General features: G+C 50.0%; 49 protein-coding genes and 1 riboswitch (1 of these 50 running past the window's edge). Of the genes, 11 read left to right on the top strand and 38 right to left on the bottom strand.

Features of this window, described 5'->3' with window-relative positions; all coding sequences use genetic code 11:
* Positions 1-111 carry the beginning of a pirin family protein gene (locus J7E85_RS28080; protein ID WP_215163222.1) on the bottom strand. Its footprint begins 609 nt before the window's first position, so only the first 111 of its 720 coding nucleotides appear in the window; its start codon is at positions 109-111; the stop codon falls past the left edge of the window.
* Between the two features lie 65 nt (positions 112-176).
* Positions 177-1,181, bottom strand: a complete 1,005-nt coding sequence (locus J7E85_RS28075) for an asparaginase (protein ID WP_215163221.1) — start codon at positions 1,179-1,181, stop codon at positions 177-179.
* Positions 1,182-1,463: 282 nt separating this feature from the next.
* Between J7E85_RS28075 and J7E85_RS28070 the strand changes: the two genes are divergently transcribed.
* The 3 genes from J7E85_RS28070 to J7E85_RS28060 all read left to right on the top strand — a co-directional run bounded on the left by J7E85_RS28070 (position 1,464) and on the right by J7E85_RS28060 (position 2,745).
* Positions 1,464-1,721: a GlsB/YeaQ/YmgE family stress response membrane protein gene (locus tag J7E85_RS28070; RefSeq protein WP_006212694.1), complete on the top strand. Its 258-nt coding sequence runs from the start codon at positions 1,464-1,466 to the stop codon at positions 1,719-1,721.
* A 47-nt stretch (positions 1,722-1,768) separates the two neighbouring features.
* Positions 1,769-2,179, top strand: a complete 411-nt coding sequence (locus J7E85_RS28065) for a YtxH domain-containing protein (protein ID WP_215163220.1) — start codon at positions 1,769-1,771, stop codon at positions 2,177-2,179.
* Positions 2,180-2,313: 134 nt separating this feature from the next.
* Complete coding sequence (locus J7E85_RS28060; protein ID WP_215163219.1) at positions 2,314-2,745, top strand: DUF5665 domain-containing protein; 432 nt, start codon at positions 2,314-2,316, stop codon at positions 2,743-2,745.
* Between the two features lie 92 nt (positions 2,746-2,837).
* On the opposite strand, the gene J7E85_RS28055 is transcribed toward J7E85_RS28060, so the two are convergent.
* The 11 genes from J7E85_RS28055 to J7E85_RS28005 all read right to left on the bottom strand — a co-directional run bounded on the left by J7E85_RS28055 (position 2,838) and on the right by J7E85_RS28005 (position 14,881).
* Positions 2,838-3,815, bottom strand: a complete 978-nt coding sequence (locus J7E85_RS28055; RefSeq protein ID WP_215163218.1) for a magnesium transporter CorA family protein — start codon at positions 3,813-3,815, stop codon at positions 2,838-2,840.
* A gap of 120 nt (positions 3,816-3,935) precedes the next feature.
* A complete protein-coding gene (locus J7E85_RS28050; protein ID WP_215163217.1) occupies positions 3,936-4,706 on the bottom strand; it encodes a sigma-70 family RNA polymerase sigma factor in 771 nt (256 codons plus the stop codon).
* Positions 4,703-5,152 carry an anti-sigma B factor RsbW gene (gene rsbW, locus J7E85_RS28045; protein ID WP_076325428.1) on the bottom strand — a complete coding sequence of 150 codons (450 nt, stop codon included), beginning with the start codon at positions 5,150-5,152 and terminating at the stop codon, positions 4,703-4,705. The genes J7E85_RS28050 and rsbW overlap by 4 nt, the downstream gene beginning before the upstream one ends.
* 32 nt (positions 5,153-5,184) lie before the next feature.
* On the bottom strand, positions 5,185-5,508 hold the full coding sequence (locus J7E85_RS28040; RefSeq protein ID WP_009594079.1) for an STAS domain-containing protein: 324 nt from the start codon (positions 5,506-5,508) through the stop codon (positions 5,185-5,187).
* A 111-nt stretch (positions 5,509-5,619) separates the two neighbouring features.
* A complete protein-coding gene (locus J7E85_RS28035) occupies positions 5,620-7,299 on the bottom strand; it encodes a response regulator (protein WP_215163216.1) in 1,680 nt (559 codons plus the stop codon).
* Between the two features lie 20 nt (positions 7,300-7,319).
* Positions 7,320-8,174 carry a CheR family methyltransferase gene (locus J7E85_RS28030; protein WP_371860449.1) on the bottom strand — a complete coding sequence of 285 codons (855 nt, stop codon included), beginning with the start codon at positions 8,172-8,174 and terminating at the stop codon, positions 7,320-7,322.
* Positions 8,175-8,252: 78 nt separating this feature from the next.
* Positions 8,253-11,912: a response regulator gene (locus tag J7E85_RS28025; RefSeq protein WP_215163215.1), complete on the bottom strand. Its 3,660-nt coding sequence runs from the start codon at positions 11,910-11,912 to the stop codon at positions 8,253-8,255.
* The gene (locus J7E85_RS28020; RefSeq protein ID WP_215163214.1) at positions 11,909-13,084 is read right to left on the bottom strand and encodes a PP2C family protein-serine/threonine phosphatase; all 1,176 of its coding nucleotides are present in this window, start codon (positions 13,082-13,084) and stop codon (positions 11,909-11,911) included. Before J7E85_RS28020 ends, J7E85_RS28025 begins: the two co-directional genes overlap by 4 nt.
* 253 nt (positions 13,085-13,337) lie before the next feature.
* Positions 13,338-13,682 carry a YflT domain-containing protein gene (locus J7E85_RS28015; RefSeq protein WP_098748947.1) on the bottom strand — a complete coding sequence of 115 codons (345 nt, stop codon included), beginning with the start codon at positions 13,680-13,682 and terminating at the stop codon, positions 13,338-13,340.
* Positions 13,683-13,750: 68 nt separating this feature from the next.
* Positions 13,751-14,302 (bottom strand): hypothetical protein, encoded by a 552-nt coding sequence (locus J7E85_RS28010; RefSeq protein WP_215163213.1) that lies wholly within the window; start codon positions 14,300-14,302, stop codon positions 13,751-13,753.
* Between the two features lie 57 nt (positions 14,303-14,359).
* Positions 14,360-14,881, bottom strand: coding sequence for a DUF948 domain-containing protein (locus J7E85_RS28005; RefSeq protein WP_215163212.1), 522 nt, complete (start codon positions 14,879-14,881; stop codon positions 14,360-14,362).
* 287 nt (positions 14,882-15,168) lie between these two features.
* On the opposite strand from J7E85_RS28005, the gene J7E85_RS28000 reads away from it, so the two are divergent.
* A complete protein-coding gene (locus tag J7E85_RS28000) occupies positions 15,169-15,333 on the top strand; it encodes a DUF1328 domain-containing protein (RefSeq protein WP_006212708.1) in 165 nt (54 codons plus the stop codon).
* A 127-nt stretch (positions 15,334-15,460) separates the two neighbouring features.
* Here the strand turns inward: J7E85_RS28000 and J7E85_RS27995 are convergent, their stop codons facing one another.
* From J7E85_RS27995 to J7E85_RS27985, 3 genes are all read right to left on the bottom strand, one after another.
* On the bottom strand, positions 15,461-16,966 hold the full coding sequence (locus J7E85_RS27995) for a DHA2 family efflux MFS transporter permease subunit (RefSeq protein WP_215163211.1): 1,506 nt from the start codon (positions 16,964-16,966) through the stop codon (positions 15,461-15,463).
* 52 nt (positions 16,967-17,018) lie between these two features.
* Positions 17,019-17,468 (bottom strand): MarR family transcriptional regulator, encoded by a 450-nt coding sequence (locus tag J7E85_RS27990; RefSeq protein WP_215163210.1) that lies wholly within the window; start codon positions 17,466-17,468, stop codon positions 17,019-17,021.
* Positions 17,469-17,721: 253 nt separating this feature from the next.
* Complete coding sequence (locus J7E85_RS27985; protein WP_098748952.1) at positions 17,722-18,300, bottom strand: hypothetical protein; 579 nt, start codon at positions 18,298-18,300, stop codon at positions 17,722-17,724.
* Positions 18,301-18,486: 186 nt separating this feature from the next.
* Here J7E85_RS27985 and J7E85_RS27980 point away from each other — a divergent pair, with 186 nt between their 5' ends.
* Positions 18,487-18,894, top strand: coding sequence for a hypothetical protein (locus J7E85_RS27980; protein ID WP_215163209.1), 408 nt, complete (start codon positions 18,487-18,489; stop codon positions 18,892-18,894).
* A 107-nt stretch (positions 18,895-19,001) separates the two neighbouring features.
* Here the strand turns inward: J7E85_RS27980 and J7E85_RS27975 are convergent, their stop codons facing one another.
* Positions 19,002-19,877 (bottom strand): cation diffusion facilitator family transporter, encoded by an 876-nt coding sequence (locus tag J7E85_RS27975; RefSeq protein ID WP_215163208.1) that lies wholly within the window; start codon positions 19,875-19,877, stop codon positions 19,002-19,004.
* A 226-nt stretch (positions 19,878-20,103) separates the two neighbouring features.
* Here J7E85_RS27975 and J7E85_RS27970 point away from each other — a divergent pair, with 226 nt between their 5' ends.
* The gene (locus J7E85_RS27970) at positions 20,104-20,295 is read left to right on the top strand and encodes a hypothetical protein (protein ID WP_076325415.1); all 192 of its coding nucleotides are present in this window, start codon (positions 20,104-20,106) and stop codon (positions 20,293-20,295) included.
* Between the two features lie 125 nt (positions 20,296-20,420).
* Here the strand turns inward: J7E85_RS27970 and J7E85_RS27965 are convergent, their stop codons facing one another.
* From J7E85_RS27965 to J7E85_RS27950, 5 genes are all read right to left on the bottom strand, one after another.
* Positions 20,421-22,046, bottom strand: a complete 1,626-nt coding sequence (locus J7E85_RS27965) for an ABC-F family ATP-binding cassette domain-containing protein (protein ID WP_213647751.1) — start codon at positions 22,044-22,046, stop codon at positions 20,421-20,423.
* A 309-nt stretch (positions 22,047-22,355) separates the two neighbouring features.
* Complete coding sequence (locus J7E85_RS27960) at positions 22,356-23,387, bottom strand: MBL fold metallo-hydrolase (protein ID WP_215163207.1); 1,032 nt, start codon at positions 23,385-23,387, stop codon at positions 22,356-22,358.
* Between the two features lie 127 nt (positions 23,388-23,514).
* Positions 23,515-23,616 (bottom strand): cytochrome bd oxidase small subunit CydS family protein, encoded by a 102-nt coding sequence (gene cydS / locus J7E85_RS35195; protein ID WP_015737491.1) that lies wholly within the window; start codon positions 23,614-23,616, stop codon positions 23,515-23,517.
* Positions 23,617-23,621: 5 nt separating this feature from the next.
* The gene (locus J7E85_RS27955; RefSeq protein WP_076325412.1) at positions 23,622-24,653 is read right to left on the bottom strand and encodes a cytochrome d ubiquinol oxidase subunit II; all 1,032 of its coding nucleotides are present in this window, start codon (positions 24,651-24,653) and stop codon (positions 23,622-23,624) included.
* On the bottom strand, positions 24,650-26,002 hold the full coding sequence (locus J7E85_RS27950) for a cytochrome ubiquinol oxidase subunit I (RefSeq protein ID WP_213647748.1): 1,353 nt from the start codon (positions 26,000-26,002) through the stop codon (positions 24,650-24,652). Before J7E85_RS27950 ends, J7E85_RS27955 begins: the two co-directional genes overlap by 4 nt.
* 358 nt (positions 26,003-26,360) lie before the next feature.
* On the opposite strand from J7E85_RS27950, the gene J7E85_RS27945 reads away from it, so the two are divergent.
* A complete protein-coding gene (locus J7E85_RS27945) occupies positions 26,361-27,491 on the top strand; it encodes a virulence factor (RefSeq protein WP_215163206.1) in 1,131 nt (376 codons plus the stop codon).
* 118 nt (positions 27,492-27,609) lie between these two features.
* Positions 27,610-27,789: riboswitch (Lysine riboswitch) on the top strand.
* 170 nt (positions 27,790-27,959) lie between these two features.
* A complete protein-coding gene (locus J7E85_RS27940) occupies positions 27,960-29,351 on the top strand; it encodes an amino acid permease (RefSeq protein ID WP_251036098.1) in 1,392 nt (463 codons plus the stop codon).
* 75 nt (positions 29,352-29,426) lie between these two features.
* Here the strand turns inward: J7E85_RS27940 and J7E85_RS27935 are convergent, their stop codons facing one another.
* From J7E85_RS27935 to xylA, 5 genes are all read right to left on the bottom strand, one after another.
* A complete protein-coding gene (locus tag J7E85_RS27935; RefSeq protein WP_215163204.1) occupies positions 29,427-30,569 on the bottom strand; it encodes a transglutaminase domain-containing protein in 1,143 nt (380 codons plus the stop codon).
* Positions 30,570-30,676: 107 nt separating this feature from the next.
* A complete protein-coding gene (locus tag J7E85_RS27930) occupies positions 30,677-33,028 on the bottom strand; it encodes a YcdB/YcdC domain-containing protein (RefSeq protein ID WP_215163203.1) in 2,352 nt (783 codons plus the stop codon).
* Positions 33,029-33,270: 242 nt separating this feature from the next.
* Positions 33,271-33,900 carry a bifunctional 4-hydroxy-2-oxoglutarate aldolase/2-dehydro-3-deoxy-phosphogluconate aldolase gene (locus J7E85_RS27925; protein WP_215163202.1) on the bottom strand — a complete coding sequence of 210 codons (630 nt, stop codon included), beginning with the start codon at positions 33,898-33,900 and terminating at the stop codon, positions 33,271-33,273.
* A gap of 157 nt (positions 33,901-34,057) precedes the next feature.
* Complete coding sequence (gene xylB / locus J7E85_RS27920) at positions 34,058-35,554, bottom strand: xylulokinase (protein ID WP_215163201.1); 1,497 nt, start codon at positions 35,552-35,554, stop codon at positions 34,058-34,060.
* A 154-nt stretch (positions 35,555-35,708) separates the two neighbouring features.
* The gene (xylA, locus tag J7E85_RS27915; protein ID WP_215163200.1) at positions 35,709-37,025 is read right to left on the bottom strand and encodes a xylose isomerase; all 1,317 of its coding nucleotides are present in this window, start codon (positions 37,023-37,025) and stop codon (positions 35,709-35,711) included.
* A 368-nt stretch (positions 37,026-37,393) separates the two neighbouring features.
* Between xylA and J7E85_RS27910 the strand changes: the two genes are divergently transcribed.
* Both J7E85_RS27910 and J7E85_RS27905 read left to right on the top strand, forming a co-directional pair.
* Positions 37,394-38,566: an ROK family protein gene (locus J7E85_RS27910; protein WP_215163199.1), complete on the top strand. Its 1,173-nt coding sequence runs from the start codon at positions 37,394-37,396 to the stop codon at positions 38,564-38,566.
* 152 nt (positions 38,567-38,718) lie between these two features.
* A complete protein-coding gene (locus J7E85_RS27905) occupies positions 38,719-38,922 on the top strand; it encodes a hypothetical protein (protein WP_076325402.1) in 204 nt (67 codons plus the stop codon).
* 127 nt (positions 38,923-39,049) lie between these two features.
* Here J7E85_RS27905 and J7E85_RS27900 read toward each other — a convergent pair whose 3' ends face one another.
* From J7E85_RS27900 to J7E85_RS27885, 4 genes are all read right to left on the bottom strand, one after another.
* Positions 39,050-39,286: a glutaredoxin family protein gene (locus tag J7E85_RS27900; protein WP_076325401.1), complete on the bottom strand. Its 237-nt coding sequence runs from the start codon at positions 39,284-39,286 to the stop codon at positions 39,050-39,052.
* 67 nt (positions 39,287-39,353) lie between these two features.
* Entirely contained in the window at positions 39,354-40,295 is a 942-nt protein-coding gene (gene trxB, locus J7E85_RS27895) for a thioredoxin-disulfide reductase (RefSeq protein WP_215163198.1), read from the bottom strand.
* Between the two features lie 491 nt (positions 40,296-40,786).
* Positions 40,787-42,808 carry a heavy metal translocating P-type ATPase gene (locus J7E85_RS27890; RefSeq protein ID WP_215163197.1) on the bottom strand — a complete coding sequence of 674 codons (2,022 nt, stop codon included), beginning with the start codon at positions 42,806-42,808 and terminating at the stop codon, positions 40,787-40,789.
* A 335-nt stretch (positions 42,809-43,143) separates the two neighbouring features.
* Positions 43,144-44,253, bottom strand: a complete 1,110-nt coding sequence (locus J7E85_RS27885; RefSeq protein ID WP_215163196.1) for a PEP-utilizing enzyme, TIM barrel domain protein — start codon at positions 44,251-44,253, stop codon at positions 43,144-43,146.
* Between the two features lie 274 nt (positions 44,254-44,527).
* Here J7E85_RS27885 and J7E85_RS27880 point away from each other — a divergent pair, with 274 nt between their 5' ends.
* Complete coding sequence (locus J7E85_RS27880) at positions 44,528-45,142, top strand: nucleotidyltransferase domain-containing protein (protein WP_215163195.1); 615 nt, start codon at positions 44,528-44,530, stop codon at positions 45,140-45,142.
* A gap of 122 nt (positions 45,143-45,264) precedes the next feature.
* Here the strand turns inward: J7E85_RS27880 and J7E85_RS27875 are convergent, their stop codons facing one another.
* From J7E85_RS27875 to J7E85_RS27845, 7 genes are all read right to left on the bottom strand, one after another.
* On the bottom strand, positions 45,265-46,599 hold the full coding sequence (locus tag J7E85_RS27875) for an alkaline phosphatase (RefSeq protein WP_353049570.1): 1,335 nt from the start codon (positions 46,597-46,599) through the stop codon (positions 45,265-45,267).
* 115 nt (positions 46,600-46,714) lie between these two features.
* Positions 46,715-48,970 (bottom strand): N,N-dimethylformamidase beta subunit family domain-containing protein, encoded by a 2,256-nt coding sequence (locus J7E85_RS27870; protein WP_215163194.1) that lies wholly within the window; start codon positions 48,968-48,970, stop codon positions 46,715-46,717.
* Positions 48,971-49,337: 367 nt separating this feature from the next.
* Positions 49,338-49,592, bottom strand: coding sequence for an acyl carrier protein (locus J7E85_RS27865; RefSeq protein ID WP_076325395.1), 255 nt, complete (start codon positions 49,590-49,592; stop codon positions 49,338-49,340).
* 3 nt (positions 49,593-49,595) lie between these two features.
* On the bottom strand, positions 49,596-50,630 hold the full coding sequence (locus J7E85_RS27860; protein WP_215163193.1) for an HAD-IIIC family phosphatase: 1,035 nt from the start codon (positions 50,628-50,630) through the stop codon (positions 49,596-49,598).
* Complete coding sequence (locus J7E85_RS27855; protein ID WP_098748974.1) at positions 50,614-51,072, bottom strand: GNAT family N-acetyltransferase; 459 nt, start codon at positions 51,070-51,072, stop codon at positions 50,614-50,616. The genes J7E85_RS27860 and J7E85_RS27855 overlap by 17 nt, the downstream gene beginning before the upstream one ends.
* Positions 51,073-51,097: 25 nt before the next feature.
* Positions 51,098-52,225, bottom strand: coding sequence for a bis-aminopropyl spermidine synthase family protein (locus J7E85_RS27850; protein WP_379406682.1), 1,128 nt, complete (start codon positions 52,223-52,225; stop codon positions 51,098-51,100).
* 216 nt (positions 52,226-52,441) lie between these two features.
* On the bottom strand, positions 52,442-57,671 hold a 5,230-nt coding region (locus tag J7E85_RS27845), incomplete at its 5' end, for an HAD-IIIC family phosphatase (protein WP_215163192.1).

The raw sequence follows: 57,671 nt of genomic DNA, 5'->3' as shown, positions 1-57,671 counted from the left end.
AAAATGCTCGTTATGTGGGTCTGTATAATCACCAAAGGAAAAGCTGAATTCACTATGAATCCCGTCTTTATGGGTCGTATGTCGTTCCGCTGCCGTCATGATTTTAATCATGGCCGGTCACCTCCGCCGTTTTTACTAATCAATACCCCGGCGGTTTCCGGTCTAATCAGTCATGCTTACGCATGAGCTAGCCTGAATGCGGTTTCCACCCTACCTACTTTAAAGCCTTCATCGTTGTATAAGTCCTTGGGATACGCGGCTTTCAGGCGATCGATGGTTGTTTTGTTGTTATACCCGATTTGCTCCAATATGGACTCCGCTACCCAGCCCCATTCTTCTTCAGAGCCATCTGCAATCTTGAACGAAATGCCTAGGCGCTCCTTCTTCAGACCCAAGCAGTACACACCTTTAAAGCCTCCCTTGGCCACAATATTATCATCTTCCAAAAGAAGGGTGTCCACCTTGTGATTTCCCGCCACCATATAGGGAGATGCATGCATGGCCTCCGTAATTCGGATGACCGCCCTTTGGGTTGGCTCATCCTCAATAAGTTCCGGGGATGCAAGCTTCATATAGGCTGTAGCCAGAGCACGAAGCGGCATGGCAAATACCGGTAGGCCGCAACCATCGGTTCCCAACCGGATATCAGAGGGAGCCAGTCCGGCCAAATCGGAGACCGTCTGAAGGATCTCCTGCTGCAGCGGATGTTCCGGCTGATCGTATCCCGTCACCGGATATCCTGCCATCTGGCAATAGGCCAGCATGCCATAATGCTTGCCGGAGCAATTATGGTACCATTTGCTCTTGTCTCTCCGCTCTCGCAGAAGAGCTTCTTTATTTTCCTCATCCAGCGGCCAGCTGGACGCGCAAACCATGTAAGCTTCGCTAATATTCACCTTGCGGGCAAAGCTTTCCAATACTTCTACGTGAGCCGGCTCCGCCCGATGCGAAGCCGTCATAATCGCGATTTCCTTATCCGTCAGTCCATAATGGTCAGCAAGTCCGCCGCGGATGGAGGGGATCGCCTGCATCGGCTTGGCCGAAGAGCGCGTAAATGCGACATATTCCGGATCTCCCGCGTAAGCATGAACGCTTCCTTGTTCATTAACAATACATATATGTCCATTGTGGACGCACTCTAATATATCCGCACGATATTCATTCACTAATACAGTGTCCATGTTGAATAACTCCTTCTATAACCGTCTGTGACCGTATTCCTGCCTTAAAAAACTCTTCATGTGTGGTACCTATATTCCTCGCTTATTCGAGGATTATTGCAAATCTGTATTCAGTATAGTACAAAAATCTGCAAATAACAGCAGGCTAAATTCCGTAGGGGACGGACACTTCATTTTATCTCCCGTTTCATGCTGTCCTGTTTCACGATGTGCCCTTAGGTTTAATTACGAGATAAGCAAGCCCACTCGAACAACATTGCTCTTTAAAAAGGAGGCGATCGTATGTGGGGAATCATCATCAGCATCGTAATGGCAATCATCATCGGGATTATCGGGGATGCACTGGTTGGTCATGAAATGCCGGGCGGAATTATCGGATCCATGATCGCTGGTTTCGTGGGCGCATGGCTCGGACCATGGCTCTTCGGAGCATGGGGGCCTGTCATTGGCGGATTTGCCATTGTGCCCGCTATCATCGGCACAGCTATCTTCGTATTCTTGCTCGGTCTTGTTGCCAAGCTATTTAGACGTACAGCCTGATTCTCGTGTCTATATTCTTTTTATATTAACTAAAAGGAGTGAAAGTTATGAATCACACAGAACAAGAACATCCAGTACAAAGCGGTTCCACATTCTTCAAAGGTGCTTTCATCGGTGCCTTGGTCGGAGCGGCAGCAGCTCTGTTGTTCGCTCCAAAGCCAGGCCGCGAACTGCGCGGGGATTTGTCCGAGAAACTGAGCATGGTAACGGATAAAACCAAGGAAGTTGCTTATACCGTAGGCGATAAAGCTTCTGAACTGGCCAAAACCGTGGGCACCAAAACCTCCGATGTGATGGCCACCGTGAATGAAGGCCGCCAAAACATTATGTCCAGCGTCAAGGAAGCATCGGCGGACGTGTCCAGCGAGGTTTCTAATGCATCCAAAGACGTAAAGGATCAAGCGATGGATACCTCTTCCGATGTCAGCCGTGAAATAAAATCGACAACGAATGTTTAATTCGTGAGGTCACGAATAGCCAGCTGACACAGCTGGCTATTTTTGTGCCAGATCGTGACAGTCAGCTTATAAGCATCATATGGATTGATAATTGAGATGAAACGGCGCATCTGCCTAGAAAGCGGGGATATCTCATGAGTAAAGCGAACCCATATCATAGCGGCTCCAGCTTCTCGACCCGAAGCGGCGATCGTTCGACACGACGCGAGGAGCCACGAATGGAAACCGAAACAAGTAAAGAAAGGCGCTCCCGGGAGACGGATAATATCCAGGAGCATCCCTTTGAACTGCGACACGAAGTAAAGAAACTGAACACTCGTCTGGACAAAATTGCCACCACGCTGGAGAAATCCGAAATGAAGGACATGATCGATCATTACATGAATCCCAAGAAACGCATCATCGCCAACCTCACAGCCGGACTATCCCGGGGGCTAGGCTTAACTCTTGGCACGGCACTCGTGCTGGGTCTTCTGGGTTACATTCTCAGCTTCTTTGTCAACGTACCGATGATTGGAGATTTCATCTCGGATTTGCAAGGATATATTGATCAATCCAGATCCTAGTGTGTCTTTAATTCATGAACACGCCCGGTGCCTTTAGAGGTCACCGGGCGTTGTGATCATTCTTCCTGCCATTCATGCATATCCTTCGTACCTTAAAGGTTTTTGTTGCTGGACTTCACTTGAAGCAGGTCCCCCGTCCATCCCTTCGCACGCATCCAAAGATACATCCCCCCGGTCCACAGAAGGGTGAAGCCGCTGATTGCCGTAAATCCCCAGAACGTCTTAATGGCGGGCAAATTCTCAAAATTCATACCCCATATGGCTCCGACCACGGTTGCCGGCGTGAGCACGACCGTAAAAATCGTCAGGGTCTTCATAATTTCATTACCACGGAACGCAGAGATTGCATCGTCTATCGATACCAGCGTATCGATTTCACGCTCATAATGATGAATCAGCTTTTCCATTCGTTCCACTCGATGAAGGAGCTGTTGAAACGAGCGGCTGCTATCCAGCTCGCCATGATACCCTTCCTTTGCTGCGGCGATCAGCTCCTGAAAAGGAATAAACAGATTACTCCACTCCAACAGCTCAAACCGGGACGACAGAATACTGTCCATTAAGGACCTTCGGTTGCGCGTACGCATATCGCTTTCAACAAGACGCAGGTTATGCTCGAATTGGTCCATTCCCGCATGGTAATAATGCAGAATGGCCCGAGCCAGCACAAACATGCCGTCGACAGGCTTTTGGCATTGATGAAGCGTGGAAGCTCTATCGGACTTAGCCATCACGCTTCGGGTATGCTCATCCAAATTGATGGTGATCAGCACTTGGTGGTCTGTATAAAAATAGAACTGTTCCGACTTGTAATGATCGGCATCATCCGTAACCTTATAAAGCATGGTTCCCATAATGACCGGCTCCACCCCATCCTTGAATCGGACGGATAAGTAGTTTCTTTCCTTTAACGTCGATGCCAGATCAAACCATTCGGCTGTATAAGGATAGCACGTCCGAAGTTCACCGATCCAGGAGGATTGCCAGTCATCCGTTCGAACATCGTACCACTTCCATCCCCCTGCAAAAGTATAAATATTCTGACCTTCCATCCTATCCGGCCCCAGCATGTTTCCTTGCCACTCCCTTCTATAAATACGAATCGTAGGTTCCAAAAAGGCACGCTTTCCTGTAATGGAGGAAGCGTGCCTTATGTTGCTATACGTCTGTTTCTAAGAGGCTTGTCCATATCAGTAAGAAGAATTGGACATGATCTGCTTCAGTTTTTCCGTTGCCCGCTTCTGGATACGCGAGACACTCATTTGCGACACGCCTAACCTCTGAGCGATCGCTCTCTGGGACTGTCCCTCCTGAAATGCCAGCAATAGCACCTTCTGCTCTTGCTCCTTCAACTGGCTCATCGCCTGCTGAAGATCCATGCGCTTCTCAACGGAATCAAAATCATTTACATCCGAACTGATTAGCTCTCCAAGCGTCGCTCCGGTTTCTTCCTGAGATAAAGGGGAATCCAATGATACATAATGATAGCATTCACGTCCGGCTAGCACTTCAACCGTTTCCTCAACGGAAAGATCCAGGTAGGATGCAATCTCATTCACATCGGGAGATCTCTCCAGCTTCACCATTAATTCATCAATCGCTTGCTGAACTAAGGCACCCTTCTCCTTGATTCGTCTTGGTACTTGAATGTACCATGATTTATCGCGGAGGAAGTTTTTCATATGCCCGATCATGCTCTTCATGGCATAGGGCTCAAACGGAATCCCCAGGCTGATGTCATATTGCTGCAGAAGGCGAATTAATGCCATTTGGCCAACCTGATACAAATCCTCATACAGGTCGGGCCGATTTCGGGCAATCTTGCCTGACGCCATTTTAACCATCGGTTCATATTTCTTAATCAGCACCGTCGCGATATCGTTATCCTTCGTTTGCTGATACTGTTCAATTAAATGAACGGCTTCATCTCTGGACTCTTGGGGAGTCGCCTTATCACTCATACCGGCTCCTCGCTTCTTGCGAGCCGCTTTGTCAGCGTAACCTCGGTTCCCTTTCCAGCCTGGTTTGTCACGCTTACCTCATCCATAAGCGCCTCCATCAGGTAGAAGCCTAGTCCTCCGATTTGGACCTCGCTGAGATCTTTATCATGAAGTGTACGGTTGCCAACCGCTCCCACACTGTCGAAACTCTCCCCTTCGTCTCTGACCGTAATGGATAGCGAATCGCTGGTCACTTGAAATAAAACCTCTACCATCCCGCCTTCCTGACTATAAGCATACAAGACCGAGTTATTACAGGCCTCCGATACCGCAACCTTCATATCTTCAATCTCTTCATAGGAAAAGCCCATCTTGGAAGCTATCCCGTACAGATTCAGTCTTACAATATCCACATATTCAGCACTGGCAGGCAAATTAAGCGTTACTCTTTGTACATCTGAATTCATTCTTTTCGATCCTTTCCTATTGGGAATTCTTCTTACGACTGAAAGAACTTCGCAATACCCGTCATATCGAACAGCTTTTGAATTTGCGGCGGAACTTCCTCGACTGCAAAGCGTGCTTCCATGCCATGTCTGGCTTTCAGTATCGACAGAAGAATACCAATACCCGTGCTATCAATATATGTCATGTCCTTCATGTTGACGATCAAGTCTACTTCGGAATTGCCGACAAGAGGCTCCATGACTAACCGAAAATCCGGAGCGACGGACAGATCAAGTTCACCGCTCAAAAATACCGTGCATACGCCCTCGTTCATTTGGGTCTTAGCATTGAACTTATCATTCGTTTTTGTATTCATAGACACTCTCTCCCAATCATTTGTTTTCCCTTTACATAACCCGTTATCTGGCTTGTTGAAACAGGTTAAGAGGGTTGTAGACACGCTAATATATGGAAACCGATTGCTGCGCTAACCGTTAATGATGCGAACAGGGCTTGGGGTGATATCCCATCCTTCCGGTTCTACCGGTACATACCGGGATATCAGATGCTTCACACAGCTGATTTTGACCGGCTTGCTGATATATTCATTCATGCCAGCGTCAAAGCAGCGCTTCTGAATCCCGTCCATCACATTAGCCGTCATCGCAACCAGAACGGGAGCCTCAGCTTCCGGCTTCATCTGGCGGATCAGACGCGCTGCCTCCAGGCCGTCCATTACCGGCATCTGCAAATCCATGAAGATCATATCGTAGACTTTAGGACCGGCAACCATCTCAACCGCCTGCCTGCCGTCCTCCGCCATATCCGCTTTCATCCCCATCTTTCCCAGCATGCTGTCCATCAGCTTTCGATTAATCGGATGATCATCCACAATCAGGATGTTTGGTTGCCTCTCCCCATGCACACGATATTTTGCCGAACGCTCCTCTTCTCGGAGTCGATGATACTCTTCCTCATGCGTATGAACGCAGATCGAAAATACGAAGGTGGCTCCCTTGCCTTCCATGGACTCAACCGCGATCTCTCCGCCCATCATCTGTACGAGCGATTTACAGATCGCAAGCCCAAGTCCTGTTCCGCCGTAGCGCCTTGTCATCGAGGAATCCAATTGAGAAAACGGCTTGAATAGCCGATCAAGTTTCTTGGATGAGATACCGATCCCCGTATCCTTCACTGTGAATTCAAGGGTTAACCGGTCCTCTTCAGCTTGGGCAAGCGAAACAACCAAATACACGCCGCCCTCATTCGTAAACTTCACGGCATTGGATACCAGATTCACCAACACTTGACGAAGGCGTCCCATATCACCGAATATGATCGCAGGAATATGATCCTCAATGTAATACGTAAGCTCCAGATTCTTCTTGGAGGCTTCTCCGGAGAACAAACCAAACACTTCCTGAACGCAGGACTTGAGATCGAACGGATATTCCTCCAGCTCCATTTTGCCTGATTCCATCTTGGAGAAATCCAGAATGTCATTAATGATGTTAACCAAGGCATCCGCGCTGTTGCGGATAATCGAAGCGTACTCCCGCTGCTCATTTTGAAGATCGCTGTCCATCAGCAAATCAATCATCCCGATGACGCCATTCATCGGCGTGCGGATCTCGTGACTCATCATCGCCAGAAACTCCGTTTTGGCTTTGGCGGCAATCTCCGCCTCTTCCTTGGCCAGCACAAGTTCTTGATTAATCTTTTCAAGCTCCTGGGTCTTCTGGTGCAACTGCATGGACTGAATTTTCAGCCTCTTATTGGTCCGGTACATATCGACAAAACCCTCGATCTTGGACTTCAAGATTTGAGGGATAAAGGGTTTAACCATATAGTCGATTGCCCCCGCAGAGTATCCTGCAAAAAGATGCTCCGCGTCCTTGCTGTTCGCGGAAATGAATATAATCGGAATATCCTTTGTCTTGTCTCTCGCCTTGATCAGCCTTGCTGTTTCGATACCGTCCATGCCGGGCATTTGTACATCGAGAACAATCACGGCAAAATCATACTTCAAGAGATATCGCAAAGCCTCTTCCCCCGAAGTAGCTTTAATGAGCGTGTATTGTTCGCTGTCCAGAACAGCTTCGAGTGCAAGTAAGTTTTCAGGGCGGTCATCTACCAACAGAATATGAATCGGTTCGTGAAACCCCATGATATCCTCCTACAAAACTTCTATTTAATCTTCCGGTATATTTTCTCCACCCGGTCCAGCGTCTCATAAGCTTCACTATAATTCGTAAAGTGTATGGACTCTTTAGAACCCAGTACGAGAATACCAAAATGGCTTAGACTCTCGTGAAATAATCCATGTACGTGATCCCGCAGCTGATCATTAAAATAAATCATGACATTCCGGCAAAAGATCACATTAAACTCGTTAAAGGAACGGTCTGTTGCCAAATTATGCTCGGCAAATATCATGTTTTTCTTCAAGAACGGTTGAAAAATAACCGAATTGTACTTCGCTGTATAGTATTCGGAGAACGAGCGGGTACCGCCCGCCTCCATATAATTCTTGGTGTATTGCTTCATGCGTTTGATATCGAATACGCCTTCCTTGGCCTGCTGGAGAGAACGTGAATTCATGTCTGTTGCATAAATCCGGGATTTCTCATACAATCCCTCTTCATGAAGCAAAATGGCCATGGAATACACTTCTTCTCCGGTCGAACAGCCGGCATGCCAAATCCGTATATAAGGATACGTACGAAGCAATGGAACTACCGACTGCCTGAATGTCAGGAACAGTTTCGGATCCCTGAACATTTCAGTAACCGGAATCGATAGATTATATATGAGCCGTTCAAAACAAGAACGGTCGTGAAGTACTTTATCCTGAAGGGCTGAGATTGTGGATACGCCCTCGGCATGAACATGATGCCAGATTCTCCGCCTCAATGAGGGAATAGCGTAATTGCGAAAGTCGTAACCATAGAATCGATGAATACCTTCCAAAAGAAGCTCAATCTCGATCTGTTCCAGCTCACGTTCGCTTTCCTCTGTTAACAACAGTTGTTCTGATTCCATATGGTCACTAGATGACATTACGCTTGCACCGCTTTCCCCGTGTTTATTTGCTACTTGTACTTTACCCACAAAAGCAGCTTACGAATACAACCAAACCCTCATAAGCGAAAGAAGTTGCTCCGTTTGTATCGGCTTCTTCATATAATCGGAAGCTCCCGCTTCAATACATTTCGCTCGATCCTCTTTCATGGCTTTGGCTGTCAGGGCAATAATCGGCAGTTTCTCGAATTCCGGCATTTCGCGTAAACGTCGCATCGCTTCATAACCGTCCATCTCCGGCATCATCATATCCATTAACACCAGATCAAAATCCGGATGTTCCTGAAGCAGCTCGATTGCTTCCCGGCCGTTCTCAGCGAAGGTAACTTCCATATGGTATCCCTCCAGCACGCTGGAGAGAGCAAACACGTTGCGGATATCATCATCCACCAGCAGAATCTTCTTACCTTCAAACAGCTCTTCCTTGTTGTGCAGTTTCTGCAGGATTTTACGCTTATCTTCCGGCAAATCAGCCTCGACCCGATGTAGGAACAGCGTCGTTTCATCCAAAAGCCGCTCTGGCGATTTCACGTCTTTAATGATGATCGATTCCGCATATTTGCGAAGCTGCATCTCTTCCTTCGAATCAAGGTCCTTGCCTGTATAAATAATGATCGGCAGATCCACCAGGTTCTCATCGTCGCGGATCTGATCTAGCAGCTCAAAACCTGTCATGTCCGTCAGCATCAGATCAAGCACCATACAATCATAGTGCTGTTTGTGCAACTCACTGAGCGCTTCGGCACCTGTGGATGCCGCCGTAATCGATACATCGTCATGACCAATCAATTCAATAATGGAATTCCGCTGAATGTCATCATCCTCGACAATCAGCAGATGCTTCATCGATTTTTCCGTATAGGATTCGATATGCGTAAACGCGCCTTCCAACGCTTCTCTGGATGACGGCTTCTTCAAGTAAGCGATCGCTCCCATCATTAATCCTTGCTTCACTTCATCCACGACCGAAATGACATGCACTGGAATGTGGCGCGTAACCGCAGAGCTCTTCAACTCGCCCATGACAGACCAGCCGTCAATAACCGGAAGCTGGATATCCAGGATGATGGCATCCGGTTTGTACGACTTGGCCATCTCCAGACCGATATCCCCCTGCAATGCAACCAACGCCTTGAAGCCGCGTCCTCTGGCCATATCCATAAGAATTCTGGCAAACTTCACGTCATCCTCAATGATAAGCAACACTTTATCTGTCGGTCCGAGCTGGTTGCGATCGTCATCCACCTGTACGGACGGCTGAACCTCTTTCGTAATCATCTTTGCCTTCGGCACGATCAGATTACGCTCCGGTGGTGCCTCAATTGCTGCGGCTGCCTGCTGTGTACCTTCTACCAAATCCGGAGGACTAGCTGGCAGGAAGAGCGTGAAGCAGCTTCCCTTGCCTTCTTCCGATTCAACCAGAATGCCTCCGCCCAGTAGACGGGAAAGCTCGCGGCTGATGGATAAACCAAGCCCGGTTCCCCCGTATTTACGGCTGGTTGTGCCGTCTACCTGCTGGAACGCTTCAAAGATCAGATCCGTTTTATCAGCCGGGATACCGATTCCGGTATCTCTGACAGCAAAGGCCACATAATCCGCTTCGGCATTCAAGTAAAGCGGAAGTTTCTCCTTGTCGGCCTTCTCCACATGCAGCTCGACAGAGCCGCTATTGGTAAATTTAAAGGCGTTCGACAACAGATTACGAAGAATTTGTTTCACACGATGGCTATCCGTGACAATGCTCTGCGGAATATCTGCACCAATGTGCACACCCAGGTCAATATGCTTGCGCGATGCAACGGCGGCAAAATTCTGCTCCACAAAGGATTCAATATCCGGAAGCTGAACATCCTCATATTGGATCTCCATTTTCCCTGCATCCACTTTGGACAAATCGAGAATCTCATCAATCATTTTCAGTAGATCGGAGCCCGACATGTAAATAGTCTGTGCATATTCAATCTGCTTATTGCTCAGATTTCCATCCTTATTCTCCGACAACAGCTGTGATAGTATCAGCAGACTGTTAAGCGGGGTCCGCAGTTCGTGGGACATATTGGCCATGAACTCCGACTTATATTTGGTTGTAATCGAAAGCTGCTTCGCTTGCTGCTCAAGCTGCATTCTCGCCTTCTCGATTTCATCGTTCTTCTCTTCCACTTCCTGCACCTGTTCCTCAAGGGCACGCGTCTTGGCAACAAGCTCGGTATTGTAATGCTCCAACTCTTCCTGCTGGCGCTGCAGCAAGTCCTCGGAACGCTTGAGGGCATTGGTTTGCTCCTCCAGATTTTCGTTCGTACGGCGAAGCTCATCTTGCTGGGTCTGCAGCTCTTCGGATTGAACCTGAAGTTCCTCGGTCATGGCCTGCGATTCGCGCAGCAGCTGCTCCACCCGCAGACGGCCTGTAATATTGTTCAGAAGGATGCCAAGAGATTGGCTCAGTTGAGATATTAGCTGCTGCTGTAGTGAGGTTGTTTCCTCAAAGGCAGCCAACTCCATAACACCCAACACTTCATTTTCAAACAGAATCGGATAGATCATGACCGATGCTGGCTTCGATGATCCCCATGCGGATTCCACCTTCATGTAATCCTCCGGTGCGCTTTTCAGTACGATCGGTTTCTTGTCGAATGCAACTTGACCAACAAGCCCTTCCCCGATCATGAAGGCAACCTTCGGCTCTTCGCCGCCTTCATGGGCGTAGGAACCTTTCATCTCCAACTTATTCGGATGTTTGTCTTCTTGACGGATATAGATAGCTCCATAATGAGCACCCAAAATCGGCGTGAATTCGCTGATGAACCGCTGACCGACTTCCTCCAGGGAATTGATCCCCTCCAGCAGCTCCGTGACTCTGGCCATATTCGAGTTCAGCCAGGACTGATCACGCTGCGCCTGGAGATAGGTTTCCTCGATACGCTGCTTCTCGATAATGTCTTCCGACAGGTCTTTAAATACCCGAGCCACATCGCCAAACTCATCCTTGGACGTAACTTTAATACGACGGATCGCCTTCAATCTGCCTTCGCCAAAGCTCTTCAGCATCATGGAGACCACGTTGATGCCCCGGGTAATGCTTGGGAGAATCCATAGAATGACCAGCATTCCGATTAACAATCCGCCAGCCATGATATAGATGAACATTTGGACAGAGCGGTCATATGCCGCTTTTGCTGCTGTTATTTCATCATTGATCTTCTGGTTCTCATAACTGCTAAGCTCGTTCAAACTCGTCAGCATCTCTTCCTGGACAGCTTGTCCAGTCGAGCTGCGTAGCAGATTGGCCTCTGTTGCATTGCTCTTTGCCAATAGTTCCAATGTCTTGTTTTGATAAACGATATATTGATTCACCGCACGATCAATCCGGACTAACAATTGCTGCTCTTCGGCGGCATTTGCACTTTCCTTGATCGCTTTAAAATACGCCTGAACTTGTGTTGTCATCGTTTCCAGTTCCTGTTCGGACACAGCGTACGTGGACTGGTCATTACTCAGTATCATATTCGTAAGCTCACGCGCCATATCGTTGACCTCTCCGCGCATTGCGCTGGAGTTTCGTACCTTTTGATAGCGCTCCTGATAGACCTGATCCATCTGGTCTTTCATATAAGTGATTCGGTCATAACCAATCAAGGTCAGAACCAGCATGAGCGCCAGTAAAGTCGTAAAACCAATGACTAACTTGCTCCTAAGCTTCATTGATTGGTTTCCTCTCCTTTTTTAAGAGATATCCAAACCAGGCATTTATCGTCCTCTCGCTCCTGCGATGGATCATCCACAAAATATTGCTCCTTCATTTCATCTTCTCGCCAATGATGAGGGCCACCCAAATGTTCCTTCAGATAATCCAGCTTCTCGTCATGACCACCCTCTATCAGCTCGAGCAGGCCATCCGTATACATAACCAAATGTCCTTCGCCTTCATACTGAAAGCTTCTTGGCTCCATATCTTCGATCCGGTCGAATAACCCCACTGGGCAGCAGCCTTGATCCAAGGTCATCACATCCCCGCTTTCCTGAAAGAAAAGAGCCGGAGGATGGCCTGCGTTGACATAGTCCACCCGCTTCAAACGGGTGTCTACAACAAGATAGATCGCTGTAAAATAGTACTGTATCAGCTGTTCGCCGAGGTTTAACTGATTGAACCTGCGGTTCAATTCCTGAACCACCTTCTCCGGTTCGACATAAGTTGTTACCGTGTCCTTCAGAACCGAAGCGATGAACATGCAAAATAGGGACGAAGTAATCCCGTGTCCCATCATATCCAGCAGAATCACGCCATAACGGCCTTCGCCAAGCGGGTACCATGCATACAAATCCCCCGCCAGCTCCGCTGAGGGCTGGTATAACGCATGAATCTCAAGCTGATCATCTTCAATTGGTGAGCTCAAAACGGCATTCTGAACCATGGCCGCAAGCTTCAATTCAGCTTGGACCCGCTGTTCCCTCTCAATATGCCAGTCTTTCTCATGCTTCAACCGGAGCGCCAGACGAATCCGTGCCATAAGCTCCACCTTGTTGATCGGCTTCGTCACATAATCGACGGCTCCGGCATCCAGCGCTTCCGCCAGCTTCTTGGAATCCCCGACGGCAGTGACCATAATGATCGGTATATCTTTCAAATGCTCATATTGCTGTACAATACGGCAAGCTTCAATTCCATCCATCTCGGGCATCATCATATCGAGCAGAATCAAATCGATATCCGCTCTCCGGGGATGCAGCTCACGGCTGCGATCGCCAATCCCCAGATGTTCCAGCATTTCCAGGGCTGAAGATGCAGATAAAGTATTCTGATAGTTTTCCTTTTTTAAGATTTCTCGAATAATAATGACGTTAGTCGGATTGTCATCTACGATTAATATTCTCATTGCCCTCTCCCTTAACGTTACGGATTATACGATAGAAATCCTTTTCCTACTATTATACTATAATAACCTTCTGATCTATTGCTATAGAAAAAGGCTCTATGTCTTGAATCTTCCACCTTTATAAGGTTTATGGAACATTCTTTTAAAACATAGATAAGGAATGAGACGTCCAAGGTCTCATTCCTTATCTATGTTTTAAGTCCTATAACGCCTACTATTTGATGCTGCCATAAGCTGAGTTTTCGATGCTATATCATTCATCTTTTTTAGCGATGACGAGTACTTTGCCCAGGTCCAGCTGTTTCTCATAGAATCCAGCCTCAGCCTCCGTGAAGCCAAGCGATACGATTTTGGCGCGGAGCTCATCGCCGCGGGACCGGAATAAATTCGCAAAGGCGTCAAACACGCCTTCTTCCTTGATGCCTACGTTGTTGGCATCGGATGCATCCACGATCCGGCTTGTCTTGTCCGAATCATGAGCCAATACATAAATCCGATCCTGATCGTAACCGGACTGACGCAGGTTCTGAACCTCCTGAACCGCTTGTGTACCGTTCTCAACGACTTTGGCATATGACTTCGTATTGGTAAATTCCATTGTGAAAACCTCCCCTAATAGTGTAAAACCTCAGTAGGTTGTAGTCCATTTGTTATTAACCTGATTTCTTAAGGTTGAAACAAATTTACCTCGCTATAATCGAAAAACAAATCAATTCCTGTAATTTCACCGGAGTTCCGGTCAATAAACACCTTAAGCGCATGATGGTCCTCAAGGTACACATCCCCGTCCTCCGCTTTAAAATACGGTTTACCCAGAGATGCCCGAATTTGATTGGTTGTCATACCTATACGCTGGTCTTCAACCTGAAAGGATGCGGCAGAGGGCTTCACATGAACATATTCCGTGTAGCCGTTGCGAACCCCAACCTCCAAATCTTTGTAATCCAGCTTGGTCATTCCGGTCAGCTCCTCATGCTCCATTCGAGCCGGTGCTCCCAGCTTGCGAATGACATCGCGCTTGTTATCCGTTAACGAAATCCCGTTTAAAGTTCGATAGCTCTCCGTAGAGTTGTCGCTGGTCTGTGCTTGTCTAACATCCGATGCGGCATGAATAATAGGCGGTGGCGACATCCCGGCAGAAGGCTGCGGCTCTGCCACAGCACCTCCACCTCCGGAGTAAATCAAGAGCCCTACCATCAACAGTGCGACATTCCACATGCGACCTCCTCCTTTCTTCAGCTTGCAGAGCTATACCCGGGCTTGGCTTTTTTACATTTATCTGGCTTTTTGACGACGAAAGCTGTTCCACAGACCAACCGCTGTATCCACGTAGGCTAACCAATTCCGGCCGCGTGACTTTTCTTCTTCTTCCGTATGCTGGTATACCGCATCATAGGACTGGAATGTACGATCCTGAGCCGTCAAAGGCACTTCCGTACGGGCAGGCTGCTCTTTCTTCTGTTCCATCCGGGATTGCTTAAAGCGGCTAACCATGCCGGAGGATACCTGCTTCACGGCATAGGTGACCTCGCTTAAAGCTTCTCCCAGATTCTTGACGGTATCCAGCACCGGATCAATCTGTCTCATCTTATGCTGAACATCCACCGCAATATCGTTCGTATTTCGAATGGTCTGCTTCACTTCATAAGTCAATTCGTCCACCGTCTTTTGGACATCCTGGAGTGTTTCTGTTACCTTTTCGAGCGATTGTGTCGCAGCCTTTAATGTCTTGATTAAAAAGAAAACCAGAACCGCAAATGCCACGGCAATAATGGCAACACTGATTTGGGTTAGCATACGTTGTCCCTCACTTTCAAGTATGTTGGTTTCGGATACGCAATAGTTACCCTATCCCCCAGCTCACGAAACAAAGGAACCATTGCCATTCATGCCATGGTTCTGCAGCTTGTTTCATCCTCTGCCGCCACGGTTAAAGAACACTACAAAGGGCGCTGTAAAGGGCGCTGTGACAACCGCCGACAGCTCCCTACCGAGCTTCAAATTGGGTATATGCCGCTTCTTGGAGCCTCATGAGACTACTTGCTATATCCAATAAAATCGATAAAGAAAGCAGGGTGAATAGGATGTTAAAATGGTCTGTAATTTTTCTAGTTGTTGCACTGATTGCAGGGATCTTTGGCTTCTTCGGCATCGTTGAGGCTGCAGCCAGTATCGCGAAGGTGCTGTTCTTCATCTTCGTTGTCCTGTTTGTGATCTCTCTCTTCACCGGACGCAGACGAAGTATGTGACGCTGTCACATACTAAAGGCCATGCATTGAATATACACATTTGGAAATAAAAAAAGGGTGTCCTCCGTTTGATAAACGGATTGGACACCCTTTTTATGCGTTATGCACTGCGCAAAATCGGATTAGGTTATATGTTCGTTCCTGCAGCCTCCTGATTTCCTGAGGTCTTCGGCTCTTCCGCCGGTCTCGTCTTCTTAATAAAGAAAGCCAAGATCAAGGAAGCGACGCTGATCCATGTGGCAATAACAAAAGCATAATTAATGCCGTAAATGGTTGCTTCGTTACCCAGCTTGAGCAGGTCGGCCTGATTCTTCGGATCAAATAGTCCCGATTGCATCAGGGCTTCCCCTTTGCTCTCGGCCTGGGTGGACATTACGGTAACAAGAATCGCCGTTCCGATCGAGCCGGAAACCATGCGGAGTGTATTCGACATGGCCGTACCGTGGGCGTTCAAGCTCCGCGGGAGCTGATTCAGTCCGGCCGTCTGGATCGGCATCATGAGCATCGACATCCCGAACATGCGGGCCGTATAGAGGATCATGATATGGTTGTAAGACATTGTTTCGGTCAAATTACTGAACTCCCACGTCGTCAGGACCGTAATCGCCAGACCGATAACAGCCAGCCATCTTGCGCCAACCTTATCAAAGATCGCTCCCGTAATCGGTGACATGATCCCCATCAGAATAGCGCCGGGAAGCATAAGAAGTCCTGATTCCACCGGCGTGAATCCGCGAATCTGCTGCAGATAAATGGGCAGCAAGATCATGCCGGCATACATCGCCATCGTGACAATAACATTAATAAGGGTCGTCAACGTAAACATGTTATATTTGAATATCCGGAATTCCAGCATCGGATTGTCGGCCTTCATCTCTCGCCATACAAACAGGATGAGGGAAATCGCACCTACCACCAGGGTCGTAACAACCGGCGTGCTGGACCAACCGTCATTCCCGGCATCACTGAAGCCGTACAGCAAACCGCCAAAGCCCAAGGTGGACAAAATGATCGCGATCATGTCCAGCTTCGGCCGGCTGACCTCGGTAACATTTTTCAGGAAGAAAACTCCGATTAGCGTAGCTATGATCGAGAAAGGCAGAATCATGTAGAACAGCACACGCCAATCATAGTGCTCCACAATATATCCTGAAAGCGTAGGTCCGATAGCAGGAGCAAATATCATGGCGATCCCCATCATCCCCATCGCCTTGCCGCGATTCTCAATCGGGAAAATGTTCAGAAATACAACGGTCATAAGCGGCATCAAAATACCTGCACCTGCAGCCTGAACGAGGCGTCCGGTAAGCAGGAACGCAAAATTGGGGCTGACGGCACACAGCAAGGTGCCAATCGTAAACAGCGTCATCGCACTGATGAACAGCTGCCTTGTCGAGAAACGCGCAATCAGATAAGCGGTAACGGGGATCAAGACCCCGTTCACCAGCATAAAGCCTGTGGTCAGCCACTGGGCTACTGTCGGTTTAATGCTCAAATTTACCATGATGCTCGGCAGAGCAACATTCATCAATGTCTGGTTAAGAATGGCGACGAAAGCGCCAATCATAAGTGCAGCAATGATAGGGCCTTTCTTAACAGGCTCGCCGGGGCGAGCAACGGTATGGGTACTCATGTGCAGCCTTCACTCTCTTTCTAAGTAAAATCATACATATAGCATGTTAGTTCTATGTGGACATCTGACCCTGGATAAACTCAACATTGGTCAAAATTTTGCGATATAGGACACTCAACTGCTTAACCTCTTCGGCCGTTAGAAAACCGTATAACAAATCGCTCAACTCGGCACGTTTATTGGCCAGCTGTTCGATCAGTTCCCGCCCAAGCGGCGTAATCTCCAGATGGATAACTCTTCGGTCGGCTGTATCCCTTATTCGGCGTGCGAACCCACCTTCGATTAATTTATCGGATATGCCTGTAACCGCTCCGCATGTCACATGAATGGAATCGGCCAAATCCGACAATCTCAAAGCTCCCTGTTCATGAAGCATCTCCAAGGCGGTATACTGGGTTCTGCCTAGTTTAGGAAATCCCTCCTTCTGCCATTCATGATGCACAGTCCGAACCATCTTCTTAAATAGCATCTCCAACTCCAGAATTTCATTCCGCATGGACATGTATTTTTTACACTCCTTTAAAAGGTCCAGCACTCCTTCAACAGAGACAGCCTTCTTTGCCTCTATATACTTTAGTACTAAAACATTTATTTCTAAACATTTACTGATTATAGTGGCGGATGATTATAGTGTCAATGTTTACATATGTATTTTCTTCATAGTTTTTTTCTGAAAATAATGGTATCTCTTGAAAATCACAAAAAAAGACCCAGACATTCTTCCCTTGTCTGAGTCTTTAGCCTAATCCCTTGCTTTACTTAAATAGCGACGGAATGGACATCCAATCCATGGTGAAGTTTAATTCCAAGCCATCGGACAGAAACTTCACATTTTTCACAGTTACCAGATCCGGTAAATAGTCTTTGAGCGAAATTTGAATCGGGTCCAGTCGGAACATATTCAAAGGGATCTCAACTCCCCGAATCGTAGTCGATTCATGTGTCAGGTGAAGATGGCTTCCCTCAGCCGACATTTGAAAGCGCAGCACAGCCCCAAAGGGAAGAATCCCCCATTGCCCGTTCATACGGGCTGTCATTGTGGTGCCATTCATCATGAAATCGGCGCCTGTAATATCTACGCCCAGGTCATGGGTGCTCATATATTTGACCATGTTCTTCTTGCTGAGTTCCCCGACTTCTTCTGTGCTCAGCAGCATGCGGGTATCCCGATTTGATACCATGGTCATCAACTTGTCCTTAAAATCAACGGAACGGTATCGCATGTCCAGAGATTGCGTAGGATAAACAAACCAGACCAACGCACCGATAATCACAAGCAGAAGGACAAATATACCCAGCAGGAAACGTCCGGCTCTTTTTTTTCGACGTACCATTCAAAGTCCCTCCTCCCATAGGATATTCCTGCAGTAACAAGGCTTTTCCCATCTCCAAAGTATATAGGAATCCATGAAACTTGTCACGATTTGAGAATTTACCCAACTTTCTTGGTTCAAAACATCCAAATCGTGGTTATTACGATAGTGTCAAATTAGACTTCGGTCCCAAGGAGGAATTATTCCATGAAAAAAACACTAAGCATTACTGCAGCCCTAGCACTCACCCTGTCCCTGACCGCCGTAGCAAGCGCAGACCCAATTAACGGGACGGTATCTGACACTTCAGAGACGGTATCCGAAACTTCAGGAACGGTATCCGAAATTTCAGGGACGGTATCCGAAACTTCAGGCCCGGCTCCCATCTCGACGACAGAGCCTGTTATCAAACCGGAAGAAGTCGTGCTGGTGCCTACACCTATGATCGAGATTGCGGAAAGAACCTACTTCTATAACGCTCCAAACGGCGAAAAACTTGGTGCCTTGGCTTCGCAAAAAATCGACACAACCGGTAATCGAACAGGTGTCGTGCTTGGCGGGGAATGGGTTGAAGTTTATACATGGCTCGGTAAAGCTTGGATTTATGTAGCGTAATCGTGTATGACTGCCGGACTTCATGATCCTTCATGTATCCTAGCAGGTTAAATGGCAGGTCAAGATGATCTTGGCCTGCCATTTGTATACGTACCTCTTCGGGCTCCCTAGGACGATCCCTTAGGCTCCACATGAATGTGGACACTCATAATATTGTGAATCTTCTCCATCTGTTCTTCGATACGATCACTGATCCGGTGACCCTCCAGAACACTGATATCCGGGTCCACCTCGATGACAACATCCACCAGCACATGATTGCCGTGAATTCGGGCCTTCATGTCTTTAATCCCCTCGACACCGGGCGTACGGGCAATCGTACTGCGCAAGTCCGACAAACGGTTTTCATCAAAGCCGTCCGTTAGACTATAGGTACAATCTCTGAATATTTCCCAAGCCGTTTTGCAAATAATGACACCAACCGCTACTGCCGCTACGGTATCCAGCCAGGGCAGGCCGAATTGAGCGCCGATAATACCAACAGCTGCCCCCACACTGACAAGTGCATCCGATAAATTATCCTTGGCCGCTGCCATGAGTGCCTGGTTATCGATTCGCCGGGCAAGGTTCCGATTGTACCGGTATACGCCAAGCATGGCAACGGCACAGATGCCGGCCACGCCGGCAGACCATAAATTCGGTATTTCCTTAGAGCCTTCAAAAAATGAACGAACGGCTTCAACCAGCACTTGGATACCCACAACCGCCATAATAAATGAAGCAACCAGAGCCGCAATCGTCTCCGCCCTTAAATGCCCATACGCATGATCGGAATCCGGCGGTTTCTGGGAAATTCGCAGTCCGATCAATACGGCGAGTGATGCCACAATATCTGTCAGGTTGTTGAAGCCGTCAGCAAGCAAAGCACTGGATGCAAATAAGTATCCACAGAATATTTTAAACGATGACAACACGAGGTAGGCGGCAATGCTGATCCAAGCCCCGCGTTCCCCTTGTTTGATGTTATCATAGGCATTATTCACTTTACACGTCTCTCCTTTGCTTGCTCTTTTGCAGGCCACAAGCGATATCCATCACTATCCATATTTAATCCTAGCAAAGGTCATTCGTGTGGGTCTAGAGAAACATAATTGCTTTCGATCAAAGAACCATGGGCGTAGAAAATGGTATTAATCATTGTTACCCTTGCCGGGCGATTTAAAAACGAATAGAATGAGGACAAGCGAACACAAAGAGGAGGGTGATACTATGCCCGAGAATAACAATGAGTCACGTAAAGTGAATTTGGCTGATGCAATCCGGCAAAAGCTGGAACAAAAGAAACAGCAAAACTCATCCGCGAACAAGCCCGGACAATTCCAGGCTGGTTCAGCGCAAAAAATGAAAAGCCAAAACAATAAAAAACCAAACAACCAGCGTCGTCGTACCGGCGGTTCGTAGAAGAGCCCGTCCGTGCATAACGCAAAAAATGCTGCACCTCCCGTACTTGGAAGGTGCAGCATTTTTTTAATGGATCGTGCGAGATGAAAGCTCGCACCATCATCTTCGCCGTCGTATCCTATTTCTTAAACTTCAACCGGGTACATGCTTTCGCGAAGTCCCTTGATCTCTTCACTCTCAAGATACTCATCATAACTCATACTGCGGTCGATGATGCCATTTGGCGTAATCTCGATAATTCGGTTGGCAATCGTCTGAATGAACTGATGGTCATGCGAGGTGAACAGAATCGTTCCGTCGAAATCGATCAGACCATTGTTGAGTGCCGTGATGGATTCGAGATCCAAGTGGTTCGTCGGCTCATCGAAGATGAGCACATTCGCGCCGTTCAGCATCATTTTGGCCAGCATACAGCGAACCTTCTCGCCCCCGGACAATACGCTTGCTTTCTTCAATGCTTCCTCACCCGAGAACAGCATGCGGCCAAGGAATCCGCGCAAGAATGTCTCATCTTGATCCTTGGAATATTGGCGCAGCCATTCCACAAGGTTGATATCAACACCGTCAAAATAAGCTGAGTTGTCTTTCGGGAAATACGCCTGGGTGGTTGTTACACCCCAGCTGTATTCACCGGCATCCGCTTCGGTTTCTCCTGTAATGACCTGGAACAGCGTCGTTTTCGGCATACCGTTCGGTCCAACAAATGCGATTTTGTCGCCTTTGTTTACAACAAAGCTGACATTATCCAGAACCTTTTCCCCATCCATCGATTTGGTGATGCCATCAACCGTAAGCAGCTGCTTGCCCGCCTCGCGTTCAGGCTTGAAATGAAGAAACGGGTATTTACGGTTCGAAGGACGAAGATCCTCCAACGTAATTTTATCGAGCTGTTTCTTACGGGAAGTCGCCTGCTTCGATTTGGAAGCATTCGCCGAGAAGCGTTGAATAAATGCCTGCAATTCCTTGATCTTCTCTTCCTTCTTCTTGTTGGCATCCCGTTGAAGTTCAAGCGCCAGCTTACTGGATTCATACCAGAAGTCATAGTTGCCGACATACAGCTGGATTTTACCGAAGTCGATATCCGCAATATGCGTACACACCTTGTTCAGGAAGTGACGGTCATGGGATACCACGATAACGGTGCCTTCATAATCCATAAGGAAGTTCTCGAGCCACTGAATCGATTCCAGGTCCAAGTGGTTGGTAGGCTCATCCAGCAGCAGGTTATGCGGACGGCCAAACAATGCTTGCGCCAAGAGAACGCGTACCTTCTCATTACCGCTCAGCTCCGACATTTTCTTATCGTGCAGCTCACGTGGAATGCCGAGACCGATCAGGAGCGCTGCCGCATCCGGCTCTGCATCCCATCCGTTCAGCTCTGCGAATTCGCCTTCCAGCTCACCCGCACGCATGCCGTCTGCTTCAGAGAAATCGGATTTCGCATACAGCGCATCCTTCTCTTTCATGATGTTATACAGCCGGGCATGACCCATAATAACCGTCTCCAGGACTGGATACTGGTCGTATTCATAGTGGTTCTGCTTCAGAACCGCCATCCGTTCATTCGGTGTCATATGAACCTCGCCTTGGTTCGGTTCAATTTCACCGGAGAGGATTTTTAGAAATGTAGACTTACCCGCCCCGTTGGCGCCGATGAGGCCGTAGCAGTTGCCCGGGGTGAATTTTATATTGACATCTTCAAATAGTGCTCGTTTGCCATAGCGGAGCGTTACGCCGCTTGTACTGATCATTAAGCATTACCATCCTTTATCACTATTGGTTTCAGCACATTATAGCATAAGTACGACGGTTATCGAAGCTTCTGGACGATATAAAACGGTTTTAAACAAATATAACCTCCTGCTTGCGCCCTTTTCAAAGTGCACAGGACAGGACGCTGTCGATCAAAAACTACTTTTTCTAGTGTAATAGAAAAAGCCCAACTGAAAATGGGCCCGAGAGGTTATAAAAAACCTTCCGGGCCTTCTTTTGGTAGTCTATGGTGTATGAATCTTTCCGTCTTATGCATTTGCTTGATCAGAATCGCTTGTACGTTTCAGTTACGATGTCACGCTTCTCCGCTCAGGCTGAACCTTGAAGGTCTCTCCGTACTTTAATACGCGAATCCGCTCCTTGGCGATCCCCAGCCGCTCGCGTTCCGCTTCCATCCTATCCAGCGCTTCTCTGGCCGTATCGTCTGCCAGCTTGAAGGTGCCATAATGCATCGGAATCATCGTCTCGGCCTTCACGTCCTGGAACGCCTGCAGCGCCTCTTCCGGATTAACATGCTGTGACGTCATGAACCATTCCGGCTCATATGCCCCGATCGGCATCAGAGCAAGGTGAATGTTAAAGCGTTCTCCGATCAGCTTAAAACCCTCGAAATAACCGCTGTCTCCGGCAAAATACAAATTCGGCGGAAGCAGGCGGGTGCCGTCCTCAGCGACAGGTTCGTTATCGCATGGCGATTCATCGGAAGAACCCGAATCCCTCTTCCCATCCTGCAGCACGGGCTCCATCACGAATCCTCCCCAATGGGATGTATTCGTGTCAAATGGCGTACGCCGAGTCCAATGCTGTGTCGGCACAAAGGAGAATTTAACGCCCTTAATGGTTGCGGATTCCCACCACTGCAGTTCGATCACGCGGCGAAAGCCTTTGTTGATCATTTTGCGACGCAGACCAACCGGTACGATGATCGTGGTGTCCGCACGGTACAGCCTACGGATCGAGGCAACATGCATATGGTCATAATGGGAATGCGAGATTAAAATGATATCAATCGGGGGGATCTCATGAATGGGAAGTCCAGGTTCTCCAAGGCGCTTATTAAACCCCATTCTCCGCGCCCATACGGGATCAGTCACGATGTTCAAGCCTTCATATTGGATGAAGAACGTAGCGTGCCCGATCCAGGTAACGGAGGTTTCGTGCCGGTTGCTATGCAAATACTGAAGATCCGGCGTCAGGTTCGGAATGCAGTAGGAATAATCCTTCTTCTTCTGACGACGTTCGTCGCGCCACTGCTTGAATTGTTTAAGTGTTTTATCCGTGCTGACGTTATCGATATTGTTATAGCGAATTTTTGGCATGCAGCCTCCTCCTTCCATTACCCTGTATTTTACCCCGTATTGACCTCTCCGCTCAACTTTGCGTTTGTTGTTCTTTTTACACCGAATGATTCGTGACGAAACAACCCGCATTTGCCTTGGACCAGAATCAATCCGATGGATCTTTATACTTGACGACATAGATCGCCATAAAGGCTACAGCAGCCAGTACGGTGAGCAGCGGTGCTATGAATATGCCGAAGTCCTCCACTTGCCTCACCCCTTCTTCGCGGATTTGCCGCGAATGTAGTTCGCATCGAACAGAAACAATCGCATCAGCAGGATCAGGGAAGGAACCAATACGCAGAAACCCAGGATAAATGCGGTAATCAAAGCGATCGCCATCGTATCGTTGGTAATACTCTCATGAATATGGATGTAATCATAGAGAACATACGGCAGATGCGAGCGTCCATACCCATACCAGGCAAAGGCAAATTGGAGCATAACCATGATAAAAGCGATGCCGAGCCGGATTCGTTTCCATACGAGATACACCGCAATGACAAAGCAGATGAACGAGGCGATAAACATCCATGCGATATCCAGCATCTGCCCAAAATGCACCGGGTTCTGATGGTTGATCTGGAAAAACGCGAAAACCGAAGCCAGGATCGTCGGTCCGCTCCACCCCAGTGCATAACCCCGGACCACGCCGAACGCTACCTCATCCCCCGCACGCTGCGCGTAATAGGACAGGAACATCGCTGAGATGTACAGAACGCTCACAAGTGCAAGCAGGATGACCGACCACGTGTACGGGTTCGTGAAAAACGTATACCAATGAAGCTCCACCTTCCCGTTGTCCATATAGATAATGCCACCTTCCGAGATGGCCAATATCGTTGACAATGCGGCCGGGATGAGAAGCCCCGTTGCCCCGTAGAGCCCCATATACACGATATTGTTCCCAGTCTGGCTGCCATACGTGTGATAGGCGTAGTAAGCGCCGCGGATCGCCAGCAGCACAAGAGCCAAGCTGCCCGGCACAAGCAGCGCGGTGCCATAATAATACGCAGCATCCGGAAAGAATCCGACAAGCCCGACCACAAAAAAGATCAGGAATACGTTGGTCACTTCCCAGACGGGAGATAAATACCGCTGGATGATGTTATGAATCTTGTTCTCGTGTCCAGTGAGCACGCTGTAATAGCTGAAAAATCCGGCACCGAAATCAATCGAGGCCACCAGCAAATAGCCAAACAGAAATGTCCACAGCACGGTTATTGCTACCATTGCATAGCTCATTTGCGGTCTCCCCCTTCGATTTCGAGTCCCAGCAGCCGGATTTCCTCTTCGGCGCTTTTATTCCGGAACAATTGGCTCAGCACGCGGATCGCGGATACGGATAGCACCAGATACAGGATAATAAACAGCACCAGCATCCAGCCGACGCTTGATGAAGTGGTTGCCGCATCCGATACCTTCATGTATCCCCGCACAATCCACGGCTGCCTTCCGATCTCGGCAAGGAACCAGCCCAGCCATATGGCTGACATCGATAGAGGCCCCAAAGCCAATATACTGAGCAGCAGCCATTTTGGATAAGGCCTTTTGCCAGGAAGTTTCTTGCGGAACATATACAGGAGCGGAATCAGAACGATCACGGCGCCGCTGGTCACCTTCAAATCGAAAAAATAATGCACTGACATCGGCGGCCTCTCATTCTCCGGAAATTCATTCAGGCCAACGACTTCCGTGCTGGGGCTGTTTCCCGCTAATATGCTTAGCGCATAGGGAATCTTCAATGCATACTTAATCTCGTTATTCTCATCCAGGAAGCCGCCGTAAATGAGCGGGGCTTGTGTCATCGTCTCAAAATGCCACTCGGCCGCCGCCAGCTTCTCGGGCTGGTATTTAGCCAGAAATTTGCCGGAGAAATCCCCGATCATCACGGTAGCCACTGCAAAAACAAAGGTGGACACGACAGTAAGCTTCAGCGCTTTCTTAAAGTAGATGTGCCTGCTTCCCCGCAATAAACTGAAAGCGGCTATGCTGGCCAGCGCAGCCGCACTGGTCGTATACGCTGACGCCAGCACATGGCTCACCTTGGTCGGCGTTGCCGGATTGAACATGGCCACAAACGGATTCACATTCGTAAATACCCCATCTACCAGCTCGAAGCCCTGGGGCTGATTCATAAAAGCATTCATGCTCGTGATAAAGAATGCTGACGCGGAGGAGCCGATCGCCACGGGAATAAGCAGCAGCAAATGGGTCCATTTATTTTTGAATCGATCCCATGTATAGAGATAAATGCCAAGAAAAATCGCCTCCACAAAAAAAGCAAAGGTTTCCATAAACAGCGGCAGCGCAATGGCTTTACCGGCTACACGCATAAAGGTGGGCCATAACAAGCTAAGCTGCAAGCCGATGGCAGTACCTGTCACAACGCCGACGGCCACCGTAATTACAAATCCCCGCGCCCAGCGCCTGGCGAGCAACGTATAATGGTTGTCCCCTGTCCGAATCCCCCTCCATTCCGCCAGAGCCAGCATAATCGGAATCCCAACGCCGATGGTTGCCAGAACAATATGTACAAACAGGGTCAAACCGGTAAGGATCCGGCTCATCAGTACGGGGTCCAGTGAAGACATCAGGTTCACTCCTCGGTTTCTTTATCCAAAATATTTCATATAGCGCAGATACCCTTTCACGGCGCCGTATAGCATAATGGCCGCAACAATAAAGCATACAATCGCAAGCTTTCGCTCCTGCTTCCTGTGCATCCGTCTGCCTAGCCTCCTTTAAGTTTCAGCCCTTCTGCAAGGGCGCGGCCCTTCCACACGTCATTCTCTTGAAACACACAAATGGCATACATCCAATCATTATCAGTTTTACAAACCTTTCCTCTTTTTATCCAAAGTCTGCTTATTTTGTTTGAATCCTTGCCATGATGTTTTTTCCTGCATGGAAAAGAGGTACAATAAGAGGATAAGGAGGCGAGATCAACCCATGAAAATTACATTTATTGAACCAACACCGAGCCCGAACTCCATGATGCTTCACCTTGACGAAACGCTGGAGTCCGGGATTCGCAGAACATATACACTGGACAACGAACGGTCGGCTCCCCCCTGGATCAGGCAATTGCTTCATATCCCGGGCGTAAAGAGCGTCTTTCATACCCTTGATTTCATCGCGCTCGACCGTAAAGGCAACGCCGATTGGCCTTCCATTCTGGGCGCCGTTCAGGAAATATTCGGTCAGGAGGGCCTTGCGGCCGGACTCCAAGAAGGTGCGGATGATATCGCTTTTGGAGAGGCTCAAGTATTCGTGCAGTATTTCCGGAATATTCCGATGCAAATTCGTGTCAAAAGCGGGAATCAGGAAGAACGCATTGGTCTGTCGGAGCGCTTCGCCAAAGCGGTAGCCGCGGTGGGAACCACGACGCTCATCAAGGAGCGCAAGCTCAAGGAGTACGGCGTGCGCTACGGCCAGCTGGAAGGCATCGCCCGTGACGTAGAGCAGGAGCTTGAAGCTGCCTTCCCACAGGAGCGCCTCGATAAGGTCGTTGCCCAGGCGATTGCCCACGGTGCCAGCGACGAGGATTTCGTTGAGCAGCGCCGGAAGCTGAGTGACGAGGAAACCGTTGCCGCGCTGCAGAATGAGGACTGGCGCGTCCGTTATGCCGCGCTGGATGCACTGGAGCCATCCGAGAAGCATATTCCGCTTCTCCGCCAAGCGCTTCGGGATCCGAAGATGCAGATCCGCCGGCTGGTCGTCGTCTACTTGGGCGATCTTCGCACCCCTGAAGCAATGGAACTCCTATATGAAGCCATGCGCGACGAAACACCGGCTGTTCGCCGTACCGCAGGCGATACGCTGTCGGATATCGGCGATGCTGCCGCTACCCCGGTCATGATCGAATCTTTGAAAGACAGCAGCAAAATCGTACGCTGGCGTGCGGCCCGTTTCCTGTATGAAGTTGGTACCGAGGAAGCCCGCTCCGCTCTGGAGGAAGCTGCCAACGATCCGGAATTCGAGGTTAGTCTGCAGGCACGAATGGCACTGGAACGCATCGAATCCGGCGAAGAAGCTGCCGGAACCGTCTGGCAGCAAATGGCCAAACGGAATCAATCGTAATTGTATCAGCAGGGCTACCTTCATACCGTAAAATTTAACCATTGCCTCTGACATGGGATGTGATTTATACTAGGACTCTCTTGTTAGAATTGAATATATAGATAGCCTCATCATTCCAAGATGAGGTAGAGGTTGCAGACATGATCAGTAGTTGTGCCGAGGCGAAGAGAAGCCGGTGAAGCACAGTGAAAGGCATGAATGCCGAAGTGCAGGGTATACTCTTGTATTCTGTGCTGGGGCCGTTGTCGAAAGAGACGGAACTGTCACGGGGCTTTCCCCGTGTTGAGCTATCTTCATGGAGGGTATGATGCGGATACGATAAAGACCGCAGGTATAATACCTGCGGTCTTTTTGTTCTTACAGGGTATATTTTAAATATCATTTCTTAATGTATAGAAGGAGTGTTCGATCTTGAATCGCAAAAAAGCACCCGCTGCTTCGCTGAAGCAGAGCTTTAAAGCCCGTCATATGACAATGATCGCCCTTGGCGGATCGATCGGTACCGGCCTGTTTCTGGCGAGCGGAACGGCCATCGCCTCTGCCGGCCCAGGCGGAGCGCTTATCGCCTATGCCGCGGTTGGCCTCATGGTTTACTTTCTGATGACCAGCCTGGGTGAACTCGCTACGTATCTTCCGGATTCCGGTTCGTTCAGCACCTACGCCTCCCGGTTTGTCAGCCCTGCCTTCGGATTTGCCGTCGGCTGGAACTTCTGGTACAACTGGGCTGTTACCATCGCCGCCGAGCTCGCGGCGGCGACGGTTATTATTAAATTCTGGTTCCCGGACAGCCCGTCATTTCTGTGGAGTCTTCTGTTCCTGGCGATTATGTTCGGCTTAAACGTTCTATCCGCCAAAGGATACGGCGAATCGGAATATTGGTTTGCTATCATTAAGGTGGCAACCGTCATTATCTTCCTCATCATCGGTGTCATGATGATATTCGGTATTCTTGGCGGTGAAGCCGTTGGATTCAGCACCTTTAGCCTAGGCGATGGGCCGGTACACGGCGGGTTCTTCGCGCTGGTCGGCGTGTTCATGGCTGCCGGCTTCTCCTTCCAGGGAACCGAGCTGATCGGGGTCGCAGCCGGCGAGAGCGAAAATCCGAGAAAACATGTCCCTAAAGCCATCCGTCAGGTGTTCTGGCGCATCCTGATCTTCTATATTTTCGCTATTTTTGTCATCGGCATGCTGATCCCTTACACCCACCCGAGTTTGCTTCAATCCGGGGTCGATAATATCGGAGTCAGCCCTTTCACGCTGGTGTTTGAGAAGGCCGGGCTTGCCTTTGCCGCATCCGTCATGAATGCCGTTATTCTAAGCTCCGTGCTGTCGGCAGGCAACTCGGGGATGTATGCTTCAACCCGTGTCCTGTATGCCATGGCGAAGCAAGGAATGGCTCCGATATGGCTGAGCCGCCTGAACAGCCGCGGCGTACCGGTTGCGGCTCTAATCGTAACCTCTGCCGTAGGTATGCTGGCCTTCCTGGCCTCCTTCTTCGGCGATGGCGTGGTATACGTGTGGCTCCTGAATGCCTCCGGGATGTGCGGATTCATTAACTGGCTGGCCATTGCCGTGAGTCATTACCGCTTCCGCAAAGCCTATGTCGCCCAAGGTAAAGACCTGAAGGAGCTGCCGTTCCGTGCACGCTGGTTTCCCTTCGGTCCCATCTTCGCCTTCCTGCTCTGTCTTGTAGCCATTATCGGTCAAGGCAATTTCAGCGGGGAGATCGATTGGTTAACGATCATTGCTACTTATGTCAGCATTCCGTTGTTCCTCTCCATCTGGTTCGGCTACCGCTTGATTAAGAAGAGCCGCGTCGTGCCATTGAACGAGTGCGATTTAAGCACGAACGTCAAATAATATAGACCAGACATACCAAAAGCAGCCTCCCTCCCATACTTGGGAATGGAAGCTGCTTTTTTTGATGCGGACATATTACCAAATAATCTGCACTCTCAGATCATCGGTGTTCTCAAACGCATGGTGATAGTATTTGATGGAGCCGAGATTGCTCTTCATCTGCAATTGCTGGAGCACATTCACAAGCTCTCGCTCGCTGCCATCGAACCGGAACACCAGCTTCTGGCTGCCTTCAGCCTTTGCAGCTTTAACCAATGGTTGGAGCTGTGTGTAGGAGCTGACGATGGAACGGGCATCATAGAGCTGATATTCCAGATCCCGTTTCAATTGTTCGTATACTCCGGCTCTCGAACGATCCTTTACGGCAAGCCCTGACAGCGTGTTGCGGTAAAGGGTGCTCGCCTTCGGATAGGATTTGACCCAGGTATGATCACGGCCCATCTGTTCATCCGTCCGGAGGTAGTACGTATAGGATACCTCGTTGTCGCGATCCGGCACGGGATCGTTCCACGTCGTGTCCAGATGGTACCATTTGCCGTCCAGAAGGACCAGATTCCAGGCATGGAGCTGGCCCTTCGGATTATCGGAGGCATAAGCCGTGCCCTCCACAATTTTGTTCTGGATTCCGGCTTCCTTGAGCAGTTTATGCGTTAACAGGGAATAGCCCTGGCATACTGTGCTTCCGGTGTAGAGCCCGTCATAGGCCGTATATTTCGTAAGCGTGGTATCGTATTTCAAGTTCTGGACAACCCAATCGTGGATGGCTTTCACCCTCTCATGATCATTCATGCCCGGCTTGATGATCTGCTTCAAAATGCTGTCGGCATTCTGGTTCACATAGTTCGTCTGCTCCACAGTCTCGCGATAACTCAACCGAACCGTGACATTGGCGGAACTGGATGTCCCACGATAGTCGTAGCTATAACTAGCAATGGTGTAATGAATATAGGGATCACTGGCCATTGCCTGATCAAGTGCATCTTTAAGCTGCGATTTCAGCGATTGGGTCTCCCCCTGGTAAACAAAACGCACCGTCGATTGCCTGTCGCTCATCGCTGTCAGCAGTTTCTGCTGAATCCCATTGACCGACTTCACGACCGCTTTGTTGGAGGTGGCATAGACATCACTGAGATTAGCTGGTTCAGGTACTGCTGCAACGGTTACCGCCAAAGACCCTATGAACAGTAATTTAACGATTGTTCCTCGGCTTCGTTTCATCGGTACACCCGCCCTTCATCTTCCTCATCCGTATGCACCATTATTGTAACACATAACATCAGGGCTTAAGGGTTCTAGTTTTGTCGACCGGGCACGAATATCAAATACTACCAATAAAATGAGGACAGGAAGGAATCGCTACGTCCCGCGAGCTTCGACATGCGAACCAGAACCTCTGCAGCCTCTGCACGCGTCACCTCACGCTCCGGCAAGAACTTGCCATCAACTGCCGGCAGAAGACTCAGCTTAAGAGCAATCAGGGCTGCTCCTTTGTTTGTGATGGCATCGGCATCCGATATCCCTTGCACGTCAGTTGGAAGGATAAAGGCTTTGGACAGCTTCTCATAATTCAGGATGCGGGTCAGCGAGCTTGCCAATTCATCCCTTGTCAGCTTGTGGTCCAGCTGCAGCGGGCTGTCCGGATCATAAGGGATCCAGTTCTGCCCGATCAGCACCTGAATGGCCTGGTAATACGGATGGTCCGGCTGCAAGCCTGCATATGGATCCATGGTAGATCTTCCATACAGCTGCTCATAGGACGGGCTTACCGAAGCCGCCACCAGCTGATACCATTCGCCAAGGGAAATCTGGTGATCCGGGTACACCTTTCCGTCCTTGTCCGGAACCAGCACCCGATATTTCACCAGCTCCTTAAGAGCCGCTTCCGCATAATGCCCCGCCGTATCGGTAACATCCGGAATATCCTTGCGGCTCATTTCGGGCATGATATCGCGCCATTCCCCGCTCTTGGCATCAAGCGGTACCGTAATGCCGCCGAAGGCCGCCTTTTTGTGTGTCGGATAATAAATCAGCTTAATGAAAGGTTTCATAATCTCATTACCGGTCATTGAGTAACCACCGTAGTAACCGTATTTCAACGTCAGATCAATTTCTTCCAGATATTTAGCTCTTGCCTGCTCCGCACTGATGGCCGGTTTTGCATCCGTTGGCAGTTTGGACAGGACGGCGTCCGAATTCACGCTAAAGCCCTGGATTTGCCCGTTGGCCTCCATCGTGAGGTTCAGGGAATCGCCCATGACGCGAATATCACCGACATAGCGTTGGAATGAAAATTGGTAGCTGAGGGTTTTAGTGTCTTTGCCCATTTTATCAACCGATGTCAGCTTCCATTCCTCGGCGGCATGCGGTACCAGCTTGCTTACCGTCTCGAATGCGAGATCCTGCGCAGCCTGCTGCGAAATCGGGTTCTTCACTTCCGCAGCCTCGGCCCGGTCAAAACGATATCGGTTGTACGAGTAAATCTGCCCGGTCCTGGCGTCCACCTCTGCGGATACCGTCTCCCCTCCGCCCATGGCGGAGAGCTTATTCTCGCCCCAACTTATGTTCCACGTCTTAACCTCGCTGTTGTTCCATCTTGTACCCAGTCTCTTGGATTCGGTCTTTAAACCAGACGGGAGCTTGATCTGCGATTCCACCCATCTGGCTGCTGCCTCTCCGCCAGCGAATGGAGCGGTGATTGGCTTAAAGGTTTCTTTGGATGCCGGAATCGCGCCGTTCTCAACCGAGGTAAGCCCGCTCTCTTCCCCTGAGAAACTAATGAACTTGCCTGTATTGGCATCCAGTGAATTGCCTGATTGATCATTAGGTATGTAACCTAAGAAATAATTGCCTTTGGCATTGTTATATAAATTATCAGGTACATAGGCCAGGGATACCTGGAACTGATCTTCAAACACTTTACGGATGGAGGCCTCATTTAATTTCGGTGTGGATGAAGGAAACTCCTCATTGATTTGATTGCGGGAATAGTTAATGGTATTGCCCTGTCCGTCAAGCGTAATCGAGATGCTGTTCACATCCGATTCAATTCCGTTCACCGAGGTCTGGAAATAAAACTCAAACCGCGGAGGGCTGAACAATGCCGTCTGCATCCCAAGATAAGCCTCATTCTCCTTAAGCTCACTCGTCTTCACATCCGATACATGGCTGCCGATCCATTTCAGTGCCTTCTCCTTGGCTGCTTCCCGGGTTAACACCGGTTTGTCGCTACCAGGGTTCATCAAAGAATGGGGGATATAAATGTTAAGAAGTTCCCCCGTGACCGCATTGACCTGGGCATTGAAGCCGGAGCTTGAGTTCCCTTTGGTCAGTACCATTTGCAGATCCCAAGCAAGCGCGCTCGATCTCATGCCATCATTCTCCAGGAACTGCACGTTCGACACTTTCACGTTCTTGAGCTCCGGGAAAGCCTTCTTAATGATGTCTTCCGCCTGCTTGGATGAAATTTTTGCGCCCTTCGGTATTTCGTTATCCGTTACGCTCTCCGAACCGGTGTTATCGCTGCTAGTCACGGTAGTTACCGTATCGGATACAACGATTCCGCTGCCCGGAACGGAATTGTCTCCCCATACCGGCTGTGCCAAACATAGCATGGCTGTAGCCGTAACCGCGCACACGGTCTTTTTTACCCTTACCTTCTTCTTATCCGATGGATTCACTTGATTCGCTCCCTTCCATTACTTGAACCTAACCATGTCTTACTTACACATGATGATATCCTAACAAGTGCCTGTACACGGCAGCAATGACATAACCAAGCTACCTAAATAATACCATAACTTGTCTATATATTCCTTATGTAGTAAGCTTCCAAAACATAACCTGGATGGTTAAGGATGAACAAAGTGTAACTATTTCGATCCCGCTTCTTGCGAATGGGGAATTCCCTTTCGAACACATCTTAACCAAGCCGCGCCGCTTCAACAAAAGCCGCAGTGCGACGCTTGATCTCCTCCATATTGCCGGACACGAGGGCATCCTGCGGAAGCAGCGCGCTGCCTAAACCAACCGCTGCCGCGCCTGCATGAAAATAATCCGTAAGATTATCCAACGTAACTCCACCCGTTGCAAGCAGCGGAATGTGATTCAGCGGACCCTGAAGCTCCCGGATAAATGACAAGCCCAGGCTGGCCATGGGAAACAGCTTCACGATCTCGGCCCCGGCTGCGTACGCCGCGACAATCTCCGTTGGCGTCATTGCCCCTGGCCATACATCAATTCCCTGCTCCAAAGCAAATTCGATGACGGAAAGATCCGTGTTCGGCGAAATCAGAAATTGAGCTCCGGCTGAGACCGCTTCCTTCGCCATCTCCACATCAAGCACGGTTCCCGCACCTATATATACAGCGCCATCATAGCGAGTACGCCAATCCTGGATCATATGTAAAGCACCTTCCGTATTCATCGTCACTTCCATGAACCGGATTCCGCCTTGGGTCAATCCTTCTCCTACGAAGTCCGCCTGTTCTCTCGTAATGCCCCGCACGATGGCAACGATTTTCTCGCGTTTGAGTTCAGCTGTCAGTTTCAATGTGTTTCCCCCATTTCTATTTACACTTCCGACACGTTCCTAAATCGCATGGGCCGCAACTTCAGCCTGCTTCAAGTATATGCGGTCCGAAGCGTTCACGCAAAAAAAGCAGGCCGGGAAAAATGTCTTCCCGACCTGCTCTTTAACATCTATAGGGTTATCCGCGGAATTCGGACAGCTCTGCGCCGAGTTCACGCGTGGCTCCGTATACGCTTTGATAGAGTCCAAACAATTTGTCATAGGCCTGAACCGCCTGCGGATTCGGAGAATACGAGCGTGCCGGCCGCAAAAACGCCTTTGCGCAGTCCTGAAGGCTTGCAAACCAGCCGCAGCCGTAGGCTGCCAGCATCGCCGCGCCCATAGCCGGCCCTTGCTCGCTTTCCAGTTTCACGATTTCAGCGTTAAACACGTCCGCCTGCATTTGCAGCCAGATCTCGTTCTTGGCGCCGCCCCCGATGGAAATGACGCGGTCGATCCGCCTGCCGGATGCGCGGAGGATATCGATGGATTCGCGGAGAGAGAACGTGATCCCTTCGAGTACCGAACGTGCAAAGTGGGGCAGCTTATGACCGGCGTCCATTCCGATGAAGCTGCCGCGAATGGTTGCATCCGGATGCGGGGTGCGTTCACCGACGATATACGGCGTGAACAGCAGCCCACCGCTGCCAGCCGGGATGCTTCCGATATCGCTCAACAGCGCGTCAAAGGAGACATCCGGTGCAAAGGTATCCTTAAACCAGGTCAGGCTGTATCCCGCTGCCAGGGTCACACCCATGATATAGTAAGCATCTTTCTCGCTATGATTAAAGAAATGGACCTTCCCTTCAAAATCCACCTCGCGTCGGTCCTCATAGGAGAGTACCACGCCCGATGTACCAATACTGCACATCGTCTGCCCTTCTTCGAGAATGCCGGCGCCGATGGCACCGCAGGCATTGTCCGCCCCGCCGGCAAATACCTTCGTCCCCGGCAGCAGAGCCGATTGCTCGGCGATCTCGGGCAGCAAGGTGCCGCACTCGTCGAAGGATTCGACCAGCGGAGGGCATAAGGTGTGCGTCAGCTGGAAGGCATCCAGAATTTCGGTGCTCCAAGACTTGCCCGCCACATCCAGCAGCAGCGTTCCGGCTGCATCGGAATAGTCCATCGCGTATTGCCCGGTCAGGCGGAAACGCACATAATCCTTAGGCAGCAGGAACAGGGCAGCCTGTTCGAGCAGCTCCGGTTCAAACTCCTGCACCCATAGAATCTTGGGCAGGGTGAAGCCTTCCAGCGCACGATTGCGTGCAATGCCGAGCAGCCTCTCCTGCAGAGTCTCCTCAATGCGACGGCATTGCGCTGTTGTGCGCGTGTCATTCCACAGAATGGCCGGTCGCAGCACTGCACCCTCACCGTCTACCAAGACCAGACCGTGCATCTGGCCGGAAAAGCTTAACCCCTCAACCTCGGATGGGTCAATGTTGTTTCCGTTCATTAATTGCCGTAACGACAATACCGTTTTGTCCACCCAATCCTCCGGTCGCTGCTCGCTGTAACCCGGCTTCGGCTGGCTCAGCGGATACGACTCCGAATGCTCGGCGACAACCTTGCCGCTGCGGTCCACCAGCACGGTCTTCACAGCACTGGTCCCCAAATCAACTCCGATAACGTATCTCATCTATATCCTCCTTCGTCTCCTCATGAACCGAACATGAATACATCCTTGGCACTTCTCCCCGGGCGCTTTCTGTTTGAAATAAGTACACCGGCTTCCCTGGAGGGAGCCGGTGAAGGTTTGGATTTCATTGTACAAGCGTTAAAGCGTGTATCGATTAATTGGCCAGAATGTACTGATTCAGAATCGCTTTCAGCATTTCTTGACGTCCGGATTCGTTCTTGCGCGGGGACTCGTTGTTCAGCGCGTATTCTGCAAGGGAAGCCAGTGTAGCCTTGCCAGATACGACGTCTGCGCCGATGCCTTCATTAAAGCTGCTGTAGCGCTTCGCGATGAAGTCTTCGAATACACGGTCTTCGATCAGCTTCGCTGCCACTTTCAAGCCTTTTGCGTAAGTATCCATACCGGCGATGTGCGCATGGAACAGATCTTCCGGTTCGAAGGACGGACGGCGAACCTTCGCATCGAAGTTCACGCCGCCGCGGCCGAGACCGCCGTTCATCAGCACTTCGTACAGCGTCAGTGTCGCGTCATAGATGTTAACCGGGAATTCGTCTGTATCCCATCCAATCAGCATATCGCCTTGGTTCGCGTCGAGGGAACCGAGCATGCCGTTGATACGTGCTACGCGAAGCTCGTGTTCGAAGGTATGACCGGCGAGCGTGGCGTGGTTGGCTTCGAGATTCAGTTTAAAGTGCTTGTCGAGGCCGTATTTCTGCAGGAATGCAATCGTTGTAGCCGCATCAAAATCATATTGGTGCTTCGTTGGCTCCTTCGGTTTAGGCTCGATCAGGAATTGGGCGTCAAAGCCGATTTCCTTCGCATAATCAACCGCCATATGGAACAGGCGAGCCAGATTATCCAGTTCAAGGCCCATATCCGTGTTGAGCAGGGTCTCATAACCTTCGCGTCCTCCCCAGAACACATAGTTCTCGGCGCCGAGGCGTTTGCCGACTTCAAGTCCTTTTTTCACTTGCGCAGCGGCATGAGCGTATACATCCGCATTGCACGTAGTGCCCGCACCGTGCATGAAACGAGGATTCGTGAACATGTTCGCCGTGTTCCAGAGCAATTTTTTGCCGGTGGACTTCATGTGGTCTTCAATCGAATCCACGATTGTATCAATGTTGCTGTAGAACTCACGCAGGCTGCTGCCTTCCGGTGCAATGTCCACATCGTGAAAGCAGAAATACGGAAGGTTCATTTTCTCCATGAACTCAAAGCCTGCCTCAACGCGTGCTTTGGCGAGGTCCATGCCGGAGTAATTGCCCCAAGGGCGAACCGCAGTGTCGGCGCCGAACGGATCCGAACCGCCTGCAGTCAATGTATGCCAGTAAGCCATGGCGAAACGGAGATGCTCTTCCATCGTTTTGCCGGCTACAACTTCTGTCGGATTATAAAATTTAAAAGCATAAGGGTTGGTTGATTGGCTGCCTTCGTACTCGGCCTTGCTAATGTTGTTAAAATAGGCCATGAATAAATCCTCCTATACCTTGTTAAGGTGTGGTTAACGCTTACAAGGTTATCCTATCATAGGATTTCCACTTTGTCTATTGGTTAAACAAAGTTATTACTTTTACAACTTTTTCGAAACCGATGCCGCCTGCTGTTAGGATGATTATCTGCTAAAGATCAGTACATCTCCGTTTGGCTCACTGCCTATGATTCCTCTAAATCCATATTCAAATGTTACGACGATGGAAACCACCGGACTAAGGATTCTGCGCACCCCGGCAGCGTTACGGGCTGTTGCAATTTCCGGGCTTTGCCCCTAGACTATGAGCATATCAAGTCTCCAAAACTTATAATGATCAGAAAGCAAGACTAAAAGGATGAATACACATGGCGAATATTACCGGTGACCAGGCTCTGGTCAAAAAAATAAATACCTCGATTATTCTCGATACGATACGGCAGCACGCCCCTGTTTCCCGAGCAAAAGTCTCCAAGCTGACCGGGCTGAACAAGGCTACCGTCTCTAATCTCGTACAGGAGCTGTGCAGCAACCACCTGGTCCAAGAGATCGGACCCGGTGAATCCAGCGGCGGCAGAAAGCCGCAGCTGCTGTTGTTTAACGGACAAGCCGGTTATGCCGTCGGCGTGGAGCTGCGCGTCAAGCAAATGACCGCCGTGCTTACGGATCTGGAAGGCCGGATTCTTGCCGAAGAAGATACCGCCCTTGAAGGGCATGATGTGGAATCGGTGACGCGGCTGATGGTTGGCCTGATTCATGGCCTGATGCGGCAGGCCCCTCCCTCCCCATACGGCATCATCGGGATCGGCGTAGGCGTCCCTGGGATGGTGGACGGTGACGGCACCGTCCTCTTCGCGCCCAACCTGGGATGGGACATGGTGCCGCTGCAGAAGCAGCTCGAGCAGGAGCTGGGACTTCCCGTTACCATCGACAATGAAGCGAACGCGGGCGCCCAAGGCGAGCTGCGCTTCGGAGCTGGCCGGGACGCCCGCCATCTCCTCTATATCAGTGCGGGCAGCGGTATCGGCTCCGGCATTATCATCAATGGCGAGCTCTATAAGGGCGCCCGCGGATATGCCGGCGAAAGCGGCCATATGTCCATCGAAGCCGATGGTCGGGAATGCACCTGCGGCAACCGCGGCTGCTGGGAGCTGTACGCCTCGGAGAAATCCTACGACGGCAAAGATGTCGTTCTTCCATCCAGACGGACGTCCGAGCTTGTTCATCATGCCGAGCTCGGTCATAAGGAGACCATCCGGCATTTCGAGGAGCTGGGACGCTATCTCGGCGTTGGCATTACCAATCTTGTCAACGGATTCAATCCGCAATCGGTCATTATTGGCGGTCCGCTGTCCGACGCGCGGGCTTGGATTGAGGATACGCTGCGACAGGTCGTTGCCCAGCGCACGCTTCCCTACCACCGTGAGCTAATGGAGATCCGGTTCGCCGAGCTGGGCAGCCGCTCGACCATGATCGGTGCGGCTTACTCCGCCATCTCGCAATTTCTGGGGCCGATACGGGTCTCCATGCCGATTCATTAAAATTGACGATATTTTGTCGTAATTAACACCCTGCATATTAAGGAAATTCCCGCGATTTTCCGCTATAATTAATCTCGTCCTGTAATTTAAATCACGATTCTCCTCGTGGAGAAACGTGTGATCGTTATACAAAAGGGAGAGGAAACGCTCAAATGACCTATGTAAGCACTGCGGAAATATCGGCACAAATGTTTGTGACCATATTGCTGTTTCTCCTAGTTATCGCACCTTTGTTCAGTCTCGCCATCATGCGTTTTTTTCAAGGCAAGAAAAAAGTCGGTTTCATTCTCCTCGGCTCCGGCGTGGCTGCATACGTCGTATTCCAGATCATCATGAGTCTGTTTTTTAGCAAGTGAACATGATCTGAGCGAACGTTGGCAGCATAGGCTCGGAAGCTAAAAAAGCTCCTTCCCTGATTCAGGGAAGGAGCTTTTTATTCATATCATGAAGCAAGCGATCGGCTTGCCATGACGCCTGATTAGATTAACCCTCCGGGTTCAACGCTTTGTTGAACTGGAGCTTGTTCATGCCAAGTATGCGGTGCTCGCCGATGATCGTGAGCGGTACTGCGCGAACGCCCATATCCCATACTTGCTGCGCGAATTCGTCGTTTTGCTCGATGTTGCGCTCTTCAAATTCGATGCCTTGATCGGACAAGAAGCCTTTTACTTGTTTGCAGTGCGGGCAGTTGTTCGAAGTGTATACAATCACATTTTCCATGGTTGGTCAGTCTCCTCTACTTATGATTTGGCTCTGATAAAAGCCCGTTCGATCTCTATCTATCAGTTTACAACACGACAGCGTTGTGTTCCAAACTCTCGATATATTTCTCCGCATCCATAGCTGCCATACAGCCGCTTCCTGCCGCAGTGATCGCTTGTCTGTAACGAGTATCCTGCACGTCGCCGCAAGCAAATACGCCTTGGATATTCGTCTCCGATGTTCCCGGGGTCGTTACGATATAACCGTTCGGATCCGTCGTAATGTTTCCGCCGAGGAAACCAGTGTTCGGATGATGACCGATCGCCACGAATACGCCGCTGACCGTGATCGTCTCTTCTTCGCCAGTCTCATTGTTGAGCACTTTGATGCCTTTGACGCCTGTCTCGTCCGCAATGACTTCCTGCGGTGTGCGGTTCAGTGCCCATTCGATTTTCTCGTTAGCGCGGGCGCGATCCTGCATGATTTTCGATGCACGAAGCTCCTCCCGACGGTGAATCAGCGTTACTTTGGATGCAAAGCGGGTCAGGAAGTTCGCTTCCTCCAGTGCGGAATCGCCGCCGCCGACAACAACGATCTCTTTGCCGCGGAAGAAGAATCCATCACATGTTGCGCAGGTACTTACACCGCGTCCTACATTATCCTGTTCTCCCGGAATGCCAAGGTATTTGGCCGTTGCGCCTGTAGAGATGATCAACGTTTCGGCAACTACCTCGCCCATACCGTCTACGTCCAGCTTGAACGGACGCTCTCCGAATTCCACGCTGTTTACCCAGCCCGTACGAAATTCTGCGCCAAAGCGTTCAGCCTGCTGACGCATATTGTCCATCAGCTCAGGACCCATGATGCCTTCGGGAAAACCCGGAAAATTCTCAACTTCGGTTGTGGTGGTCAGCTGTCCGCCAGGTTGCGGACCTTCAATGACGAGTGGGCTCAGATTGGCACGAGCAAGATAGATTGCAGCCGTAAGGCCGGCAGGGCCTGTGCCTATAATAACGGATTTGTACATATCGTTTCCCTCCTATATATGGAACGCTTAATTATAATCATTATAAATTAATATTAATTATGGTTATATCAGAGCCGTCTGTCAATATGTCACATCACACCCTCTCTGAAAATATTGTTAATCCATTCTTCATAAATCGCAATGAAAACCAATATTTTTGGGAAATGGACCCCTTTCTCCAATGAAGAAGACGATCTTGATGTTCTGGAAACGTTTACTTCGAAAATAATCGTACGCATAGAGGGGGTTAAATGAATGTAAGGCTACCAAGTGCCTCCCCCACTCTTTTAACGAAAGGAAGATGAATGTTTGATGAAAAAAGGATAACGTTGGCACGAGCCATAATGCCGAACTTAGCAGCGTAGAAGCTTGGGAGAAATCGAGAGCGACCACGGCCATTGAGAGCCAACCAAAAAACCCCCTTCTTCCCGAAGAGGAAAAGAAGGGGACTTTATCATTAACACAAGCACAGATTAGCGATGACCGATCGATTAACGGTTGGAATGCAGCAGACGAAGCCCGTTCAGTATAACCAGAATGGTGCTTCCCTCGTGACCGATGACGCCCAGCGGCAGCGCAACGCCTTGAATGAAATTGGCTGCAATCAGCGTCAAAATCACGGTGATGGCAAATATCATATTTTGCTTCACGATGCACTGAACCCGGCGTGCCACCTTGACGGTGCCGGCAATTTCATCGATGTTATCATTCATAAGCACCGCATCCGCTACCTCCAGCGCCGTTCCGCTTCCCGAAACGCCCATGCCGATGCCGACGGTCGCGGTAGCCAGTGCCGGCGCATCGTTCACACCATCTCCAACCATAACCACATGGCCGTAACGGGACCGAAGCTCCTTAATATGTGTAACTTTATCTTCCGGAAGCAAGTCGGAGAACACCATGTCTACGCCGCTTTGCTTCGCAATCACGTCCGCCGTCGCCTTGCGGTCCCCCGTCAGCATCGCTACTTTAATGCCCAGCTGTTGAAGCCGCTTAACGGCCATCGCCGCTTGAGGACGGACCGCATCCTGCAGAGCGATCATGCCCACGATACGGTCTCCCTTCAGGATAACGGATACCGTCTTGCCTTCGAATTCCAGCGTGTTCCGGATGGACAGCCAGTGCTGGCGATTCTCTTCAAGCGCGCTCAACTCCTTTTGCCCGGAAGTTGCACTTGAATGCTGATCTACAGTCGAATGATCCAGAATATCGCTTTTTCCTATTTTCCAGGTAATTCCTTCCACTTCCGCCTGCATACCCCAGCCTGTTATGGACTGCCCGTTCTCCACCTGCTGCAGCTCGGCCCCCTCTTTCTGAGCCGATTGGACAATCGCCAAGGCCAGAGGATGCTTCGACATTCTTTCGATAGAAGCACTGATGCCAAGCAATTCATGCCGATCCCAGCCCTCGCCTGCGATAAAATCCGTAACCACTGGCGTACCGAGCGTCAAGGTACCGGTCTTATCAAAAGCGACAACCGCCGTGCGTGCCATATTCTCGATATGGGCGCCGCCCTTGAACAATACGCCTTTTCTGGCGCGATTGGAGATCGCTGACAGCATCGCTGGCATGATGGAAGACACCAGTGCGCATGGGGATGCCACTACGAGGAACACCATCGCTTTGTAGAAGGTGGTATCCCAATCCCATCCCAGAACGGGAGTAGCCAGAACAATCAGGGCCACGGTCGCAATGACAACGACACGGGCGTATATCGATTCGAACCGCTTGATGAACCGCTGCGATTCCGGAACTTCGTTCTCCGCTTCTTCCACTAGCTTGATAATCTTGGCGAACAACGTAGATTCCGCCGATTGAGTAACCTCAATGTACAATACGCCTTCCCCATTCAAGGTTCCGGTAAATACTTCATCGCCTACGGACTTGTCGACCGGTACGGATTCGCCGGTAATCGAAGCCTGGTTGACCGAGGAGCTGCCACGATAAATTTTGCCGTCTGCAGGAATAAGCTCGCCCGGCTTTACCAGAATCAGGTCACCGATCTCCAGCTTGCTGATGGATACCGATACCATCTCCCCCTTCTCGATGCGCAGAGCCGTCTCCGGCTGCAGCTCCATCAAGGACGAGATATCCTTGCGGCTTCTTTCCATGGTATAACTCTCAAGCGCCCCGCTGAGGGCAAAGATGAAGATCAGCATTGCGCCTTCATTCCAGTACCCGATCGCTGCAGCTCCCATTGCAGCAGCAATCATTAGCAGATTCACATCCAGATCGCGCTCCTTCAGAAGGGTCTCCACACCTTCTTTGGCTTTTACCCATCCGCCGACGGCGTAGGATATCACATACAACACAACGGAGAGCGGCTCAGACCATTGGCTGGTCAGCCAAGCCACCAGCATCAGCAGGCCGCTGCCCAGTGCAGCCACGACCTCCGCGTTGCTCAGCAGGCTGCGTATATCCCACTTCCCAGGCTGCCGCGGCTCACGCGGATCGGCTCCATTTTCTATTGTCGATATGCGTCCAGTCGTCGTTTGACTTTGTATCCATTGCATAACCAATCACCTTCCTAGTTGAGAATGAGATCCATTATTACTACCCTTAAAATGACACATGCTGCCCCGGCTTGGCCGGAGCAGCATGCTAAATGAGAATGAGAATCATTTTTGAACTTATACAATTTATTTTCCTTCGTACAACTTTATATGTATCATACTCACTTCACCCTCATTTGTAAACCATATTTTTCACTTTTTTTAAATGCCGAAGAGTGCCTATCGGTGTTCCCTGATGATGAAGATGAACCTTCTACACGTAAAAAAGCCCTTGCGATCTCTCGCAAGGACTTCTCTCTATACAATCACTTATTTCGTAAAGCGCTCACATTCCATCAATCGACAATCGTCGAACATCTGCGGCGCATCTCCAGCCTCGCGCCGGTTATGCGAATGGCTGCAATCTCTGAGGGCTGACAGCACACCTCGTGTATGCCCTGTCGGTAAACCATCCGTAAATCTGTGGCAGCCACCCCGTTGATCCGGAGCGTTAATTGAGGTTTCGTTCGCCTAATTCGATGGATCATCTCTGAGAATGCCGAGACCCTGTGTCCTGCCTTATCAGACGATCCGGAATTCTCCGCCCCCTCTGAATCGAATACAATCACATCGGCCAAACGGGCAATCTCCGCTGCCGCTGCTGGGTTCATCCCGTCTCCGAACAGCGCCCCATAGCGAATACGCACAAAACGCCTTTGATCCATAAGGGTCTGCTCTGCCACTTCTTCAATAAAATTGTGAATCGATATAAAGTCATCCGAGTGCGCCGGACGTACAGCCAGGAGCTCTAATTGGCAATCTACGCCTTCCTCGCTGCACTGCTCCATAGCTCGGAACAGGGACTCTAGCTGAGCATCCTGCACTTCACGTATCTCCATCGTGTTGGAAAGCCGGGCATCGTGCAGCAAGCTGACCGCACATCGGGCTCCACCCGCCGCCTGAAACACCGACACCCAATAGCTCTTCCATAGCATAATGAGTCTCCGCCTTAACAGGGCGCTCTTCTCAGCGCTCCGCGAATTCAACCACGCCGTGTAAACCTCCTGCAGCAGGCCATGCTGCACAGCATCCTCCCCGCGTATCAGCCCAATCCCCTGAGCACCTTGCCTGATATCTCGTGCAATGGATTCAGGGTCTGCGGATCTGCTCATGACTTTCAGTCTTCGGTTCCTGTCACTCCACCCCAGCAGTCGGGTCAAGGAAGGTCTGGCCGTACCGTTATGCCGGATCCCGGAAACCCTGAGGGCTTCTTCAATATCGTCAGGTGATGCCAGTAACAGCAATACCTCCTCATGGGTGACTCCTCCTGCCATTGCAAAATGCTTCAGCAGATCCGTCTCGGGAGAAATCTCGTTTGCCATAATCTCCTCTGCACCGATGAACTCTTCATCTTCAAATCGACGCTCTCCCAATTCACTGCCTGCTCCCCATTGCCTTTCCGTCATGGTTATCCTTCTACTCCCTTTCACCTTGAATTGGATAAACGCCTCCTTACAGATTATTATGAAACAATTGGAAATATACAGCACATAGGATAAACACCGACTGAAAAATATCGGGAGAGAACGAACCAAGCTCCCTACTCTCTTTATGCAGGTTGCCTGCGCGAAGGTGGGAAAGCCTGTCCCTATCTATTTATCCTCATTTCACGGACAGGTTAAAACCTATACAATGGAGGAATGAATCGAAGACGCATGAAAAGGTAAGGGAGAGTTGAACATGAGAACTGATTATGATCATTGGGAACCGATCAGCGTATCGGATACCGTCAGAATTTTTGCTGAAATCCCTGCTCGTTGGTATATCGCCGGAGGCTGGGCTTTGGATTTATATTTGGGAGAGCAGACCCGGGAACACGGCGATATCGATATCCTGATCCTTCGCGAAGAGCAGGCAGCCATTTACGCTGCATTAGCCAAAGAATGGACGCTGTACAAAGCGGATCAAGGAACCTTATCAATCTGGGAGGAAGGCGAATATTTGCATTCGGTTGGCGATATATGGGTAAGCCGGAATGATGAAACCCCATTTTCATTCCAGATCATGTTGGTAGAAATCGAACAGGACCGTTGGGTTTATCGAAGAGAACCGTCGATCCGAAGACCTCTCCAAGATATATCCTTAAAAACAAACCAAGGAATTCCCTATCTGAAACCGGAGATACAGCTTCTATATAAGGGTGGCAGTAAGAACATTCGTGAAAAAGACGGGCAGGATTTAATCAAGGTGCTCCCCTGCCTTAACTCGCAAGCTAAAACATGGCTTACCTATGCGCTCCGTACGCAGTTTCCATCGGGTCACCCCTGGATCGATTACATCGCAACCTCGTTATAGCCGTCGAGGCGGACACACATCTCCATAAAAAAGACTGCTCCATGGTTTAGCCAAAATAACCGGAGAGCAGCCGCTGTCATATCATTGCCTTATCAGAATATGGAATTCACATTCAGCTCGTTTCACTTTTTATACTTGTCCTCACCGAAATCGATGTTCATTATCCGAGCGACCAAATGCGGTAAGTCCGTATTATTGTGTAGTCCGCGGAATAACTCAGATCCCGGTCCAAAAGCATACAGCGGAACATCCACACCCGTATGCAGATAGGTATTCCATCCCACGAGGGAACGTTTGCTGATGACATGATTTATAGCTTGCATAGCGTCAGCAGCATTTATAATTGCGGTTTCTTCCTCAGCCGTCACATCGATGCCGGCATAATCTTTGAGCACCTGTTTAACATTGCTTCTATCCTTCTTCAGCTCTTTAGTCATATAGAGTCCGGATGCTTGTACCTGCCGCAGCACCTCTAGGTTGGCGTCCGTTTGATCATATCCTCCAACCGACATTCCCCCGGTATCGTGATCACCGACTACTACGACTAGCGTGTTCCCGTCTTCTTCTGCAAACTTTCTGGCCAGCTCCACTGCTTCTTCGAACGATTCCGTGTCTTTCATAGCCCATGCGGCATCATTGTAGTGACCAGCCGAATCAATCTGGCTTCCTTCCACCAGCAGGAAAAAACCGCCCTTGTCTCCCCGGAGAATATCGATCGCTTTTCCGGTCATTTCTTTCAGGCTTGGTTCGTTCGTATGCTCCCGGTCCAGCTCAGGTGCCATGTCTCCGTCCGCGAACAAACCGAGAATTTGGTTTCCTCTTGCTAATTCCAGTTGAGTCCGGTTCTCAACTACACGATAACCTCTCTGTTTCGCTTCTTCCAACAGATTGCGGCTGCTTTGCTTCCCTCCCATAGTCTCAGGTAGAAAGAAAGCCCTACCTCCCCCTAGCAAAACATCTGCATTTTGCAGTTGCTGCTGCGCAATATCGCTTTCATCTTTCCTTGAGAAAACATGCGATGAGAACGCAGCTGGGGTCGCATCGGTAATGCTCGAAGTAGCTACGATACCGGTTGCCTTCCCCTGTTCGCGGGCCGCTTCAAGAATCGTCTTACGCTCAATCCCATCGGGAGTCCTCCCGATCATTCCGTTATTCGTCTTGTATCCCGTGGCCAATGCAGTTGCCGCAGCAGCTGAATCGGTGAGCGCGGAATCAGCCGAATATGTCCTTACCATGCCTACAATCATGGAGTCCATCACGGAAGGCTCACCCTTGTACAAGCGGTAGTTGGCTGCATAGGCAGGTGAAAATCCATCCGGAATCATAAAGATTACGTTTTTGGCCTTCGTACGAGAATTGGAGGTGGCTGCCTCCGCCGGTTGGTCAGCCTGCAAACCCAACATGCAGCATGCCAGCACAAGAGTCAGTATGGCAGCAGCTGAAAGCTTAACTTTCACAGTTCCTCACCTTCCTTAACGGGTATTCTGAAGCTGGAACCAAATATGAACGGGGCACATGCGAGCCCCATTTGCACACTGTTGTCTCAAATGGATTGATGCATGTCCTTGTTCGCTACAGCAGCAGCTTGCTCAGCACGTTGTCGTTGATACGGACTACATTGTTGTTATAATTGTTCCAACCCAGGCTGCCTGCCCAGTTAACTGAACCGACAGAGAACACAGCGCCGCCGCCATGAATATCAAAATAAGTCATGTCCGCCCGCACGAGCGGATTTTCGGTGCCCCCCTGACCTGGCGCAGTATGAAGCAGGTCTTCATGCACGAATTGGTAGTTATCGTCATGACCGGTCGATGTCGCCAGACGCAGCGTGTGCGGAGGTGTTCCGAAACTCAGATCGTAACGGTCGATCTCATCGCCAGCGGCTCCTCCGGCAGCATGTCCGAAATCACCAATGATCTCGTTTTCGCCGATACCGTCAAAAATAAACCCGGCTTCCGGTTTGAAGCTGTCATCTAACCGCCGGTAGCCGGTAGCAGACCCGCCACCCAAAGCGCTAGTACCTACACCAACAAGACGCTGGGGCACATAACCATGGTGACGCCATATACCGCCGGACTCTCCCGTCGTGCTGTGGAAAAGCTCGCCCGGGGGAGAGTCCGAAGCACGTGAACCGGCGTTACCGCGCCTTACTTCCAATAGTGACGGCCGGTCCGGATCGAGACTCGTCACCCAATAAAACCCGTTCCCGCCTAAATACATGACCCGCCCGCCGTTCGCTAAATATTGCTCCAGCGCCTTCATCATCGGTCTCGTCCAGTATTCGGGATGGCTGCCGGTGATCAGCACCTTGTAAGGGCTCAATAGATGAACTCCCTCATGATGCAAATCCTCGTCCGTAGCAACGTCATAGCTCTGACCCCGTTTTTCCAGCCAACCTGTAATGTACAGATCGGCGGAAAAGTGGCGTACAGCCCGCCAATTACGGTAGTGAGGCCGGATATTCAGAAGCGGTCGCAGACGGGAGGAGAATTGCACGCCGCTGCCATCGTTATGCAGGTCGTAGATGGAGTTGCCCACCTCGGGATGTTCATCCAAATAAACGTCCTGGGAAGGAAGAACGTAGTCCTCACCCAGATAGTCTTTGGCAAATTTAAACAGCCGTTCGTTCCCGTAAGCCAAATAAGTATTAGTCGGCGCAAGAAACAGAACGGGTGCACTTACGGTTCCTTGAAGAGGGCGAACAAAGAAAGGAATAAAGTCTACGCTGCCTTCAGCTTCAAGTTTGAGCGCATATATTCCGCTCGGCAGAGCGTCCGGGATTTTCCAGGAAAAATCAATCTCCCACTCGGCATCGACAAGATCATTATCATGAAAGTGAACAGCTGCGTATTGTTTAGGTGCGTGCCGGTAGTCCAGGTGTTCCCCAGTCCAGTTGTGACTGGTTACCGCTCTTGTGCCCCCCTGATGCAGGGTGCCGTGGTAGCCGCCTGCCGACCGGTCCTCAAGGCGTGTTGATGCAATATCGACGCTGAAATCGTAATCCGCAAGGGGAACAACGCCTATTCCGTCTGTGCCAAGCAGCACGTCCGGTAACAACTCCTCGGGTAGAAGCTCTCCCCAGAACCGGGGATTGCCGACTTTGCCATTGTAATGATGAATGGTGCGTCCCGGAGCGGCAGGGTCGGAATCCGCAGCGATCAGGACGCGCGCTAAGGCGACATTGCTGTAATCCAGATTTGCAGCAGCGGTATGAACTTGTAGGCCGTCATCCGCCTTCCACCCGTCCCGGCTGTTGACAAAAAGCTTGACTGCCTGTGTGCTTGCCGCATACTGAAGGACTACGGAATACCATATATTCTCCTTAAGCGGGATATCGGTGCGGACTGTAACGGATTGCCCGCAGCCCCCGGTTAGGGATAACGCCAGACGTCCGTCAGTTTCCAATGCCAGGGCAGCGCCGGATGTGCCATCTGCAGAGCGTGCGGACCAGACGGTCTGAATATAGTCATATACGGGAACCGTCGGGAAAATCCACAGCTGTGCCGAGAATTCGCCGCTCTGCATCCAATTTCTCGGCAGGGGCAGCTCGGCATAGGAACCTGGAGCCGTTATCTGCCGCCGCCCGGGATATTCACCTGCACAATCTGCCGACACCGGTTCTGTCGGCAAAAAAGTCGAGTTGTCCGGATCAGGCATTCCTCCGATTAAACGCACAATATTAGCCGTATATACCGAGCTTCCGGTATCAATCATAAAGTGCAGATCTTGACCGGGCTGGACGCTGAATTCATTCGTATACCCGATAATAGTTACAGGATTTGGCGCCTGCGGATCGGTCACATTCGCCTTCACATCTTCTTTGGACATTCTTACATTCCTCCCGTAGTTCAAAGTTTTTCTTTGTACAACGTGAATCGGTTCTGTTATGCCTGCCATGAATAAGATGAGAACAAACACCTGGGTTCCTTCCTCTTATACCGCATACAAGTTTTCGGAATTCTTCCATAAGTTGTATGAGATATAATAGAATTATAGCATGTAAATATTATGGTAAGAAGGCAAAACTTGTTATAATAAATAAAATCTACTGAATATTGGCAGTGATATCAATTGATCCTTGCATGATTATCCACCTGTTTTATTCAATAAAATGAAAAACACCATGACGAAGCAGGAATAATTCCCGCTTCATCATGGTATTGTGAGGATCCTATCTTCTGATGCCTGCTGTAATTCAGGAGTTCTCCCGTTTGCTTTTAATCACCCATTCCGTCAGGTTCTTAACACTGCTGATGGAATCCAGAGTCAAATCATCCTCGTCCACCGTAAAGTCAAACCGCTTCTCTAACTCCGCAAGCAGTCTAATAAATGTCATAGAATCCAATACTCCGGCCGTGCCGATTAAGACGGTATCATTATCAACAAATGACAACTGAAGCATTTTCTTAATTATGTCCGTAATCTCTTGTTCGATCGCATCGCGGTTCATCGTTCATTCTCCAATCTCGAGCCAATTAAATACTTTGTGCGGAAGCGGCAGTTGCAGTATGTAAGTGGATGCCAAGTCATCCGCAGCGGATTTCTTGAAGCCCAGCATTTCCAATAACAGTCTGGCCGGTAAATTTCGTTGTTTGCGCACCAATCGGCACCGTACAGCTTTCGCCATCGGCACCTCTTGTCCCAGCCGTTCAAGAACCGTATACAAAAATGCCGAAGCGATGCCACGGCCTTCGATCCGACAGGAGATGCAAAAGAGATCCAGATTGATTTCTGCGTCGACGATATTCACAAAACAGGTCCCGATAAGCCCGTGCGCGCCGAACCGATCCTCAAGCTTGGCTACATACAAATAGCGGCCGTTCTGCTTGCAATAGGAATCGACGAACGTCATGTCAATTCTCTCCAGCAAATTGTTCATCTGATTCGTACGATGGGACAATTCAACAACCCGGGGGTAATCCCTCTTCTGCGCTAATCGGATCTGCAGCTTCATACCGCATTCCTTTAAAAATTGCTCACGGCTTCCCTTGTGCTCTTTTTGGGCTTCTTCTCTCCTAGATCGCGCCTGCATATATTGACGCCGGTTCTCCGATTCCTCGGTCGCATGGCCGATCTGAAATTCGGGGTACTCAGGCAAATCCCGATATTGACGGGCGTCATATGTACGTATCTGAGGAGCATAATAGTTTATTTCAAAGCGTTCGAACGGATCATTGTCGATCAAAGCCAGCGTATCCAATCCAATGTTCAGTTCCTTCGCTATCCGTTCCATACTGAGCGCTTTTGAGTCAAAATGACACTGTGGATACAGAAAATATTGACCGACGCCCAGCTCCTCCAGCTTGCTTTTCACCTGGTCCCAGTTGTTGCGGCTGGCTATGCTCTGAACAATTCCGCGTCGGTCCAACGTATCGAGGACGTTTATTATCCCCGGCAGCAGTTTAATGCCTGCTTTGTCTTCTTTAAGCGTTCCCTGCCACAACGTATCGTCTAAGTCCCATACTAGACATTTAATCTTGGGGTCCATTAGGAAAGAGCTCCATCGTCAAATGTGTCGGCTTGAAGCCGTATTTCTTATATAGAAGCCGCATCGGCAAGTTGCTCACATGCACCTTACCTACGATCTGCGTAACTTCCTCGCTTCTGCAGTAGTTCATTCCCGCCTCGAAGAGCTCATCGACATAGGCGGTTCCCCGGCAGGATTCAGCAATATAGAAACTTTTGAAATTCGCATACGTCTCTTTGGTAACCGAGTTTTTACGCGGGGTTATCCACATCCAGCCTGAGACTTCCCCATCCACATCGAGAACAAGCATTCCTTCCCTTTCATAGCGAAGAGCCTTTTCTAGCTTTTTCGTATGAAATAGAGGATCGGTAATCGCATCTTCTCCGAATGAAATCATGGAGATTTCTGTCTCGAATATTGTAATAACAGGGATATCCTGGGGCTCGATTTCTCTAATCGGCATCGTGCTGTAACTCCAATCTGTATTCTTATGCGTTCTTTTTTTGAATGAGCTCGAAAGTCTCATAGCGGCAGCCCGGGCAGCCCTCTTTCTTCAGGTGCTCAATCGTTTGCCACTCCATTTGGAAACCTACTTCGGTCACGCGATTACAGCGTTTGCACTCGTATAATCGAACCGTACGTTTGACTTCTCCGGTATACAGCGCTTGCCTGTATTCACGCTCGATGCTTTCATGCGTCTCTTCAGTAGATTGTAACACAATCATCTGGCTTGTGTTACCAATAATTTCCGCACCGATATATTCATTGAAGCGAGGCAAGACACTTGTCACTAACAAGCCCATATTGGCAAATTCGCGCTGCATCGCCAAGGTGAAGTCAGGCGATTTGTGGGCGAACGACAGGAAGATAGGCAGTCCTACATCCCGCTTCAGCAATTGAATTCCGCGGGAGACGAATAACGACATCCCCTGCTGTGTATAAGGCGGATCGGTGAACACGCAATCAAAGCGGTGCAGAAATTCAGACGGAAGCTGTTCGCGAAAATCCATTTCGTAGCAGACGATCGGCAAATCTTCGGTTTCCGCCAGATAGTTCACATAGCTGGTAATACGTTTGTCAATTTCGAATACGTAAATACGGGTGTTCGACTTGGAGGCATCGTTACGATAAAGCTGCTTCAGCAGAAACGCCAGCGACACGCTGACGAGATCATCGTCCCCCAGACAAACGATGTCCCTGCCGATTAGAGCCTCGTGACGAAGCGCCAGAACAGCCCGGTTCATGCTCGTAGCCAGAGTGCAGCTTGACTGATCAATCGTAACATCGACCTGAGGCCGTCCCTCAAAGACGCTCTCCAGCTTGGTCATCATGTCCTTCAGTTCGTCAGGCTGCCACTGCTCGTATTTCAAACGCTGATACAGGTCATGATCCAAATCGCCGAACCCCATCACTTGCTCGACAAAACGGCTTCCTCTTGCCGTGCAGTTCACCCCCCGCTTTTGTTCAATGAGGCCAACCTTGATTAGCTCTTTCTTAATTGCGGACACCAGCGGCAGGGGCAGTAGCGTTTTTCTGGCAATCTCTTTGGTGGAAATGCCCGGTTTGAAGTAAATATCCAGAAGAATATTCTCAATTACTTTTTTTCCTTCTTTCATTGACACTTGAGAATAAACGTAATCTATCAGTTCCTCGTTCATATATTTACCACCGGCCCCTTTAATAAATATATTATCCAACACAATGCACAATTGTATATTATTGTATTCCCATGAAGTTCAATCATTATCCTATATTTACCATAAAAAAGCAAGGCATCCGTTGACAGGCGATAGCCTTGTCTCATGATGCCTTGCTGGCAAAGTTGCCTCGTATTATTCCATGACAGAGATTCGAATGAACGGACTTAATTGATGAATCGTGCGATATTTGAATAATTGCTGTCCTTCTGCCGATAAACCGTGTTTCTCCATTTCGATCTCAACCCGAACAGCATGAAGGGACGTTCCGCCCAGTTGGAAAAAATCGTCATCAATTCCGATGCCGCCGATCCCGAGCACCCGTTCCCAAATTTGCACTAAGGCTTCCTCTGTCTGATTGGACGGCGCCCGGTACGGAGCTCTCAGAGCTGCGCTCTCTTCTACTTCCTTTACCGGAATCTGGAGCATCCTTGAAGCGTCAGAATACTGCAGGGGAAGCAAATGACGGCGATGCTGCTGATTTTCACGGCCGCTGAGAACTTCTTCCCAGCCCGTTCTCTCTAAACTTCGCACCGTCCCTGCGGCGATGCCCGCTTCTCCTTGATTTTCGCTGCCGCTGAGCTGAGACTTGGTCAGTACTGCGCCGGGCAGTGGCTCGTGAAGGACTTCAATATGCATGATGGAATCAGGGACATCCTTTACTGCAATCCGGAAACGCACCTTGCGGCTGGACTCCTCCGTGATGCTCCACGGTCCCGATCTCAAAAATGCGAACAGCGGCTCATTTTTCCCGGTAATTGTGCACACAGCCTCCATATATTCGGCCTTCCGTTCATGGCAATAAGCCTTTAAAGAACTGATTACGGCTGACTCGATTCCTCTCCCGAGAATGCGGCAGCTGAGCAGGAAGACATCCAGATGAACAATGCCCTTCTCGCATCGCGTTATAACCGCTCCTGTCAGTCCGTAATGTCCGAACCGGTCTGAGGCTTCAATCGCCCAGCATTTCGTATCCGGTTCAGCCCGCCTGGCTACCAGCTCACTCTCTGACATTATATCTGCGTTCAGCGTGAATTGATTGGTGCGCTGTGTCAGCTGGGCTATGCGGGGCAGTTGTTCAGCAGTTGCTTCGTAAATGCCCAGTCTAAGCTCCAATTCGTCGAGAAAAGTCTGCAGAGAGGGAGCCGAAGAACGAATTTGTCTGCGCTTGCGCTCTGAGACATACATTTCGGTTCTCCGTTTATCCTCTTCTGTGACGCGCAGACGGTCTGTTGCCCAGATATGCTCCAGGAATGCCGGGATTAGACGCTCTTCAGGAAGCTGAAGCGTAAGGACTTCCGGACACTGTAACTGTACCTCGGAACATTCCAGCGAACTGTCATCGATGAAGATAAAACTGTCCAGTCCTAATCCCAGTTCTTCCGCCAATGAAAGCAGGTTTTCGGATTTTGAACTCCAATTGATCCGCGTTCCCGCAAAATGCTCTTTTTTAAGCAGCATGTCCGGGTTATTGTCTAATACATTCCATACATCTGCTTCATTATTCTTGCTGACCAACACCAGAAGCATGCCTTCTTGCTGCTTGCTGAGCAGATACCGCTGGAACTGTCGGTAAGAATCCGAAGCCGTCACCCCTATAGCTCCATCCTCCCCGCATACCCCATGCCAGAGCGTGTTATCGCAATCCACCGCAATCACTTTGAACGGATGTCCTTGCCAAGCGAGCAGCCGGCGTGCAATAAGAGTACCGATTGCCGCATAAGATTCCGGCGTGAACGGCATATGTGCAGCTTCATCGGCAGTGGAATCGTGTATGTGTTCAATACCGAACATGGAGCCAAGCTCTCTGAAATCGATAACCTGAACATAATCCAGCCTCTCCAATTCGCGCTTCCAACGATTTCCGAGCTCTTCCAGGTAGCTCTCCATGACCGGAGAAGCCCCTAATGAAGCGGATACAGGAAACACTCCGGCGAATATCGGGCCCGTTCTCCGGCCAGCAGATAATGTCTGCAGCAGATCGGCCAGTGCTCGTTCGAGCTTTTTAATCTGCTGAGCCTCCGGAGAGCGGTCATCCCGCAACCAATCTTCAAAGCGGACGAGCAGCAGTCCCGCAGCCTCTTCGGACAAGAAGGAGCTGTCCGGGTTCAATAGCTCCTGAAACACTTGTTGATATGGTGCAAAACGGATGTCAACCCGTGTTCCGAACTGCTCTCCCCACCAGCTGACATAAGAACGGATCGGGTCCGCAGTAAAGGTAGAGACGGCCGTTACGGTAAAGACACGCTCCGGCAGCGAACTGCTTCTTTTTGCCGCCGCTTCGGCCTCCTGCTCTTCGGTGAACAGCCGGATTTCGCTCAATTCAATAGCCGGGTTGTCCAGAGCCAGTTCAATCAGATCCGTAAAATGCCCCATGAGTCCCGCCATGGTTGCTTCCGCGAACAAAGCGGTATTGTACTGCATGACACAGAGCAAGCCGCCATGATCGGCATAGCCGATATCGAGTTTGAAATCGAGCTTGGAAATTCCCTTCGTAATTTCAAAATTCTCGAAAGTGAGTCCTTCGGCGGTAAGCACGGTGTCACCATCAAATTCATTGTGAAAAATCATCATCGTATCAAACAGAGGATTACGTCCGCGCGGTAATTTTGCCGAGAGCTTCTCGACCATCCGGTCGAACGGGAAGTCTTGATTCTCATAGGCATTCATCATCGTGTCATTCAGAATAAGCAGTTGAGCGAGAAGACTGAGCCGGTCTTGGAAACGGACCCGGATCGGCAGGAAGTTCGTGAACATGCCTATTAAAGGCTCCACATCGGCATGCCGCCTGCCTGCCACCAGCGAGCCGACCGTAATGTCGTCCTGACCGGTATATTCATGCAGCACAATCGTGTATAGATGAAACAAGAGCACATTAATCGTAACATTCTGCGATTTGGCCAAAGCATTCAGCCGGTCTGCGGTTTCCTTGGACAGGCTGATCTTGTGCGCTCTGCCGACAAACGATTGAAATTCAGGTCTCTCGAAGTCATACGGCATGTTCAGCACAGGGATTGTCTGCCGGAACTGGTTCATCCAATAATCCTCTTGCTTCCGAATAACATCCCCGCTCAACAGGCGATGCTGCCATTCCGCGAAATCCTTATATTGAATGCGCAGAGGCGGGAGATCTTTTCCGGCATACAGATCGCTGAATTCCTTAATAAACACATTCATTGAAGCGCCGTCCGAAACAATATTGTGCATATCCATAAACAGCACATGTTTCTCCGGCTCTATTCGAACGAAAGCGGCGCGAATAAGAGGGGCTTTGCCCAGATCAAACGGCCTGATAAACTTCCGCATGATTTTCTTTAAATCTTCCTCGTCCGCTTCCATGCGTTCCACGGTAAACGTGAAACTCTCATGAATTTGCTGAACCGGTTCTCCGTCTACCATATGAAACGAGGTGCGCATGTTCTCATGGCGGTGAATCAATTGAATGAAAGCCTGCTCAAAACGGTCCGCTTCCGCTTTTCCGTGCACCCACAAAGCCATCGGCATGTTGTAAGTCGTTACCGAACCGATTTGCTGATGAATGAGGAACGTGCGTTTCTGTGCAGAGGACAAGCGGTAGTAAGGTTTGCTCTCTGCCGGTTCGATAGCAAAATATTTATTTTTAGCTTTCTGCCCGATATAACGGGCAAGCGCACTTATTGTCGGCATGTTGAATATATCCGACAAAGCCAGCTCTACATCAAGTTCCTTGTGAATCTTAGTGATCAGACTGGTCGCTTTCAAAGAATGCCCGCCTATTTCGAAGAAATCCTCATGAATTCCGATGTGCTCTAAGCCGAACAGATTACGCCATATACCGGCCAGCGTCTCTTCCAGCGGGTTGCTTGGTTCGGATAACCCATTCTCTTTCCGGGTCTCTATCCGGTCATCCCGCTCCGTAATAACTTGTTGTCCTGCCCTCTTCCCCGGCAAATCGGAGTGGACGATCTGGATTCCTTCCTCATCAAGCCAGAAACGGCGACGGTCAAACGGATAAGTTGGCAAAGGAATACGGTTTCTTTTCTCTTCCCCGTAGAAGCGGATCCAATTTATTTTTATCCCCGCATTCCATAAACGCCCCACTTGAAGGAGCAGATAAGCGACATCAGAGGTATTCTGCTTCGGATGACGCAGGAGGTTCACCATAACACGCTCTTTAGGGGCCCCGGCTGAATTTTTGGAGAATTCATGATGACTCTTCGCAAATGAGGTCAGGGCATTGCCTCCGCCAACCTCTACAAACGCCGCGTTCATTTCGTCCATCAGGGTGCTGAGCCCGTCTGAGAACCTTACCGTACCGCGCAGATGCTGTGCCCAGTAAGCGGGACTGATTGCCTGCTCATCCTGAATCCAGGTCCCCGTGACATTGGAAATAAAGGGCAACTGTGGTGCTTTCAGCACAAGCTTGCCCACCTCGCGCTCATAGGCTTCCAGAATGGGTTCCATCATAGCGGAATGGAAGGCGTGTGACGTGTGGAGACGACGGCATTCGACTCCTTTCTCTTCCAAGGAACTGGCCAATGACTCGACTGCTTCCGAAGTGCCGGAAACAACACACATGGAAGGAGCATTCACCGCAGCCAGCGATACGCCGCCGGACAACAGCGGAAGGATCTCCTGCTCGGTCAGCGGGACGCTCAGCATGACACCGCTTGGCAGACTCTGCATCAATTGACCGCGAAGGGTAACGAGCCGCACGGAATCCTCCAGCGAGAAGACGCCTGACAGACATGCGACGACATATTCACCGATGCTGTGCCCGATCATGGCTTGCGGCTGCACTCCCCATTCCATCAGAAGTCTGGCAAGCGCATATTCGACCGTAAACAGGACTGGCTGAGCAATGTCAGTCCGGTTAATAAGTGACGTATCCGGTTCATCGGCGGTGGGATATAGAACCCGCTTCGCCTCATGGCGGATCTCATCCGGCATCAATTCGAAGCAGCGGTCCGCCTCTTCACGAAACACCGGCTCCTGTTCATACAACTCCCTGCCCATTCCGGTGTACTGCGAGCCTTGGCCGGAAAACATGAATACGACCGGCGGCTCATCGACAGAGGCAAATCCGTTCTGAACTTCAGGCGATCCCGGCTGAGCAAGCAGCATGACCGCTTCATCCGCGCTTCCGCAGACCAGTGTCCTGCGGTACGAGAAAGCAGCCCTTCCCTCATGGAGCGTATAGGCCATATCTGCGAGGCTCACGTCAGGATGCTCCTGCAAATGCAGCGCTATCCGCTCCGTCAGTCTGCCGAGCGATGCTTCCGTCTTGGCCGACAGAGAGATAAGCTGCGCCGACCTGCCCCGTGAGGAAGCGGAAGCAGGCGGCGCTTCCTCCAGGACAACATGCGCATTCGTGCCGCCGATGCCA

Source organism: Paenibacillus sp. ISL-20 (assembly GCF_018613005.1).
Classification (GTDB): domain Bacteria; phylum Bacillota; class Bacilli; order Paenibacillales; family Paenibacillaceae; genus Paenibacillus_AQ.
Note: the sequence above shows the minus strand (reverse complement) of the source record. Positions and strands in the feature narration are given on the sequence as shown.

Coding starts and splice junctions, on each gene's coding strand:
- J7E85_RS27990 (WP_215163210.1), bottom strand. CDS start 17,468: ATGTCCATGCGGAATGAAATTCTGGAGTTGGAGATGCTATTTAAGAAG.
- J7E85_RS28010 (WP_215163213.1), bottom strand. CDS start 14,302: ATGTGGAATGTCGCACTGTTGATGGTAGGGCTCTTGATTTACTCCGGA.
- J7E85_RS27905 (WP_076325402.1), top strand. CDS start 38,719: ATGACCTATGTAAGCACTGCGGAAATATCGGCACAAATGTTTGTGACC.
- J7E85_RS28040 (WP_009594079.1), bottom strand. CDS start 5,508: ATGAATACAAAAACGAATGATAAGTTCAATGCTAAGACCCAAATGAAC.
- J7E85_RS27955 (WP_076325412.1), bottom strand. CDS start 24,653: ATGAGCTATGCAATGGTAGCAATAACCGTGCTGTGGACATTTCTGTTT.
- J7E85_RS28030 (WP_371860449.1), bottom strand. CDS start 8,174: ATGGAATCAGAACAACTGTTGTTAACAGAGGAAAGCGAACGTGAGCTG.
- J7E85_RS27995 (WP_215163211.1), bottom strand. CDS start 16,966: ATGAGTACCCATACCGTTGCTCGCCCCGGCGAGCCTGTTAAGAAAGGC.
- J7E85_RS27985 (WP_098748952.1), bottom strand. CDS start 18,300: ATGGTACGTCGAAAAAAAAGAGCCGGACGTTTCCTGCTGGGTATATTT.
- J7E85_RS28000 (WP_006212708.1), top strand. CDS start 15,169: ATGTTAAAATGGTCTGTAATTTTTCTAGTTGTTGCACTGATTGCAGGG.
- J7E85_RS27870 (WP_215163194.1), bottom strand. CDS start 48,970: ATGTCCAAAGAAGATGTGAAGGCGAATGTGACCGATCCGCAGGCGCCA.
- J7E85_RS28060 (WP_215163219.1), top strand. CDS start 2,314: ATGAGTAAAGCGAACCCATATCATAGCGGCTCCAGCTTCTCGACCCGA.
- J7E85_RS27950 (WP_213647748.1), bottom strand. CDS start 26,002: ATGTCTTCACTGGACCCCGTACTGATGAGCCGGATCCTTACCGGTTTG.
- J7E85_RS27865 (WP_076325395.1), bottom strand. CDS start 49,592: ATGAACCGCGATGCGATCGAACAAGAGATTACGGACATAATTAAGAAA.
- J7E85_RS27960 (WP_215163207.1), bottom strand. CDS start 23,387: ATGCCAAAAATTCGCTATAACAATATCGATAACGTCAGCACGGATAAA.
- J7E85_RS28025 (WP_215163215.1), bottom strand. CDS start 11,912: ATGAAGCTTAGGAGCAAGTTAGTCATTGGTTTTACGACTTTACTGGCG.
- J7E85_RS27935 (WP_215163204.1), bottom strand. CDS start 30,569: ATGAAACGAAGCCGAGGAACAATCGTTAAATTACTGTTCATAGGGTCT.
- J7E85_RS27850 (WP_379406682.1), bottom strand. CDS start 52,225: ATGAAAGAAGGAAAAAAAGTAATTGAGAATATTCTTCTGGATATTTAC.
- J7E85_RS28050 (WP_215163217.1), bottom strand. CDS start 4,706: ATGAGTGATAAGGCGACTCCCCAAGAGTCCAGAGATGAAGCCGTTCAT.
- J7E85_RS28075 (WP_215163221.1), bottom strand. CDS start 1,181: ATGGACACTGTATTAGTGAATGAATATCGTGCGGATATATTAGAGTGC.
- J7E85_RS28015 (WP_098748947.1), bottom strand. CDS start 13,682: ATGGAATTTACCAATACGAAGTCATATGCCAAAGTCGTTGAGAACGGT.
- J7E85_RS27940 (WP_251036098.1), top strand. CDS start 27,960: ATGACAATGATCGCCCTTGGCGGATCGATCGGTACCGGCCTGTTTCTG.
- J7E85_RS28035 (WP_215163216.1), bottom strand. CDS start 7,299: ATGGGGTTTCACGAACCGATTCATATTCTGTTGGTAGATGACCGCCCT.
- J7E85_RS27890 (WP_215163197.1), bottom strand. CDS start 42,808: ATGCAATGGATACAAAGTCAAACGACGACTGGACGCATATCGACAATA.
- J7E85_RS27945 (WP_215163206.1), top strand. CDS start 26,361: ATGAAAATTACATTTATTGAACCAACACCGAGCCCGAACTCCATGATG.
- xylB (WP_215163201.1), bottom strand. CDS start 35,554: ATGAGATACGTTATCGGAGTTGATTTGGGGACCAGTGCTGTGAAGACC.
- rsbW (WP_076325428.1), bottom strand. CDS start 5,152: ATGAATTCAGATGTACAAAGAGTAACGCTTAATTTGCCTGCCAGTGCT.
- J7E85_RS27970 (WP_076325415.1), top strand. CDS start 20,104: ATGCCCGAGAATAACAATGAGTCACGTAAAGTGAATTTGGCTGATGCA.
- J7E85_RS27980 (WP_215163209.1), top strand. CDS start 18,487: ATGAAAAAAACACTAAGCATTACTGCAGCCCTAGCACTCACCCTGTCC.
- J7E85_RS27900 (WP_076325401.1), bottom strand. CDS start 39,286: ATGGAAAATGTGATTGTATACACTTCGAACAACTGCCCGCACTGCAAA.
- J7E85_RS27885 (WP_215163196.1), bottom strand. CDS start 44,253: ATGACGGAAAGGCAATGGGGAGCAGGCAGTGAATTGGGAGAGCGTCGA.
- J7E85_RS27965 (WP_213647751.1), bottom strand. CDS start 22,046: ATGATCAGTACAAGCGGCGTAACGCTCCGCTATGGCAAACGAGCACTA.
- J7E85_RS28055 (WP_215163218.1), bottom strand. CDS start 3,815: ATGCTGGGGCCGGATAGGATGGAAGGTCAGAATATTTATACTTTTGCA.
- J7E85_RS27860 (WP_215163193.1), bottom strand. CDS start 50,630: ATGGACCCCAAGATTAAATGTCTAGTATGGGACTTAGACGATACGTTG.
- J7E85_RS28005 (WP_215163212.1), bottom strand. CDS start 14,881: ATGCTAACCCAAATCAGTGTTGCCATTATTGCCGTGGCATTTGCGGTT.
- J7E85_RS27855 (WP_098748974.1), bottom strand. CDS start 51,072: ATGCCGATTAGAGAAATCGAGCCCCAGGATATCCCTGTTATTACAATA.
- J7E85_RS28020 (WP_215163214.1), bottom strand. CDS start 13,084: ATGAGAATATTAATCGTAGATGACAATCCGACTAACGTCATTATTATT.
- trxB (WP_215163198.1), bottom strand. CDS start 40,295: ATGTACAAATCCGTTATTATAGGCACAGGCCCTGCCGGCCTTACGGCT.
- J7E85_RS27910 (WP_215163199.1), top strand. CDS start 37,394: ATGGCGAATATTACCGGTGACCAGGCTCTGGTCAAAAAAATAAATACC.
- J7E85_RS28070 (WP_006212694.1), top strand. CDS start 1,464: ATGTGGGGAATCATCATCAGCATCGTAATGGCAATCATCATCGGGATT.
- xylA (WP_215163200.1), bottom strand. CDS start 37,025: ATGGCCTATTTTAACAACATTAGCAAGGCCGAGTACGAAGGCAGCCAA.
- J7E85_RS28065 (WP_215163220.1), top strand. CDS start 1,769: ATGAATCACACAGAACAAGAACATCCAGTACAAAGCGGTTCCACATTC.
- J7E85_RS27880 (WP_215163195.1), top strand. CDS start 44,528: ATGAGAACTGATTATGATCATTGGGAACCGATCAGCGTATCGGATACC.